The organism is Ferribacterium limneticum, from assembly GCF_020510565.1.
Classification (GTDB): Bacteria; Pseudomonadota; Gammaproteobacteria; order Burkholderiales; family Rhodocyclaceae; genus Azonexus; species Azonexus limneticus_B.
The window spans coordinates 340,946-395,253 of the sequence record NZ_CP075189.1 but is presented as its reverse complement, the minus strand read 5'-3'; the positions used below and the strand labels follow the sequence as shown (position 1 = coordinate 395,253).

Genomic DNA, 54,308 nt, shown 5'->3' with positions numbered 1-54,308 from the left:
GAAAGAGCGTTTTCAGACGATTATCAACTCGTGGAACATACATGACAGGGAGGTGATTCTTCCAGACAATGTTTTGTTGATGACATACGGGTTGACACCTCGCCATCTGAATGACGGGACTGTGTGCTGGGACGATCCGCGAGGCCCGGTATACGACGTTCTTCGTGTGAAATCACATGTAAACCACAGCGACAAGAAAGACGATCAACAGGGCTTGATTACGATTCGCCGCGAATACCTCGAAGACTATTGTCATCTGAAGAACTGCGCCGCTGTAGCTGTTTATTACGAAGAACGCTTTTCCTCGGACGACGACTCTTTCTCTACCATCCTGAATGGCAGAGAAGGAGACGAATTTGAATTGCCGGGACGTTTGCTTGGCATGGCGGTGCTGGATGGCTCATATCATTCCAATGCACCTCAAATGTCTCGCGTGTGGGGGGCTCGTTTGATCCTAATTCCGCAGTCTCGACCAGTGACCGACGCGACTGAACCGGAGTTGATATGGCCCGACGATACAGAGCCCATGAACTATCCACGGGCAGCATCCAAGTGGGTCTATGGTCACATCCGCGACGAGGTTTTGCAGGAATATGAGGCTCACCCAGAGTTTTCGATTCACCCCGAATCTGGAGGTGTTAGCTACGGTGGTTGGTGGGGAACCGACAGAACATATCGCGTTGGACGAAATCACATTCGAATTGAGTTGAAAAAGTTTCATGAGGGATGCCCCCCTCATGTCATTTCGCATTGGCACCGTTTCTCCGTTCCGGAATCTGCCGTTGAGCATGATCAAGCGACCTATGGCAATCGGAATATTGCCACTCGGGCGAAGGATGTTCTGGACGCGTATTTGTCGTTGACGGCAAGTCTTACGTATCTGTCAGAGCAAATTGGAATGAACTATACACAGGAAGATATTGGCGTCTTATCGACTGAAGAGGCTGCCTATAGAGGGTGGTGGTCGTTCGAGGTAATGCGATCTCTTTTCGCCGTTGCACCATTGACGGCAACTCAGGAACAGTTCCTTGACCGGGCAGTTAGCATGTTTAAACTCCTTGAGTTACTCAAGCCTGCGCCGATGAGGGCGATAGCCCGACAATTGGGTATCCCGAAGGATCTGATTAAAGATTTTGCATCTCTCAAGCTGCTCGCCTGTATTTGTCAGTTGGCAATGATTTCGAAAGAGCAAGGCCATGCATTGGCCGAAGATGCTGATGCTGTCGTGCCACAATGGGACCCAAAGAGCGAGTTGCCAGAGTTGCGGACACTATTTGCACTCAATGGATTACGTGTTTGTCAGGCGCACACTCCAGGCAACGAGCGGCAAGTGAAAATTGCGTCCAGTGCGGGAGTGTTTGGTATTGATGTGACTGCGACCGCTTCAGGGTGGGGAGGCGCAATAGACACGCTATACGATCAACTGGCTAATGACTTACTAACAAGCGCTCGATTGATAGAGGACGCCATAGCGGCATAAAGGCCGGATGACAACGTTTCTCTTAGCTGAGAACATAATTTCGTTACTACAGAACGTATGCGGATTAAGGTAGCAACGGGCATTCAGCCCCATGGGTGATGGCTCGGATTTACCTCGAGGATCAGCACCGAGTCGGTCGAAGCGTTGTAGCGAAGAGCGGCGAAATATGGCCACCGCCGGACTGCCCAACCGAAGCGTGCTGGAAAGTTTCAATGAGTAGGCGGGTAACCAAGGCTCAGGCCTTTAGGACATTGATCTCTCCAGCGGAAGCCATGTTAACGCTCGATGCAAGGCGAACGGGATGCCGTCAAAGCGTGTCAAAATGGTCCATCCCCAACTGCCAGTGCAGGCTTGCGCCGCTTCATGCCGCCAGCCGTGCCGAACCATGATGAAACCTTCACGCTCCGAATTTCTCGATCTGCCCGATGTCCGCCTGCACATCCGGCGCTGGGGCAGTCCCGATGCGCCGATGCTCTTTCTGCTGCATGGCTGGATGGATGTTTCGGCCTCGTTCCAGTTTGTTGTCGATGAACTGGCGAAAGACTGGAATATCGTGGCGCCGGACTGGCGTGGCTTTGGCCAATCGGAGTGGCTGAACCGGCCGTATTTCTTCGCCGAGCACTTGGGCGACATGGAGGCCATCGTCGACCGCTACGCACCGGACGGCAAGGTAAAGCTGGTCGGCCACAGCATGGGTGGCATTTTGTCCTGCCTCTATGCCGGGATTCGGCCCGAGCGGGTTGAGAGCGTGGTGTCGCTGGAAGGCTTCGGCATTGCGCCGACGACGCCGGAGATGGCGCCGGAGCGTTACCAGCAGTGGCTGGGCTCGCTCAGGAAACCGCCGCGCATGCACGCTTACGCTGACCGCATGGCCTTTGCCCGCCGACTGTTGCACAGCGACCGCTTTCTGACGGCCGAGCGCGCCGAGTTTCTGGCCAAGCATCTGGCCCGCGTCGGCGATGGTGAAAACCGGGCCGGCTTGCGCCATCACGGCATCATCTGGAACGGCGACCCGTGGCACAAGGCGCCGGCGCCGTATTTGTTCCGGCTGGAGGAATCGATGGCGATCTGGAAGCAGATCACCTGCCCGGTGCTCTGGGTGGCTGGCCGGGAATCGTGGGTGATCCGCGATTTCGGCCAGCGGCCGGGCGACTGGGAAGCGCGTCAGACGTGCTTTGCCAATGTTCGTGAGGAATGGGTCGAAGAGGCCGACCACATGTTGCACCACGATCAGCCGGCCGAGGTGGCGCGCATTGTCGAGGCGTTTATTGGCTGATTTTGGGGGAATCCCACGGTCAACCGGAAATTTTGGCCAAAAATGAAAAAAGCCGGGAAACCCCGGCTTTCAGATGGGCGTTACCGGCTTAGTGGTAGGCCGTCTTCGAGGCCAGTTTGGCGGCCATGAAGCAGGCCAGACCAAGAATAACCACGGTGAAAGTGATGCCGACGTAAGAGAGTTCGTCCATTTTTATATGCCTCTGTTTAGGTTGGGTTAGTTTGCAAAACAGGCTGTAAGACAAGGCTCGCGGCAAAAGTTCCCGACTAATGAAAAATTTTTTGTGCAACGCAACAAGGCCCGGTGGACGAGACCGGGCCTTGTCTTTTTGACGCTGGAAAAATCAGCGGCCGGCCGACCCGCTCGGCGCTGCGCGCAGGTACTGATTGGGCCAGACGCCGACCTGCCGCAGCTCCTGCGCCGCCTGCAAGGGCCAGTACGGATTGCGCAGGATTTCGCGGCCGATGAGGACCATGTCGGCCTGACCGGAGCGCACGATGTGGTCAGCCTGCACGGCCGAGGTGATCAAACCGACGGCAGCAGCCGGCAAGCCGGCTTCGTTGCGGACGCGGGCGGCGAATTCGGTCTGGAAGCCTGGGCCAGCTGGAATCTTCGCTGTCGGCACGAGGCCGGCGGTCGAGATATCGGCCAGATCGACACCGAGTGCCTTGAGGCCGCGGCACAACTCGACCGTTTCGTCGGCCGTCCAGCCGCCTTCGACCCAATCGGTGGCCGACAGGCGGATGAGCAGCGGCAGGTTGTCCGGCCACACGGCGCGCACGGCCGTCACCACCTCGCGCAGCAGGCGGGTGCGGTTGTCGAAACTGCCACCATAGGCGTCGGTGCGCTGGTTCGACAGCGGCGACAGGAACTGGTGCAGCAAGTAGCCGTGGGCGGCGTGCAGTTCGATGGCCTGGAAGCCGGCGACGACGGCCCGCTTGGCGGCGGCGACGAAGGCCGTGACGATCTCGGCAATCTCGGCGAGGCTCAGTTCATGCGGCTGGGCGTAGCCTTCGCCGAACGATACCGCCGACGGGGCGACCGCCTTCCAGCCGCCTTCATCGGCGCGCAAGGTCCGCTGTTCGCCCCAGCCCAGCCCGACACTGGCCTTGCGCCCGGCGTGGGCAAGTTGGACGGCCGGAACGCAGCCATGCTCGCGGGCCAGACGGGCGATTTTGGCCAGCGGCGCGATCTGCTCGTCGTTCCACAGGCCGAGGTCGCCCGGGCTGATCCGGCCGGCTGCCGTGACGGCTGTCGCTTCGAGGATCATCAGGCCGGCGCCGCCGATGGCGCGGCTGCCGTAATGGATGAAATGCCATTCGCCGGCCATGCCGTCGGTGGCCGAGTACTGGCACATCGGCGGGATCCCGATGCGGTTCTTGAGGGTGATGTCGCGCAGTTTGAGGGGTTCGAACAGGTGGCTCATGATTTCAATTTTGGGCAAATTTTCCGGTTGACCGTGGGATTGTGCTCGCCTACTCGCCGCGCGCCCGGCGAACGGTGATCGACTCGCCGGCGACGCCCCAGTTGTCGGTATCGACTTCATCGATGACGACGACCGTCGTTTTCGGGTTCTTGCCCAGCACATCGACAAGCAGTTGCGTCGCCCCGGCAATCAGGCGCGCCTTCTGCTCCGGCGTTGCCCCTTCGCGGGTGATCTTGATATTGACGTAGGGCATCAGCGATTCACGTCCACGACGACACGCCCGCGCACCTTGCCTTCCATGAGCTGTGCCGCCGTCGGGATGGCTTCGGCCAGCGAGACTTCGTGCGTGATCAGACCGAGCTTGGCGACATCGAGGTCAGTCCCCAGACGTTGCCAGGCCACCAGCCGATCCGGCCGTGGGCACATCACGCTGTCGATACCGACCAGCGTCACACCACGCAGGATGAAGGGCGCCACCGACGACGGGAAATCCATGCCGCCAGCCAGCCCGCAGGCGGTCACGACGCCGCGATATTTGGTCGTCGCGCAGATGTTGGCCAGCGTGTGCGAGCCAACGACATCGACCGCCCCCGCCCAGCGTTCCTTGCCGAGCGGCTTGCCGGGCGCCGAGAAAAGGCTGCGGTCGAGCACTTCGGCCGCGCCGAGCTGCTTGAGGTAATCCGTTTCTTCTGGCCGGCCACTGACTGCAACGACCGTGTAACCGAGTTTCGCCAGCACGGCAATCGCCACGCTGCCGACGCCGCCTGCCGCGCCGGTGACGACGATCTCGCCATCCGTCGGTTTGACGCCCTGCTGCTCCAGCGCCAGCACGCAGAGCATGGCGGTGTAGCCGGCGGTGCCAATGGAAACGGCCTGCTTTTCGCTGAAAGCGGCCGGCAGCGGCACCAGCCAGTCACCCTTGAGCCGCGCCTTCTGGGCCAGCCCACCCCAGTGCGTTTCGCCGACGCCCCAGCCGTTGAGCACGACGCGGTCGCCGACCTTGTAGTCGGCGTGGCTGCTGCTTTCGACCGTGCCGGCAATGTCGATGCCCGGCACCATCGGGAACTTGCGGACGACCGGCCCTTTGCCGGTAATCGCCAGGCCGTCCTTGTAATTGAGCGACGAGTAATCGACGCGCACCGTCACATCGCCTTCCGGCAACTGGCTTTCATCGATGTCCTGCTCCGACGCCCGGTAACCGGCGTCGTCCTTCTCGATCAGAATTCCCTTGAACATCGTCATCTCCGTTTAGTTTTGCAGGCAGAGCGCCGGGGCGGCATCCCGCTTTTCGACCAGTTTCAGTATAGCCAAGAGCACGACGCCGACGACCATGACCCCGCCGGCCAGATAGAGGCCAATCGAGTAATTGCCCAGCCGCGTCGCCAGCCAGCCGACCACGGCCGGCCCGATGATCTGCGCGACGCCGTAGGAGAGCGTCATCCGGCCCATCATTTTGGCCGGCCGCGTCGGGTAGTAACGCCCGGCCATGGTCAGCACCAGACTCACCATGCCGATGAAGGTTCCGCCAAAAAGCAGCGCGCCGAACAGCGTGGCGTACAGGCCGCCGACGGCGACGGGCAGGATGATGCCGACGATCTGCAGCACGGCGGCGAGGATCAGGGCGTTGATGTCGCCGGTGTAGCGGGCGATCAAATCCCAGTTGAAGGCGGCCGGCGTCGCCGCCAGCCCGATAGCCAGGAAAGCCAGCCCGCCCTGCCCGGCCAGCCCCGGCAGGCCATTGACGATGGCGACGATGAAGGTGGCGCTGATGACGTAGCCGAAGCCAGCGCAGAAGTAGGCCGCCATGAAGATGCGCAGGAACAGCGGGCTCGGCGGGTTGTCGTGCATCGGCGCGCCGGTCTTCGTCACCGGGCTGGTATCGGGCGCCGGCAACCAGGCCATGGCCGGCACAATGAGCAGGCAGGCCAGGGCCGAAAAAGCGAACCACTGCTCGCGCCAGTCGAGTGTGCCGCTCATCAGCCACACCGCGATGGCGCAGCCGGAAATACCGAGTCCGATGCCGCCGAAATGGATGCCCAGTTCCGGCCGATGGTTGTGGCGGATCAGCCAGTTGAGAATCAGCCCGGTGCCAAGCAACATGCCGGCCGCACTGGAAAGCCCGGCGATGAAGCGCGAGACCATCCAGAGCAGCGGATCGGTGGTCAGGCCCATCATCACCGTGCTCAGAATGGCGACGACCAGCCCGATGCGGTACAGCTTGTCCTTGAGCACGAGGTCGCTGATCAGCGAGGCGACCAGCGCGCCGCACAGGTAGCCGGCGTAGTTGAGCGCCGCCAGCCAACCGGCTTCGGCCAGCCCCAGCCCAGCCTGTTGCTGCATGAGCGGCAGCAGCGGCGTGTAGGCAAAACGGGCGACGCCGAAAGTCAGCAGCAAGCTGAAAATCCCGGCGCTCAGCACCTTGAGGCGTTCTCTCTGTGAGTTCATGGCAACGCTCCTTTTATCGTTCTTGAGTTCGCACGATAACCAGCGTAAATTATCTGCACAAATGATTTGTTTAGAACACACCATTCTTGTTTTGAGATAACAATGGAACTCGTCGCGCTCCGCACCTTTCAGGCCGTCGTCGAAGAAGGCGGCATCCTCGCCGCCTCGCGCAAGCTGAATACCGTCCAGTCCAACGTCACCGGCCGCATCCGGCGGCTGGAAGAAGAACTCGGCGCCGAACTGTTCATCCGCAAAGGCCGCGGCCTCGAACTCGCGCCGTCGGGCAAGGTGCTGCTCGACTACGCGCGGCGAATGCTCATGCTCGAACGCCAGACGGCCAGCGCCGTGCGGCAGGTTGGCGAAAGCGCCGGCGAACTGCGCATCGGCGCCATGGAAACCTTCGCCGCCCTGCATCTGCCCAGCGCCCTGAAAGCCGTGCGAGCCGGACATCCGGGCCTCGAACTGCGCGTCACCACCGACACCACGAGCAGGCTGACCGAAAAGATACTCGACCACAAACTTGATTGCGCCTTCGTCGCCGGCCCGGTCATCCACCCCGACCTGCGGTTCGACGAACTGGTCGTCGAGGAACTGGTCCAGGTGCACGCCGCCGGCACCGACCCCGTGCTGCTGCCGCTCATCCTCTTCCGCGAAGGCTGCGCCTACCGCACGCGCGCCGTCGCCTGGCAACGCGCCCAGGGCCACGCCGTTTCCGACGCCATGGAATTCGGCACACTCGAAGGCATCCTCGGCTGCATCGCCGTCGGCCTTGGCTGGACCCTGATGCCTCGTCGCGTCGTCGAACAATCGAGCCATGCGGCCGATCTGGTCATAGAGACTGTGCCCGACGAATTCAGTCTGGTGCCAACCGGCATGATCTATCTGCGCGAAGCACGGGCGATGGCAGCGCTGAAGACACTGAGCGACGGCATCACCGCGTCGGCCAATCGCGTCAGGATTTAAGGAGTTCTTCGCGCGAACCGAGCCAGCGTTTAAGGTGGCGCTCGGCCAGTTCGAGATGCTCGGTCAACATTTCCTCGGCCACCTCGCGCGCCATTTCGACCAGATCGGCGTCCATTTCCAGATCGGCGTAGCGCAGTAACGGCACCCCGCTCTGCCGGGCCCCGACGAATTCACCGGGACCGCGAATATGCAGATCCTGGCGAGCGATCTCGAAGCCATCGGTGTTCTCGAAAATGATCTTGAGCCGCTGCCGGGCAATCTCGCCCAACGGCCCGGCGTAGATCAGGATGCAACTCGATTCGTATTTGCCGCGGCCGACCCGGCCGCGTAACTGGTGCAGTTGCGATAGCCCAAAACGTTCGGCGTGTTCGATGACCATCAGGCTGGCATTGGGCACGTCGACGCCGACTTCGATGACTGTCGTTGCCACCAGCACATCGATCTCGCCAGCAGCAAAAGCCGCCATCACTGCCTGCTTTTCGTCAGCCTTAAGCCGGCCATGCACCAATCCCACGGTCAACCCGGAAAATTGCTCAAAAAGGAAATCGTAGGTTTCCTGCGCCGTCTGCAACTGCAGCGCCTCGGACTCTTCGATCAACGGGCAAACCCAGTAAGCCTGCCGGCCTTCCTCGACAGCCTTTTTCACGAAACCAACCACATCGTCGCGCCGGTTGTCGGCGACCAGCCGCGTCTTGATCGGCGTCCGGCCGGGCGGCAGTTCGTCGAGCACGGTGACGTCGAGATCGGCGTAATAACTCATGGCCAGCGTGCGCGGAATCGGCGTCGCCGACATCATGAGCTGATGCGGATTGTCGCCCTTCTTGCGCAAGGCGAGCCGTTGAGCGACGCCGAAACGGTGCTGCTCGTCGACGATGGCCAGCCCGAGTTTGGCGAAATCGACGCCATCCTGAATCAGCGCATGCGTGCCGACGACCAGCTGCGCCTCGGCCGCCGTCGCCGCGAGTTGCTCACGCTTGGCCTTCGTTTTCAGGCTACCGGATAGCCAGGCCACGCGCACACCGAGCGGCTCCAGCCAGTCCTTCAATTTCAGATAGTGCTGCTCGGCGAGAATTTCCGTCGGCGCCATGAAGGCCGCCTGCCAGCCGGCCGAAATGGCCTGACACGCTGCCAAGGCGGCAACGATGGTCTTGCCGGCACCGACATCGCCCTGCAGCAGACGCTGCATCGGATAAGGCTGGGCCAGATCGCCACCGATCTCGGCCATCGCCCGCACCTGCGCGCCAGTCAGGCCGAAAGGCAGGCTGTCCAGCAGGCGCGCCCCAAGATCGTCACGCGCCACCAGCACCGGCGCCCCCTGCTCACGCCGGGCCAGATAAGCGCGGCGCAGCGACAGTTGCTGAGCCAGCACCTCGTCGAATTTGACCCGTCGCCAGGCCGGGTGATTGCGCGCGTGCAGCGTATCGAGATCGGTGCCGGGCGGGGGGGTGTGCAAGAACCGCAGGCTGCGCGCCAGCCCAGGCAATTTCAGACGCTGGCGCAGTTCTTCGGGCAGCGTTTCGGACAAATCGCCAACCGCCAGCGCCTTGCCGATGAGTTTTTGCAGGGCCGAATTGGCCAGGCCGGCGGTCGTCGGGTAAATCGGTGTCAATTCGGCCGGCAACGGTTCGTCGTCACCAACCTTGCGGAAACGCGGGTGCACCATCTCGGCACCGAAGAAGCCGCCGCGTACTTCGCCGAAGGCCCGGATGCGCGAGCCTTCGCTGAGCGCCGCCTGCTGGTTCGGATAGAAGCTGAAAAAGCGCAGCGTGATTTCACCGCTCTCATCCGCCGCCCGGACGATCATCTGCCGGCGCGGCCGGAACTGGATTTCGTTGCTGAGGACGACGACCTCGATCTGCACCGGTTCGTTGCCAAAGCTCCGATTGACCGGCGTAATCCGCGTTTCGTCCTCGTAGCGCAGCGGCAGGTGCACCAGCAAATCGGCCTCGCTATGGAGGCCGATCTTGGCGAGCTTCTTCTGCGACGCCTCGGAGGCGCGAATGGGCGGAGAAGCCGGGGCCGCAGCCCCGCTCGTCGTCATGAGACGTGAATCAGTTGCTTAGTTGCCCAGACACATCACTGCATCGGCCTCAACCAAGGCGCCGCGCGGCAGTTCCTTGACGCCAACGGCGGCACGGGCCGGGAAGGGCTCGCTGAAGTACTTGGCCATCGTTTCGTTAACCTTGGCAAAGTTGGCCAGATCGGTCAAAAAGACGTTGAGTTTGACCACGTCAGCCAGCGAACCGCCAGCGGCTTCAGCGACCGCCTTGAGATTTTCAAAAACGCGAACGATTTGCGCGTCGATCCCGTCTACCATCTGCATGGAAGCCGGATCGAGCCCGATCTGCCCGGACATGTAAACGGTGTCGCCGACGCGCACGGCTTGCGAATAGGTGCCGATGGCGGCCGGGGCATTCGGGGTGGCGATGATGGTCTTGGCCATGAGTAAGCTTCCTGTATCCGGATTGCAAAACCCTATTTTAGCCTTGGTAGCCCATGAACCCACGTATCGAATCCCTGGAAAAAATGCTCAACGGCCCGCGCGACGGCGCCCTGCTCCGTTTCTCGCTCGGCAACGAATACCTCAAGGCCGGCGACCCGGCCAAGGCGGCAAATTGCTTCCAAAACGCTGTCGACCGTGACAACCACTACTCAGCCGCCTGGAAAGCCCTCGGCAAGGCCCTGGCCGAAGCCGGCGACCATCCCGCCGCGCTCGCCGCCTACGAACGCGGCATCGTCGTCGCCGAAACGAAGGGCGACATTCAGGCAGCAAGGGAAATGACCGTTTTTGCCAAGCGGATTCGCAATGCCCTGGCCGAATAAACCACGATCACTGCACGGGCAAAATCCGCGAAGACCTGCGCTAGATCAACAACCAGCATTTCCGCACGGCATAATATCGCCCTCTTTCATCGATAACAGGGGGACTGATTATGAGAAAAGCCATGAAGTTGCTGGCCTTGCTTGGACTTGTCGTGACACTCAGCACAGGCTGCGCGGTCAACCGTGCAACCGCCAATGTCGATCCATCGGCCAACCTGTCGTCTCTCAAGACCATGTACGTCAAGCGCGTCGCCGAGGACGACAACACCTACAAACTGGTCGCTGACAAATTGCGCACCAAGGGAGTCACCGTTTCCACGGGTACCGAAGCTGCTCCGAGCGGGGTCGATGCCGTCGTGACCTACATCGACAAATGGATGTGGGATATCACCATGTACATGCTGGAACTGACCATCACCATCCGCGATCCGAAAACCGATTTCCCGCTGGCCACCGGCAACTCCTTCCACACCTCGCTGACCCGACTGTCACCCACGGAGATGGTCAATGAGGTGGTCGACAACATCTACAAGGGAGCCAAGTAAATGCGCCGTATCGTCACCTCCCCGAAGCTGCTGCTGTCGATCACGGCAATTGCCCTGGCCCTCGGCGGCTGCGCCTCGCCCGCCGACCGAGCTGCAATGACGCCGCAGAACCTGACAGTCAGCAAGCATCATCCGTACAGCCTGCGCGTCCAGACCAGCGGCGGCGCCGCAACCGGCGCCATGGACAGCAGCAACGTATCGGACGCCGACCTCAAGGCGGCCATCGAAGAGGCCATCGCCCAGAGCAAGCTGTTCACAACCATCGTCCAGGGCAGCAACGGCGACTACGAACTGAGCGTCCGCCTGACCAGCCTGTCAAAACCGATTTTTGGCGCCACTTTCACGGTCGACATGGAAACCGCCTGGTCGCTGACCAAGGCCAGCGACCGCTCGGTCGTCCTGCGCAAGGCTGTCAAATCGAGCGGCACGGCCACCATGGGCGAGGCCTTCGCCGGCGTGACGCGACTCCGCATGGCCGTCGAAGCGGCAACCCGAAATAACATCGAACAGGGCATCAAGACTGTTGCCGAATTGAACCTCTAACGATTTGTTACAAACTAACCCGGCATCGACGTATGCCGGGCGGGGAGTCGCCGCGTTATTTGCTTACATAACCACCGGACACATTCCCCAATGAACCTCAAACAAACGCTTCTTCGCCTTGGCCTCGCTACCGCCCTGATCGGCAGTCTGGGTGCCTGCGCAGTGGCGCCCTACCCGGCGGGTTATCACCGGGCACCGCCAGCGTATGGTGGAAGCTATCCGGGCTACGGCCAACCGAGCGGGACTATTTATTACAACTCTGGCTATCGTCATTACGACGACCGTGGCGGCAGGTACTACGATAATCGTGGCGACGGCTATTACGACAATCGTCGTTATGAGGAGCCGCGTCGCCAGTCAGCGCCCTTGCCGCCCCCCCTGCAATTGCATCGCGATGTCCGGCGCAGTCTCGGCTTGCCGCGTCTGCCGGGCATGCCTTGAGCAGGCTAGTTTTTACCCTTGGGCGGCACGAGGATGGTCTCGACGCCCAGTTCCTTGAGCTTGGCCTGGGCCATTTCTGCCTCGTGCTTGGTCTTGAAGGGCCCGACCTGAACACGGGTTTCCAGCGTCGATGGAACGCCGCTCAGGGTTAGCCTGGCGTGCAGTTCTTCGGCGCGCTGGACACTTGAAAAAACACCGGCCTGCAGCACGAAACCTGAAAACAGGCGAGACACGACCGGTGGCGTGACAGCCGAAGCCGGTCGCGCTTCGACGATCCGCGCCGTTGGCTTGGCGGGCGTTGTCTGAGCCGGAGTCGCCGCGCGGGGCGGCAGGATATTGGAGGGGGCCGTGGTCGCCTCGGGCACCGGGGCGGGCACTGGTGCGACTGCCGGCGCAGGTGTCACCGGTTTTTTGGTGGATTCTAGGGTCGACGGCAATTTGGGGCGATTTTCAACAAGCGCTTCCGGCTTCGGCTCAAGCGCCGGGGCATGTGTCTCGACCTTCGGCGGCGGCGGTAGATCGGCCGGTGCTTCGACCTTTTCCTGCTCCGGCGGCGTCGGCAGGTTTTCTGTCGGGGTCAGCGGCTGCGAAACTTCTTTCTTGGGGGCGACAGGAACCGGCTTGGTGAATACCTGCTCTTCCGATTCGTCCGGCACCGTGGCCAGATAATCGAAGAAGGCCAGCACACCGAGCAGAGCGGCAACCAGCACCCCGGCCACGGCCAGACGCGCCAGCAGTTTGCTGCGAATCTCGCCAGATACTGCTTCGGTTTCGGAAACTTCCGGTTGTTCTGCCATCGCCACCCTCAACGCTCCTGACTCTTGGCCAGCGCCACGACCAACTCAGCCTCGGCGCGGGCGATGCCGCAACGTTCGGCGATCGCCGCCGGATCGTAACCCGAAACGGCCATCTGCATTGCGTCGCCATAAATTGGTGAAACCGTCTGGCTGGCCCGCAGGTGGGCCAGTTCCTGCTGCATATCCTCGCGCAGGGCGGCCAGTTCGCCGCGAATGGCATCGACTTCGTCACGCATCTGGGCCAGTTCCTGCTCCAGGCCGCTGCGCAAGGTATCTCCCGCCAAATCTGCGGAGGCCTGCGCCCAGTTCTCATCGGCCTCGGCCGGCTCCGCAGGCGGTACCTCAACCGACTCGGCGACTGGCACAACAGGAACGGATTTTTCCGAAACCGCCGGGCGATTACGCAACAAGATCATGCGCAACAACACGAAGAGCATGTAGGCGGCGACCAGCGCGATCAAGCCGATCACGCCTTCGCGCAGCCCCAGCGTCATACCGCCCAGTTCAAGCGCCGGCAATTTGGCCTCGGCCGCGGCAGCTTAGAAACCCACCGAATATTGCACGCCGATGATGTGGGCGCTGGCGTCGTACTTGCCCTGCAAGGCGCCCTGGGAAATGGTCGGATCGATCACGTACAGGTAGGAGTAGCCAAGATCGAATTTGCCGGCAGGTCCGGCGTTCCACTGCCCCCCGAGCGACAGCCACAGGCGGTTGTTGTCCGGAACGCGCGGCGAGCGGTATTCGTCGCGGACCGGGGTACGGTCGAAGGCGATGCCGAATTTCAGCTTGGCCTTGTCGGTTGCCTTGTAGCCGGCACCCCAGGCGAAACGCCAGGAGTTTTCGTAGCGGAAGTTTTCGCTGTTCAACAATAGACCGTCACTGCTTCTCAGCACATTGAGCGACTGCAGCGAATTCCAGCGCGTGTAGGAGAGGTCGCCCATTGCTTCCCAGCGATCGGAAACCTGCTGCCATACGGAGAGGATGAAGGTATCCGGCAGCTTGACGTCGGCCTTGACCGGAAGCGCTCCATTGAGCGTGCCTTCAAGGGTGTACTTGATGGGCGAACGGTAGGAGAAGCCGACGCGCATGGCCGGCGAGAGGGTGAACAACGCCCCGGCATTCCAGCCCCAGGCGCTGTCGTCCGCCTTGAGGACGGCGCCGGTCTTGGTCAGTTCGCCGTCGATGGTCTGGTAGTTCAGGCCAAAGCCGAGCGAAATCTTGTCATTGACCCGATAGGCGACGGAGGGATTGATGTTGATCGTCCTGATTTCCGACTTGATAGCCTGTGCTGCGCCGGCCCAGCCCGCGTCATATTCCGTCGCCAGCCCGAACGGCGCCGAGATGCCGAGGCCGAGGAACAGGTCTTTCGTCAATTGCCCCGACAGGTAAGCATTCGGTACGGCAGCCCAGCCACCGGCGTTGCCGCCCGACTTGACGCCGGCCTGGTCGCGGTATTCGTAGCTGGGGCCGACGCCCGTAACCCCGGCCGAAAGCTGGATGCCGTTGCCGAGTTGGGTCATGCCGGCCGGATTGAAGAAGATCGTGCTGGCATTGTCGGCCACCGCCGCCGAGCCGGCGTAGGCGTTGCCGAGGCCGCTGGCATTTTGCTCCATAAGCTGAAAGGCAGCGGCAGAAGCGGCACCGGAAAATGCGACCAGCAACACGGCTGGAATGGTACGCAGGGTCATTTTGTTCATTGGATTGCTCCCTTGCTGGCGGGGTAATTTGATAACTGCCGGATTTTAATCCATTTTCGGCATATTTTCGGCTGGAACCGCGCGCTTCATTCCGTCGCCATCGATGGCCACGTAAGTCAGTTCGGCTTCGGTTACCTTCACGATGATCGGTGCCGCGTAATTGCGCTCGGCAAAAACCTCAACCCTGACCGTGATCGATGTGGTGCCGACACGCACGATGTCGGCGTAGAGACTGACGATATCGCCAACCGACACCGGTTGCTTGAACAGGAAGGAATTGACCGATACCGTGGCCACCCGGCCACGCGCCCGACGCATGGCGGGAATGGCGCCAGCGACGTCGACCTGGGCCATGACCCAGCCGCCGAAAACGTCACCGTTCTGGTTGAGATCCGCCGGCATGGGTACGACGCGCAATGTGGAGTGCTTGCTGGGAAGGGTAATACGGTCGTCGGCCATTATTTGTCCAAAACGCTAAATATTTCGGGATTTTCCCGGAAAGCGGGCAGTTTTCATATACTCACACAATTCATCGCCACATCAAATCCCGTCAGGTTCCTGCATGCGCCGCGCCACCGCTCTTCCCAAACCGCCCGCCGGACAACCCCTGCCGGAAACCCATGTGTGGCTTACCTTGCGCACGCTGTTCCCTTACCTCTGGCAGTACCGTCTGCGTGTTCTCGCCGCGTTGGCTTGCTTGATCGGGGCCAAGGTGGCCAACGTTGGCGTGCCGCTGGTTTTCAAGGAAATGATCGACGGGCTGTCCCCCGGCCAGCAGGTGCTTGCTCTGCCCATCCTGCTGCTCGTCCTGTACGGCGCCCTGCGCTTTTCGACCTCGCTGTTTCAGGAACTGCGCGAAATCCTGTTCGCCCGGGTGACGCAGCGCGCTGTCCGGCAGGTGTCGCTGGAAGTGTTCCGCCACCTGCATGCCCTGTCGCTGCGCTTTCATCTCGAGCGGCAAACCGGCGGCGTGTCGCGCGATATCGAACGGGGTAGCCGCTCGATCTCCAGCCTGATTTCCTACACGCTCTATTCGATCCTGCCGACGCTGGTCGAAATCGGGCTGGTGCTTGGCATCCTGTTCGTCAAATACGACATGGGTTACGTCGTCATCACGTTGATCTCGCTGCTCGCCTATATCGTCTTCACCATCAAGGTCAGCAACTGGCGCATCGACATCCGCCGCGCCGTCAATGAAAACGATTCGGCTGCCAACACCCGCGCCGTCGATAGCCTGCTCAACTACGAGACGGTCAAGTATTTCAACAACGAAGCCTGGGAAGCCCGCCGTTACGACGAGCAGCTGATCAAATGGGAAGAGGCGGCGACGCGCAGCCAGACGACGCTGGCCTTCCTCAACCTCGGCCAGCAGGCGATCATCGCGCTGGGTGTCACGGCCATGATGTGGCGGGCGGCGGATGGCGTGGTCGATGGCCGGATGACCATCGGCGATCTCGTGCTGGTCAATGCCTTCCTGATCCAGCTCTACATGCCGCTCAATTTCCTCGGGATCGTTTACCGCGAAATTCGCCAGGCGCTGACCGATATCGAGCGCATGTTCAAGCTGCTCAGCGAGAACCGCGAAATCGCCGATGCGCCGGATGCCCGCGACCTGCCAACCGGCCCGCTGCAGGTCAATTTCGACGCCGTCGAGTTCGCCTACGAGTCGAACCGGCAGATTCTGAAAAACCTCAGCTTCGCCATCCCGCCCGGCAGGACGGTGGCCGTCGTCGGCCATTCCGGGGCCGGCAAATCGACGTTGTCACGGCTGCTCTACCGTTTTTACGACGTCACCGGCGGCGCCGTTCAGATCAACGGCCACGATCTGCGCGCGTTGAAACAGACCAGCCTGCGCGCCGCCATCGGCATCGTGCCGCAGGATACCGTGCTGTTCAACGACACCATTTTCTACAACATCAATTACGGCCGGCCGGAAGCGAGCCGCGAAGAAGTCTTCGCCGCGGCACGGGCGGCCCAGTTGCACGACTTCATCGAATCGCTGCCGCTCAAGTACGAAACGCGCGTCGGCGAACGCGGCCTCAAGCTGTCCGGCGGCGAGAAGCAGCGCGTCGCCATTGCCCGGGCCCTGCTCAAGAATCCGCCCATCCTGATTTTCGACGAGGCCACTTCGGCGCTCGATTCGGCGACGGAACGGGCCATCCAGACCCAGCTCGAACAGGTGGCGATCGGCCATACGACGCTGGTCATCGCCCACCGCCTGTCGACGGTCATGAATGCCGACGAAATCCTGGTCATGAGCGAAGGCCGCATCGTCGAACGGGGCAGCCACGGCGCGCTGCTCGCCGCCGACGGCAATTACGCCCGGATGTGGACACTGCAGCAACAGGAAAAGCAGGAAATGGAGCCGGATCCGCAGTGAAGGCCATGCGCGGCACGACATCGAGGTACAACCGGGGTAACTGGTTGTTGCCGCTCGTCACTTTTTTGTTGCTGGCTTCAGCCACGCTCACAGCCTGGCACTGGCAGTCCCGCATTCAGATACAGGCCGAGGAGTTGGCCGGCAACCAGGAAAGCGCAGCGATTACGGCCGAGATTCGCGACCGGCTGAATCTCCACGGCCAGTTCCTGCGCTCCCTGCAGGCTTTCGCCACCGCCGCGCCAAGCCAGGATCTGGCGATCTGGCGCCGTTTTGCCAAGGCCATGGAAATCGAGGGCAGCCTGGCCGGCATGTTCGCCTTTGCCTACGCCCCCGCGGTGCACCGCGACGACCTCGAATCATTTCAAAAATCGACCAAATTTCCGGTTGACCGTAGAAGTTTCCGGATTTTCCCGAAAACCGACGCCCGCCTTGCCGTTCCCCTCTTCTTCATTGCGCCGGAGTCGCCGGTCCTTGCCAAGGCAATCGGATTTGACCTGCTATCCGAAACGGCCCGTCGCGAAGCCATCAACCGCGCCATCCTGACCGGCAAGATTGCCATGACGGCGCCCATCGAACTGCAACCCGACAAGGGCACCCGGCGCCCGGGCTTCCAGTTGGTCCACGCGCTCCTCGACCAGAACACGCGCGCTTTCGCCGGCGTCGTCCTGACGGCTTATCGTTTTGATGAGTTCATGTCGTCGTTCAAACTGCCGCTCAGCAGCCGCTTTGTGCTGCAGATTTTTGACGAATCGCTGGCCACGGACTCGGCCGAGGCGGTCGCCCCGACGCTGATCTACAACTCGGACCCCAGCCACAATACCAACGAGCCGCCATTGCTCCATCACGAAATCGACTTTGGCGGGCGCAACTGGATTCTTCACTTTTACCCGAGCGGCCACACCACCCGGGGGCTCGACACCCCGGCCCTGGTTCTTTATGGCGGCTTGCTCACCAGCCTCTTGCTGGCCCTCCTCGTTCATCACCTGGCCACCCATCGCGAACGGGCCGAACGCTATGCGCTCTCCCTGACGCGGGAGTTGAGCGAGCACCGAGACCATTTGCAGGAGCTCGTTCTCGAGCGAACAGCCAGCCTCGATACTGCCTTGCAGCAGGCACGCGCCGCCAATCAGGCAAAATCCGAATTTCTGGCCAACATGTCGCACGAACTGCGTACACCGATGCATGCCATCCTCGGCTTTGTCGATCTGGGCAACCGCCGCGCCATCAATGCCAGCGACCCGAAAATCAGCCAATATTTCCAGCGCATCGATCAGAGCGGCCAACGGCTGCTCTCGCTGATCGACGAATTGCTCGACCTCTCGAAGCTCGACGCCGGGCAAATGGCCTTGCATCCAACAACATTCGACGCATTGGCACTGGCAAAACAGGTCGGCGCCCAACTCGAACCGTTGCAGCTCAAACGCAAGCTGCAACTCGAATTCAAGAACCGGGCAGCCTGCACGCAGATCAGCGCGGACATGAACCGGATCACCCAGGTCATCTGCAACCTGCTGTCCAACGCCATCAAGTTTTCGCCTGAAGGCGGAACCATTCGCGTCGAACTGGCCAACGACGAACTGCCTGCCGGGCGGCGTGCCGAGGATAGTGGTTCACGACCAGGACTCTCGATCAGTTTCATCGATCAGGGAATGGGCATCCCGACAGCCGAGCTGGAGAGCATTTTTGACAAGTTCGTTCAAAGCAGCGCCACCAAGAGCGGCGCCGGCGGAACAGGGCTGGGACTGGCGATTTGCCGGGCTATTGTGGCGCAACACCGTGGTACGATTGTTGCCCACAATAATTCAGGGCAAGGCGCCTGTTTCATCGTCACCCTGCCATTGAACTGCTGGATGGAAAAATCGGGACAAAATGACTAAGACACTCGTCTTGCTGGTGGACGACGAAGAACTCAACCTGGAAATTCTGGTCGAGTATTTCGATGGAGAAGAGCCTTTTGTTCTGCAAACGGCGGACAGCGGCGAAGCTGCCTGGCAACTGCTGCAAAACGCCGAAAATGACTTCAAACTCATTTTGCTCGACCGGATGATGCCCGGCCTCGACGGCATCGGCCTGCTCAGAAGAATGAAGGGCGACCAGCGTCTCTCCAGCATTCCTGTCATCATGCAGACGGCAGCCAACTCCCCCGAGCAGATTCGCGAAGGCCTCGAAGCCGGTGCCTACTACTACCTGACCAAGCCCTATCGACGTGACAGCCTGCTAGCCATTGTCCACGCAGCGCTCAGCGATGCCGAGGCGCGGAGTTCGCTCAGCCGACAACTGCACCAACACATCAATTCGCTGCAGTTTCTCGACAAAGCCGAGTTCTCCATCCGTACCGTCGACGAGGCAGCCCAGCTTGCTTCCTTCATCGCCCAAGCCTGCCCGAATCCCGACGCTGCGGTCATGGGAATTTCCGAACTGCTCATCAACGGTGTCGAGCATGGCAATCTTGGCCTGGCCTATGCGGAGAAAAGCCGTTTGAAACAGGAGGATCGCTGGCACGAAGAGATCGCCCGGCGCGCTGCCCTGCCAGAAAATGCAACCAAGGAAGTTCGCCTGAGCTATCACCGCGAGGCAAATGCAATAACGCTTCGCATCAGAGATCAGGGCAACGGATTTCCATGGCAGAACTATCTTGAAATTGACCCCGAGCGTGCCTTTGACCCGAATGGTCGAGGGATCGCTCTGGCACGCATGCTCAGTTTCAGTAGCATCGCTTATGAAGGCTGCGGCAACATCGCCGTTGCTACCATTTGCTGCGGCCAGGGGAATAACGGCGAGCATCAGACATGACTTCGATTTCAACCAAGATGAAAGTGCTGGCAGTTGATGACAACCGCACCAATCTGCACATCCTTCAGGTATTTCTGAAAAAGCTCGGCCATGAAGTCATTCTGGCCGAGAACGGCGAAGAGGCAGTGCGCCGTTTCACCGCAGAATCTCCTGATCTGGTCTTGCTCGACATCATGATGCCAGTCATGGATGGATTCGAGGCCGCCCGTCGAATCAAGGCCATGCCTCGTGACCGGTGGACGCCAGTCATTTTCCTGTCCGCGCTGAACCGCGATGAAAACCTGGTTGAAGGACTGGATGCCGGTGCCGACGACTATCTGACCAAACCGATCAACTTCGTCGTTCTCGAAGCCAAGTTGCGTTCCATGCAGCGCTCGCTGGCCTTGCAGCAGGAGTCGATCGACTCGCTGCGCCGCGTTCAGGCGATATCCGATAACGTTCTCGATGCCATCGTCACCAGTGATGAGAACGGAATTATCGTCTCGGTAAACCAATCAACCGAGCGAATTTTTGGCTGGACTCCAGCCGAGTTGATTGGCCATAGCGTTTCAATGCTGATGCCAGAAGACGAGCGGTCAGCCCACGAAATCCGTATCGGAAACTACACCGAGGCCACCCCGCCAAAAACGATTGGTCTCGAACGCGAGCTGGAAGCGCAGCATAAAGAAGGTCACCGCTTCGCTGCAACCCTGACCATCACACAGATCCTGCTCGATAACCGCCGCATGATGGTTGGCGTCATACGGGATATTTCTGAGCGCAAGAGGACCGAGCAACAGCTCCGCGAGAACGCCCGCCAACTGCAGGACTATTACGACCAGACTCAAGCGGAACAGCACCTGGCATTAGGTCTGATGGAAAAGCAGTTGCATCGTAAGGGCCTTCAGGACAGTCGCCTCCGCTACAAGGTCATTCCGGCCGAAAATTTCAGCGGCGACATCGTTGCAGCGAATCGCTCCTCGGAAGGGCTTTTCTATGCCTTGCTCGCCGACGCCACCGGGCATGGCCTGACCGCGGCGATCAGCGTCTTGCCAGTGCTTGCCTTGTTCTATCGAATGACAAAGCTCAACAGGCCAATTCGGGAGATTGTTCTTGAACTGAATCACCAGCTCAAGGAATCCATGCCTGTCGGACGCTTCGTTGCCATTACGCTGGTTTGCCTCGATGAAACCCGGAAGCGTGGCGACATCTGGGTCGGTGGCACCCCTGAAGCCTTCCTGTTCGATAGATGGGGGCGAGTAGCCAGCACCTTTCCTTCCGCCAACCTGCCCCTGGGTATTGTCAGCAACGAAGAGCTAGGCGGGGAGCCCCAAAATTTCGATTGGGCCGATGAAAGCCAGCTTATTCTCTGCTCGGATGGCTTGCTTGAGGCAACCAACCCGCAGGGCCTGCAATTCGGAGTAGACGGGCTGATAGCAGCAACGGCCAATACCTCCCCGACTGATCGCTTTGCAAAAATTGAAGCAGCCTTGGCCGTGCATCAGAATAACGGTGTTGCCAGCGACGATATATCGCTAATGCTTATCGACTGCCCATAGACCGTGGATGCGGGCAGGTAAACGAAAAAAGGCCGGAACCTCCGGCCTTTTTAATCACTAATGCTTATTACGCAGCAGCTTCTTCGATTTCCACAGCCTCGGTGGGCTCCGGACGGTCGACCAGCTCAACAAACGCCATCGGTGCGTTATCGCCGACGCGGAAGCCACACTTCAGAATACGAAGGTAGCCACCCGGACGGGTTGCATAACGCGGGCCGATTTCGGCGAACAGCTTGACCACGATGTCGCGGTCGCGCAGACGGTCAAAGGCCAGACGCTTGTTTGCCAGCGTCGGGGTCTTGCCGAGAGTAATCATCGGTTCAACAACACGGCGCAGTTCCTTTGCCTTCGGCACGGTGGTCTTGATAGCCTCGTGCTTGAGCAGGGAAACGGTCATGTTGCGCAGCATCGCCAGGCGATGGCTGCTGGTACGGTTCAGTTTGCGAAGTCCATTGCGGTGACGCATGGTTAATCCTTTCTATATTCTGCAGGCGTCCCTTGACTGCCCGGGAGAAAAGGCTTACGCCTTTTCCAGACCGGCGGGCGGCCAGTTCTCCAGTTTCATGCCGAGCGTCAAACCGCGAGCGGCCAACACTTCCTTGATCTCATTCAGCGACTTGCGACCCAGGTTAGGCGTCTTGAGAAGCTCGTTCTCGGTACGCTGAATCAGATCACCGATGTAGTAAATGTTCTCGGCCTTCAGACAGTTCGCCGAACGAACCGTCAATTCGAGATCATCCACCGGACGGAGCAGGACCGGATCGACCTGAGCCGGCTTGGAAGCCTCGGCGACAGGTGCGGTACCCTCCAGATCGGCGAAGACGGAAAGCTGCTCCATCAGCACGCGGGCAGCGTAGCGAATGGCTTCTTCCGGCTCGACAACACCGTTGGTTTCGATATCGACAATCAACTTGTCAAGGTCGGTACGCTGTTCAACGCGAGCACTTTCGACTGCGTAGGCAACACGACGAATCGGGCTGAAAGACGCATCGAGTACCAGCTTGCCGATGGACTTGGCATCGCCGAGATTGCGCATGTTGCCAGGAACATAGCCGCGACCCTTTTCGACCTTGATCTCCATGGACAGCTTGCCGCCCGTGGAGAGGTGAGCGATTACGTGTTCAGGATTGATGATTTCCACGTCGTGCGGCAATTCGATATCGCCAGCACGAACGGGGCCTTCACCTTCCTTGGCCAATTTCAGGTTAACAACATCGCGATTGTGCAGCTTGAACACAATACCCTTGAGGTTGAGGAGGATGTCTACGACATCTTCCTGTACACCGTCAATGGTCGAGTATTCATGGAGAACACCATCGATACCAACCTCGGTCGGTGCGTAACCAACCATCGAGGAGAGCAGGATGCGACGCAGCGCGTTGCCAAGGGTATGGCCATAACCGCGTTCAAACGGTTCCATGACCACTTTGGCTTGCACGGGCGAAACGCTCTGCACGTCGATGATACGGGGTTTTAGAAGTCCACTGCTTTGCATGGGCTAGATCCTCTGCTCAGTGCTTACTTCGAGTAAAGTTCGATGACGAGACCTTCATTCAGGGTCGCCGGCAGTTCAGAGCGCTGCGGCATGGCCTTGAATGTGCCCTTGCCTTCTTTGACATCCACCGAAATCCACTCGGGGAAACCACGAGACTCAGCAGCTTCCAGCGCAGCCTTGCAACGCAGGGAAGCACGAGCACGATCGGTCAACTGGACAACATCACCAGGCTTGACGATAAAGGAAGGGATGTTGACGCGCTTGCCATTGACCAGAACGCCATTGTGGCGAACGATCTGACGGGACTCGGTGCGCGAAGCACCAAAACCCATACGGTAGGCAACGGAGTCCAGGCGTGCTTCGAGCAATTGCAGAAGGTTTTCACCGGTCTGGCCCTTGCGGCGATCAGCTTCGGCAAACGTCTTGCGGAACTGCCCTTCAAGGACGCCGTAAACGCGGCGAATCTTCTGCTTGGCGCGCAGGTGAACACCATAGTCAGACAAACGTGCGCCAGACTTCTGGCCGTGTTGACCAGGAGCGTAAGAACGACGCTCAATGGCACACTTATCGGTAAAACACTTTTCGCCCTTCAGGAACAACTTTTCGCCTTCGCGGCGGCACTGACGGCATTTCGGATCGAGATTACGAGCCACTTGTCTTTCTCCTTAGATGCGGCGCTTTTTGGGCGGACGGCAACCGTTATGCGGTACCGGTGTCACGTCGGAAATCGCGGTGATCTTCATGCCCAGCGCGTTCAATGCGCGGACTGAAGACTCACGACCAGGACCTGGGCCCTTGATGCGAACTTCCAGATTCTTGACACCACATTCCTGAGCAGCCTTGCCAGCGGCTTCAGCAGCGACCTGGGCAGCGAACGGAGTAGACTTACGCGAACCGCGGAAGCCGGCACCGCCGGAAGTTGCCCAAGACAGTGCATTGCCCTGACGATCGGTAATGGTGATGATGGTGTTATTGAACGAAGCGTGAATGTGGGCAATGCCCTCAGCGATGTTCTTTTTAACCTTTTTGCGAACTTTGGTAGCAGTCTTTGCCATGTTCTGTCCCTATTACTTCTTGCCAGCAATGGCCTTGCGCGGACCCTTGCGAGTGCGAGCATTGGTACGGGTGCGCTGACCACGGCAAGGCAAGCCTTTGCGATGGCGAAGGCCACGGTAGCAACCGAGGTCCATCAGACGCTTGATGTTCATTGTGACTTCGCGACGCAGATCACCTTCTACGGTGAATTTGCCGACTTCGTCACGCAGACGATCCATGTCCGCATCGGACAGGTCTTTCATTTTGGTAGAACGAACGATGCCGGCCGCGTCGCAAATCTTTTGCGCGCGGGTACGGCCGATGCCGAAAATCGCGGTCAAAGCGATCTCTGCATGCTGATGGTTCGGAATGTTTACCCCTGCGATACGGGCCATCGAATCACTCCACTATTTCAAAATTAACAAATGCCGACACCGGAGCCATTAGCCCTGGCGCTGCTTGTGACGCGGGTCCTTGCAAATGACGCGCACGACACCCTTGCGACGGATGACTTTGCAATTGCGACACACGCGCTTAACTGAAGGATGCACTTTCATGTTTAACTCCTCGTCTGCGAGAGCTTGGAAGCAGCCGTGATTCCTTGCCCTGCGGTTTATTGCGTAGAGAACTCTTTTACTTGACCCGGAAAACGATCCGGGCCTTGCTTAAATCATATGGCGTCAATTGCACGGTCACTTTGTCACCTGGAAGTATGCGTATGTAATGCATTCGCATCTTTCCGGAAATGAACCCAAGCACAATATGGCCATTTTCCAACTTGACCTTGAAGGTCGCATTTGGGAGGTTTTCGACAACCTCCCCTTGCATTTCGATGTAATCCTCTTTTGCCATAAGCGATTACTTGATCATCGGCGCGCCTTTGAAATTTGCCTTTTTCAGCAAGCTTTCGTACTGATGAGACATCACGTATGCCTGAACCTGGGACATGAAATCCATGGTTACAACGACGATAATCAACAGCGAGGTACCCCCGAAATAGAATGGAACATTCCATTTGAGGATCAAAAATTCTGGCAACAAGCAAACCGTGGTGATGTAGGCAGCGCCGATCAAGGTCAAGCGCATCAGTATCTTGTCTATATAGCGCGCGGTCTGTTCACCAGGACGAATACCCGGGACGAATGCCCCGCTCTTCTTGAGATTGTCCGCAGTCTCCTTGGAGTTGAACACAAGGGCTGTATAGAAAAAGCAGAAGAACACGATCGCCGAAGCGTAAAGCATCACGTATATCGGCTGCCCCGGAGACAATGTCCCAGCCACATCCTTCAACCAGTGCATAGACTCGCTAGCGCCGAACCAATTAGCAACGGTAGCGGGGAACAGTATGATCGAAGAAGCGAAAATCGGCGGGATAACTCCCGACATGTTCAGCTTGAGTGGAAGATGTGAGCTCTGACCACCGTATATCTTGTTGCCAACCTGGCGTTTGGCGTAGTTGACCAGTATCTTGCGTTGTCCGCGCTCGACAAACACCACAAAACCAGTCACGACAACAACCAACATACAGATAATCAGCGCGGTCAGCGGGTGCATTGCCCCGGTTCGTACGAGTTCCAGCAAACCACCGATTGCGCTTGGCAAGCCGGCGGCGATACCAGCAAAAATGATAATGGAGATGCCGTTACCCAAGCCACGTTCAGTGATCTGCTCGCCGAGCCACATCAGGAACATAGTACCTGTCAGCAAGGTCGAAACGGTGGTCAGTCGGAACATGAAGCCCGGATCATTAACCAGCCCGGCCTGCGCTTCAAGCGCAACAGCAATACCAAGCCCCTGGAAGAGGGCAAGAATCACCGTTCCGTAGCGGGTATATTGAGTAATCTTCCGGCGTCCGGCCTCACCCTCTTTTTTAAGGGCTTCGAGTTGCGGACTGGCAACACTCATCAGTTGCATGATGATCGAGGCCGAAATATACGGCATGATCCCCAAAGCAAAAATCGTAAATCGCGACAAGGCACCACCCGAGAACATGTTGAACATGCCCAGAATGCCACCCTGCTGCGAATTAAAGAGATCGGCCAGCGCGTTAGGGTCGATCCCAGGAACCGGAATATGGGCGCCAATGCGGTAAACAACTAGCGCGCCAAGCAGGAACCATAGCCGGCGTTTGAGATCGCCGAACTTGCCACCCTTGCCAACGGTATTGGGATTTGCTGCCAACGTTCTAACCTTTCCCTGTCTTACTCAGCGACGACGACCGAGCCACCAGCGGCTTCGATAGCGGCCTTGGCACCCTTGGTAGCACCCACACCCTTGAGGATAACCTTGCGGGCAATAGCGCCCGACAGGATGACCTTGGCGGAGAGAGCGTCACCCGGAACAATACCGGCGACCTGCAGGGCGAGGAGATCAATCTCTTCAACTGGCAGACGCTCGAGATCGGTCAGGCGAACTTCGTAATTGCGGGCACGGGTCAAAGAATTGAAACCGCGCTTCGGCAGGCGACGCTGCAAAGGCATTTGACCGCCCTCGAAACCCACCTTGTGGAAACCGCCGGAGCGAGACTTCTGACCCTTATGGCCGCGACCGCAGGTCTTGCCGAGGCCCGAACCGATGCCACGACCGACGCGCTTGGCGGCCTTCTTGGAGCCTTCACCCGGCTTGATGGTATTCAGACGCATGGCTTAACCCTCAACCTTGACGAGATACTGAACCTTCTGGATCATGCCACGCACAGACGGCGTATCCACTAGCTCAGAAGTACTGTTCAGCTTGCGCAACCCCAGACCACGCACGGTGGCGCGGTGGTCCTGCTTGGTGCCGATGATGCTCTTGACGAGCTTCACTATGATTTTCTTGTCAGCCATGGCTTACCCCAGAACCCGTTCAATCGAGAGGCCACGCTTGGCGGCAATCTCGGACGGCGTGTTCACCTTCGACAAACCGTCGATGGTGGCGCGCACGATGTTGTAAGGATTGGTCGAGCCATGAGCCTTGGCCACCACGTTGGTCACGCCAACAACTTCGAAGACCGCGCGCATGGCGCCACCTGCGATGATGCCAGTACCTTCCGGAGCTGGCTGGATCATCACGGTAGTTGCGCCGTGACGGCCCATAACGGTGTGATGCACGGTGCCGTTCTTCAGGTTGACCTTGGCCATCTTGCGACGTGCCTCTTCCATAGCTTTTTGAGCGGCAACTGGCACTTCGCGGGACTTGCCCTTACCCATGCCGATGCTGCCATCGCCATCACCAACAACAGTTAAGGCCGCGAAACCGAGGATTCGACCGCCCTTAACCACCTTGGTAACGCGATTGACCGCGACCATCTTTTCGCGCATGCCGTCATCACGCTCTTCAGCTTGCTGCGGCTTCTTGTTTCTTTCAGGTTTAGCCATTTTCTAACCTTATCCTTTCGCAGCGATCAGAACTTCAGACCGGCTTCACGCGCGGCTTCCGCCAGCGCCTGAACCCGACCGTGGTACTGAAGACCGGAACGATCGAAAGCCACTTGCTCAATGCCGGCGGCCTTGGCGCGCTCGGCAATCAGCTTGCCCACCGAAGTGGCAGCAGCCTTGTTACCGCCGTTCGGGACGTCATTGCGAACGTCCTTGTCCAGCGTGGAAGCCGAAGCCAGGACCTTACCGCCACAGGGCGAGATGATCTGGGCATAGATGTGCTGGTTCGTGCGATTGACGCACAGACGCACAGCCTTGAGTTCGGCGATTTTGGCCCGGGTTTGGCGGGAACGGCGCAGACGCGCTTGTTTCTTATTAAACATATGCCACCCTTACTTCTTCTTGGTTTCCTTGATAACCACCACTTCGTCCGAGTATCGAACTCCCTTGCCCTTGTAGGGCTCCGGCTTGCGATATGCACGAACTTCGGCAGCGACCTGGCCAACCTGTTGCTTGTCGGCCCCCTTGATCAGGATTTCGGTCTGGGTCGGACACTCCACCTTCACTCCAGCCGGCATCTTGTGCGCAACGGGGTGGGAAAAGCCCAACGACAGATTCAGGACATCACCCTGAGCCTGGGCGCGGTAACCCACGCCGACCAGCTGGAGCTTGCGCTCAAAACCCTTGGAAACACCAGTCACCATGTTGTTGATGTTGGCACGCATGGTGCCCCACATGGCAGCTGCGTTAGCGGCGCCTTCAACCTTGGAAACCTGGACGTTCTGACCTTCAACGGAAATCGTCACGGACGGATGCGTAATTGCCTTCAAGGTACCCAAAGGCCCCTTGACGGTAATGTCCGCACCAACCGAAACTTCAACGCCAGCCGGCAAAACGATGGGATTCTTACCAATACGAGACATCGATATCCCCTTATGCCACGATGCAGAGAACTTCGCCGCCGACCTTGCTGGCGCGAGCCTTGCGATCAGTCATGACGCCCTTTGGGGTCGACACGATGGCGACACCCAGACCGTTCATGACGCGAGGAATGTCTTCGCAACCCTTGTAGATACGCAGACCGGGCTTGGAGACACGCTCGATGCGCTCAATGACCGGGCGACCGGCGTAATATTTGAGTGCGATATCGAGGGTCGGCTTGCCATCAGCCTGACGAACTGCGAAATCATCAACGTAACCTTCATCCTTGAGCACGGCGGCGATAGCCACCTTGACTTTGGACGAGGGCATGGAGACAGACGCCTTCTCGGCGAGCTGGGCGTTGCGGATGCGAGTCAGCATGTCCGCGATCGGATCGCTCATAGCCATTTCTGAATCTCCTTTTTACCAGCTGGCTTTAACAACACCCGGAACTTCGCCATTGAAGGCCAGTTCGCGGATCTTGTGACGGCACAGACCGAACTTACGGAAAACACCACGCGGACGACCGGTCAGCTGGCAGCGGTTGCGCAGACGAGACGGGCTCGAATTGCGCGGCAGGGCCTGGAACTTCAGACGGGCAGCGTAACGCTCATCGTCCGACAGGCTCGCGTTATTGAAAATCGCCTCGAGGGCAGCACGCTTCTTGGCGTACTGAGCCACAAGCTTGCGGCGCTTTTCTTCACGGTTGATCAGAGCAAGTTTTGCCATGATTGCCTCAATTCTTGAACGGGAACTTGAACGCCGCCAACAGAGCCTTGGCTTCTGCGTCGGATTTCGCGGTCGTGGTGATGCTGATGTTCATACCCCGCAGAGCATCGATCTTGTCGTACTCGATTTCCGGGAAAATGATCTGCTCTTTGACGCCCATGTTGTAGTTGCCCTGGCCATCAAAACCCTTGCCAGAAACACCACGGAAGTCGCGAACTCGCGGCAGCGCAACGGTGACCAGACGATCGAGGAACTCGAACATGCGCGGACCACGCAGCGTGACCATGCAACCGATCGGGTAACCGTCACGAATCTTGAAGCCGGCAATAGACTTGCGGGCCTTGGTCGTCACCGGCTTTTGACCTGCGATCTTCTGCATGTCGCCAACGGCGTTCTCGAGGACCTTCTTGTCAGCCACCGCCTCACCGACACCCATGTTCAGGGTGATCTTGGTGATGCGCGGAACTTCCATCACGGACTTGTAACCAAATTGCTTGCTCAGATCAGCAACAACGGTTTCTTTGTAAAACTCTTGCAAACGCGCCATGACCACTCCTTATGCGTTGACCAGTTCGCCGTTCGACTTGAACACGCGAACCTTGCGGCCATCCTCAAGCGCCTTGATGCCAACACGGTCGGCCTTCTTGGTCGCCGGATTGAACAGCGCAACATTGGAGATATGAATCGGCATGTCTTTATCAACGATGCCACCCGCCACACCCTTTACGGGGTTTGGCTTGACGTGCTTCTTGGCACGATTGACACCCTCGACGAGCACATGCTCATCATCGACACGACGCAGCACGGTACCGTGCTTGCCTTTGTCTTTACCGGTAATTACGACGATTTCGTCGCCTTTACGAATCTTTTCCATAGCCAGTCCTTACAGCACTTCAGGAGCCAGGGACACGATCTTCATGAAGCGCTCGGTACGCAGTTCGCGGGTTACCGGGCCAAAGATGCGCGTGCCGATCGGCTCGAGCTTGTTGTTGAGAAGAACGGCGGCATTGCCATCAAAGCGAACCAGCGAACCATCGGGACGACGAACGCCCTTGGCGGTACGAACCACCACGGCATTGTAGACATCGCCCTTCTTGACGCGGCCACGCGGCGCAGCATCCTTGATGCTGACCTTGATGATGTCACCAATACCAGCATAGCGGCGCCTGGATCCACCGAGCACTTTGATACACATTACTGAACGTGCGCCGGTGTTATCGGCGACATCCAGAGTTGTCTGCATCTGAATCATTTAAATTAACTCCAACTTAATCCGCTTGCGCGGTCAGTCTTGGAACCCGTACGGGTTGAACAACTTCGCAAACCCTCAGGACGAGGGCCGCAAAAAAGAAGCCGGATTATACCGGCTTCTTTCAAGACTACGCAAGCATTTTAAGAAACTTTCGTTATACAACGATCGCCTTCTCAAGAACACTCGTCACTGCCCAGGTCTTGGTACGCGAAACCGGACGGGTTTCGACGATCTCGACGAGATCACCAGCCTTAGCCGAGTTGCCCTCGTTATGGGCATGATACTTCTTGGAACGAACCATCACCTTGCCGTACATGGGGTGCTTGACCTTGCGTTCGACGAGGACGGTAACCGTCTTTTCCATCTTGTCGCTGACAACGCGACCGACGAGAGTACGTTTGATACTGGTGGTTTCGCTCATTGCTGCACCGCCTTTTCACGGATAAGCGTGCGAACGCGAGCGATGTCGCGACGCACCTTGGACATTTGGCTGGTATTGGACAGCTGCTGGGTAGCAAGCTGCATACGCATACCGAACTGGGCCCTCAACAGGTCCAGCAATTCCTTGTTGAGCTCGTCCACGCTCTTGGTTCTCAATTCACTAGCTTTCATGATTACCCCAGATGACGAGTCACGAAGGTGGTGGCAATCGGCAACTTGGCGGCAGCGAGTGCAAAAGCTTCGCGCGCTAGGGCTTCATTGACACCATCCATCTCATACAGCACTTTGCCCGGCTGGATTTCGGCGACCCAGTACTCCGGATTACCCTTACCGTTACCCATACGAACCTCGGCCGGCTTCTTGGAAATCGGCTTGTCCGGGAAGATACGGATCCAGATGCGACCGCCACGCTTGATGTGGCGGGTCATGGCGCGACGAGCAGCTTCGATCTGACGCGCCGTCAGGCGGCCACGACCGGTTGCCTTGAGGCCCCACTCACCGAACGACACTTTCGTGCCGCGGGTGGCCAGACCTTCGTTGCGCCCCTTGTGTTCCTTACGGAACTTGCGGCGATTTGGTTGCAGCATGTTAAGCACCTGCCTTTCTTGCGCCCGGAGCGCCAGCACCATCAGCCTTCTTGACGGTGCGCGTACGCGGCTTGTCGCCCTCCGGCTTGCCCGGTGCACGACGCGGCCGACGATCGTCGGCCACCGGCTCGACAACTTCCGGCTGCTCGTTGCGATCCAGCATGTCGCCCTTGTAAACCCAGACCTTTATCCCGATGATGCCGTAGGTGGTCAGGGCTTCCGAGGTGGCGTAATCGATATCGGCGCGCAGGGTATGGAGCGGCACGCGGCCTTCGCGATACCATTCGCTACGAGCGATTTCAGCACCATTCAGACGACCAGCGCTCATCACCTTGATGCCCTGGGCACCGAGACGCATGGCGTTTTGCATGGCGCGCTTCATCGCACGACGGAACATTATGCGCTTTTCGAGTTGCTGGGCAATCGAATCAGCAATCAGCTGGGCATCGATTTCCGGCTTGCGGATTTCTTCGATCGACACATGGACGGGAACGCCCATGATGCGCTGAAGATCCGTACGCAGTTGTTCGATGTCTTCGCCCTTCTTGCCGATGACCACACCTGGACGAGCCGAGTAGATGGTGACACGGGCGTTCTTGGCCGGACGCTCGATCAGCACACGACCCACAGAGGCGTGCGCCAGCTTGCGCTTGAGATACTCACGAACCTTGATGTCTTCGTTGAGCATGCCCGGGAAATCCTTGCTATTGGCGTACCAGCGCGAACCCCAGTTCTTGGTGACTGCCAGGCGGAAGCCAGTCGGATGTATTTTCTGTCCCATGGCTCTTCCTTAGTTACCAACGGTCAGATAGATATGGCAGGTCGGCTTGACGATCCGATTGCCACGACCCTTGGCGCGCGCCGTAAAGCGCTTGAGCACCATGCCTTTTTCAACGTAGATGGTTTTCACCGTCAGTTCGTCGATATCAGCACCATCGTTGTGCTCGGCGTTGGCGATTGCCGACTCCAGCACTTTCTTGACGATACCGGCGCCCTTTTTGGGGCAGAAAGCCAGGATGTTCAGAGCCTGGCCAACCGGCTTGCCGCGCACGAGGTCCGCAACCAAGCGACCCTTTTGCGCAGAGAGGCGTACGCCTCGCAAATTTGCACGAGTTTCCATGTCAGCTCCTTACTTCTTGGCCTTCTTGCCGGCGGTGTGACCCTTGAACGTGCGGGTCAGCGAGAACTCGCCGAGCTTGTGACCGACCATATTTTCGGTAACGAACACCGGAATATGCTGCTTGCCGTTATGCACCGCAATCGTCAGGCCGATGAACTCGGGGAGGATCGTCGAACGACGCGACCATGTCTTGATCGGGCGCTTGTCGCTGGTGGCGCGGACTGCTTCGACTTTGTCGATCAGATGCGCATCAACAAACGGGCCCTTTTTGAGAGAACGTCCCATTTCCTACCCCTTAACGCTTGTGACGGCGCTGAACGATCATGCTGTTCGTGCGCTTGTTGCTGCGGGTGCGGTAACCCTTGGTGGGCTGACCCCACGGATTGACTGGCACGCGACCTTCGCCGGTCTTGCCTTCACCACCACCATGGGGGTGATCAACCGGGTTCATGGCTGTACCGCGAACGGTCGGGCGAATACCACGCCAACGCATAGCACCGGCTTTGCCGAACTTGCGCAGGTTGTGTTCTTCGTTGCCAACTTCACCGATGGTGGCGCGACATTCGACATGCACGCGACGCACTTCGCCGGAGCGGAGGCGGATCTGAGCATACGAACCTTCACGGGCCAGCAGCTGGACGGAGGTACCGGCCGAGCGGGCGATTTGCGCGCCCTTGCCAGGCAGCATCTCGACACAGCAGATGGTCGTACCAACCGGAATGTTGCGGATCGGCAGGGCGTTGCCCGACTTGATCGGCGCCTCCGAGCCGCTCATGATCGCCTGACCCACGACCATGCCCTTGTTGGCGATGATGTAGCGACGCTCACCGTCGGCATAGCACAGCAGTGCGATGTTGGCGGTACGGTTCGGATCGTATTCCAGACGCTCAACCTTGGCCGGAATGCCGTCCTTGTTGCGCTTGAAATCGATGACGCGGTAAGCCTGCTTGTGACCGCCGCCCTGATGGCGAACGGTAATGCGGCCATTGTTGTTGCGACCGGCGTTGCCAGACTTGGCTTCAACCAGCGGGGCGAACGGCTTGCCCTTGTGCAGGTTGGGATTAACCACCTGAACAACGGCGCGACGACCCGGGGAAGTCGGCTTGACTTTAACGAGTGCCATTACGCATTCCCCCCTTCAACAAAATTCAGTTCCTGGCCCGGCTTGAGGCTCACGTAGGCTTTCTTCCAGCCCTTGCGACGACCGACCGCACCCTTGAACCGCTTGACCTTGCCCTTAACGTTGGCGACCTGAACGGCACCGACTTCAACCTTGAACAGCAGTTCAACGGCAGCCTTGATTTCCGGCTTGGTGGCATCGGAAGCGACGCGGAAGATCACCTGGTTGTGCCTGTCAGCAACGTAGGTGGCCTTCTCGGAGATTTGCGGTGCCAGCAGCACCTGCATCAGACGCTCTTGATTCATCCCCACATCTCCTCGAACTTGGCCACGGCGTTCTTGGTCACGAGGACCTTGGGGAAGCGGACCAGGGAAACCGGATCGGCTTCCTGGGCTTCCAGCACCAGAACATTGGGCAGGTTGCGCGACGAGAGATAGAGGTTCTCGCTCAGCGCGTCGGTGATGACCAGAAGCTTGCCTTCGAGACCCAGATCCTTGAGCTTCTGCATGAAAAGCTTGGTCTTGGGCGCATCGACGGACAGATCGTCGATGACGACGAGACGGTCCTGGCGAGCCAACTCGGAGAGGATCGCAGCCATGCCGGCGCGGAACATCTTCTTGTTAACCTTCTGGCTGAAATTCTCTTCTGGAGAATTCGGGAAAATACGACCGCCTCCACGCCACAGCGGGCTGCCATTGCTACCAGCACGGGCACGACCCGTACCCTTTTGGCGCCACGGCTTGGTGGTGGTATGACGGACTTCGGAGCGATCCTTCTGCTGACGGTCGCCGGAACGTGCGTTAGCCTGGTAGGCAACGACGATCTGGTGAACCAGCGCTTCATTGAAATCGCGACCGAACAGCACATCGGAAGCCTGCAGCTTGGCGGATTCCTGGCCTTGTTCGTTAATTACCTTGAGTTCCATGTCGCCCCCTTAGCCCTTGACTGCCGGACGCACGACGACGTCAGAACCCTTGGCGCCGGGAACGGCACCCTTGACCAGCAACAGCTGGCGGTCAGCATCAACGCGAACAATCGTCAGCCCCTGCATGGTCGACTGAACATCGCCCATATGCCCGGCCATGCGCTTACCCGGAAAAACACGACCCGGATCCTGCGCCATACCGATGGAACCCGGCGCGTTATGCGACAGCGAGTTACCATGGGTTGCACGGTTTGAACTGAAATTGTGGCGCTTGATACCACCCTGGAAACCCTTACCGATGGAGCTACCGGTCACATCAACCTTTTGCCCTTCGGCAAAAATGGTGACGGCAACCTGGTCGCCCGCCTTGAAAGAGGCGAGCTGATCAGCACCGATCAGGAACTCCTTGAGCACATGCCCGGCTTCGACACCCGCCTTGGCCAGATGGCCAGCAAGGGGCTTCGAAACACGAGAGGCACGGCGCTTGCCGAATGCGACCTGAATGGCTGAGTAGCCATCGATCTCCGGCGTTTTTACTTGGGTCACTCGGTTGTTAGACACGTCAAGCACAGTTACCGGAATGGACGCACCATCCTCGGCAAAAATGCGAGTCATGCCAACCTTGCGACCAACAAGGCCTAGACTCATGGTTATTCTCCTCATCGCCGGCTGCGATTGGCCGGTCGATGTAAAACAACAAACGGGCAGCCGTCGCCGGCCACCCCCGAAAGGCGCGGATTATATCCGCTAACCCTTATTACTGCAACTTGATTTCGACGTCCACGCCAGCTGGCAGATCCAGCTTCATCAGCGCATCAACGGTCTTGTCAGTCGGATCAACGATATCCATCAGACGCAGATGGGTACGAATTTCCAACTGATCACGGGAAGCCTTATTGACGTGCGGCGAACGCAGGATGTCAAAGCGCTGTTTGCGAGTTGGCAACGGCACGGGACCGCGAACAACCGCACCGGTACGCTTGGCGGTTTCGACGATTTCCTGAGCGGATTGATCGATCAGGCGATAGTCGAAGGCCTTGAGACGGATACGAATTTTCTGGTTTTGCATGTTTGGCTTCCAAAGAGCGATGGGGTGAAGCGAGCCTCACCCCGGATTATTAAAAGAACGAATTACTCGATGATCTTGGCGACGACGCCGGCGCCGACGGTACGACCGCCTTCACGGATGGCGAAGCGCAGACCTTCTTCCATGGCGATCGGAGCGATCAGCTTGATGGTCATGGCGATGTTGTCGCCAGGCATCACCATCTCGACGCCTTCCGGCAGGTCGATGGAGCCGGTCACGTCGGTCGTACGGAAGTAGAACTGGGGACGGTAACCATTGAAGAACGGGGTGTGACGACCGCCTTCGTCCTTGGACAGGATGTACACTTCCGAGGTGAAGTGGGTGTGCGGCTTGACAGAGCCCGGCTTGCACAGCACTTGGCCGCGCTCGACGTCTTCACGCTTGGTTCCACGCAGCAGTGCGCCAACGTTGTCGCCGGCCTGACCTTGGTCGAGTAGCTTGCGGAACATTTCAACACCGGTGCAGGTGGTCTTGACGGTCGGACGGATACCAACGATTTCGATTTCTTCGCCAACCTTGACCACCCCACGCTCGATACGACCAGTCACCACGGTGCCGCGACCCGAGATGGAGAAGACGTCTTCAACCGGCATCAGGAAGGGCTGGTCAATCGCACGTTCCGGGGTCGGAATGTAGGAGTCCAGAGCATCAGCCAGACGGAAGATGGAGGGTTCGCCGATTTCGGACTGGTCGCCTTCGAGCGCCTTCAGGGCAGAGCCGTGAATGATCGGGGTGTCGTCGCCCGGGAAGTCGTACTTGGAGAGGAGCTCACGGAGTTCCATTTCGACGAGTTCGAGCAGTTCGGCGTCGTCAACCATGTCGCACTTGTTCATGAACACGAGAACGTACGGTACGCCAACTTGACGAGCCAGCAGGATGTGCTCGCGGGTCTGCGGCATCGGGCCGTCAGCGGCGGAACAGACAAGAATGGCGCCGTCCATCTGGGCAGCACCGGTAATCATGTTCTTGACGTAGTCAGCGTGACCCGGGCAATCAACGTGGGCGTAGTGACGATTGGCGGTTTCGTATTCGACGTGGGCGGTGTTGATGGTAATACCGCGAGCCTTTTCTTCCGGCGCCGCGTCGATTTCGTCATACTTCTTGGCCGAACCACCAAACTTGGCGGACAGCACCGTCGTGATCGCCGCCGTCAGCGTCGTCTTGCCATGGTCAACGTGACCAATCGTGCCAACGTTTACGTGCGGCTTCGTACGTTCAAATTTCTCTTTTGCCATTATCCGTTCTCCCGCAATTATTTCTTGTTAATGACCGCCTCGGCGACGTTCTTCGGCGCTTCGGTGTAGTGTTTGAATTCCATCGAGTAGGTAGCCCGACCTTGCGACAGGGAGCGCACGGAGGTCGAGTAACCGAACATTTCAGACAGGGGGACTTCGGCCTTGATGACCTTGATGCCGCCAACCTGGTCTTCCATACCCTGAACGATGCCGCGACGGGAAGAAAGGTCGCCCATGACGTTACCCATGTACTCTTCTGGCGTTTCGACTTCAACCGCCATCATCGGCTCGAGGAGCGTAGGACTGGCTTTCTTCATACCTTCCTTGAAGGCCATCGAAGCAGCCATGCGGAACGCATTTTCGTTCGAGTCAACATCGTGGTAGGAACCGTCGAACAGCGTAAACTTGACATCAACCACCGGGAAGCCAGCCAGAACACCGCTGGTCACCGCATCGCGCAGCCCCTTGTCGACCGCCGGGATGAATTCGCGCGGAACCACGCCACCCTTGATGGCATCAACGAATTCGTAGCCCTTGCCGGCTTCGTTCGGCTCGATCTTGAGCCAGACGTGGCCGAATTGACCGCGACCGCCGGACTGCTTGACGAACTTGCCTTCCTGCTCAACCGACTTCTTGATGCACTCGCGGTAGGCCACTTGCGGGGCGCCAACGGTTGCTTCGACGTTGAATTCGCGACGCATGCGATCGACCAGAATTTCCAGGTGCAGTTCGCCCATACCGGAAATGATGGTCTGACCGGACTCTTCGTCGGTACGCACGCGGAAGGACGGATCTTCCTGGGCCAGACGACCGAGAGCCAGACCCATCTTTTCCTGGTCGGCCTTGGTCTTCGGCTCGACGGCAACGTGAATCACCGGCTCCGGGAAGATCATGCGTTCCAGCGTGATGACCTTTTGCGGATCACACAGGGTGTCACCGGTCGTCGCTTCCTTGAGACCAACGGCAGCAGCGATGTCGCCAGCACGCACTTCCTTGATTTCTTCACGCTGGTTGGCGTGCATCTGCAGAATACGACCCAGACGTTCCTTACGACCCTTGACCGGGTTGTAAACGGTATCACCGGAGTTGATCACGCCGGAATAGACGCGGAAGAAGATCAGCTGGCCGACGAAGGGATCGGTCATGATCTTGAAAGCCAGGGCCGAGAAAGCCTCGTCGTCGGCAGCACGACGCTCGCCTTCGGATTCGTTCTCGAGAATGCCCTTGACCGGCGGAATATCAACCGGCGACGGCAGCAGCTCAATCACGGCGTCGAGCATCTTCTGCACGCCCTTGTTCTTGAACGCGGTACCGCACAGCATGGGCTGGATTTCGCAGGCGATGGTGCGGGTACGCAGACCGAAGATGATGTCGGCTTCCGACAGTTCGCCTTCTTCCAGGTACTTGTTCATCAGCTCTTCGGTGGCTTCGGCAGCCGCCTCGACCATCTGTTCGCGCCAGCTGGCGGCATCGTCGGCCAGTTCGGCGGGGATGTCACGGGCATCGTATTTCATGCCCTGGGAAGCTTCGTCCCAGTAGATGGCCTTCATCTTGATCAGGTCAACCACACCCTCGAACTTGTCTTCAGCCCCGATAGGGATGACGATAGGCACGGGGTTGGCCTTCAGGCGCAGCTTGAGCTGGTCAACAACGCGAAAAAAGTTGGCGCCGGAGCGGTCCATCTTGTTCACGAAGGCGAGACGCGGCACGCCGTACTTGTTGGCCTGACGCCACACGGTTTCCGACTGCGGCTGAACGCCACCAACCGCACAGTAAACCATGCAGGCAGCGTCAAGAACACGCATCGAGCGCTCGACTTCAATCGTGAAGTCAACGTGACCCGGGGTGTCGATGATGTTGATGTGGTGCGGCTGGAACTGCTTGTCCATGCCACTCCAGAAACAGGTCGTCGCAGCCGAGGTAATGGTGATACCACGTTCCTGCTCCTGCTCCATCCAGTCCATGGTGGCGGCGCCATCATGCACTTCACCGATCTTGTGGTTAACACCGGTGTAGTAAAGGATGCGCTCTGTCGTTGTCGTCTTGCCGGCGTCGATGTGCGCGCTGATACCGATATTGCGGTAGCGCTCGATGGGAGTTTTGCGTGCCACGTTAAAGCCCTTTGAAAATTAGAAGCGGAAGTGAGCGAAGGCCTTGTTGGCATCAGCCATGCGGTGCACTTCGTCACGCTTCTTGACGGCACCACCACGGTTTTCAGCGGCTTCCAGCATTTCGGCAGCAAGGCGCTGACCCATGGACTTCTCGGAACGCTTGCGGGCAGACTCTCGCAACCAGCGCATGGCAAGCGCAGCGCGACGAGCCGGGCGAACTTCGACCGGAACCTGGTAGTTGGCACCACCGACGCGGCGCGATTTCACTTCGACCATCGGACGAACGTTTGCCATCGCAGAAGCGAAGACTTCGAGCGGATCCTTGCCTGACTTGCTGGTGATGATATCGAAAGCACCATAGACGATGCGTTCGGCAACAGATTTTTTGCCGCTTTGCATGATGGCGTTTACAAACTTGGAGACATCGACATTGCCGAACTTCGGATCCGGGAGAATGTCACGCTTGGGTACTTCACGACGACGGGGCATATTGACCTCTATTAAACACGATTCAGTTGAAAAGCCGGGCTAGGGTTTTACCCTCCCGGCCTCTCCCGACCGCCCAAGGGGACGGCCACTTACTTAAGCCACTAATTGAATTAAGCAGCCTTCGGACGCTTGGCCCCGTATTTTGAACGGGACTGCTTACGATCCTTGACACCCTGCGTATCGAGGGAGCCGCGCACAGTGTGGTAACGCACACCCGGCAAGTCCTTGACACGACCACCACGGATCAGGACCACAGAGTGCTCCTGCAGATTGTGACCTTCACCACCGATATAGGAAATGACTTCGAAGCCATTCGTCAGACGAACCTTGCAAACCTTACGGAGAGCGGAGTTCGGCTTTTTTGGGGTGGTAGTATAAACACGGGTACAGACACCACGCTTCTGCGGGCACTTTTCCAGAGCAGGAACCTTGCTCTTGGCCTTTTCGGCTACGCGCGGCTTGCGCACGAGCTGGTTAATGGTCGGCATATCAAACTTCCTTCAACGGCCGGGCACAGAATGACTGGTACACGACGGCTATTTTGTTATCCAAAGCGGAGACAATGATTAGCCCCCGCCGACAAAGACCATAAATTCTATGGCCGATCAAGCCCCTTGTCAACGAGACAAGGGGCTTGCCTACAGACTTACAGACCCTGATCGCTGGCTTGCGTTGCGTTTTCTGCAGCAGACTCGTCGACCGGCAGTATTGCCGCCGACTCTTCGCTGGCCAGCTGAGCCTTGCGGCTGCGATGGTAAGCGAGCCCCGTACCGGCCGGGATGAGGCGGCCGACGATAACGTTTTCCTTGAGACCACGGAGTTCGTCGCGCTTGCCCATGATCGCAGCCTCGGTGAGAACCCGCGTCGTCTCCTGGAAGGAGGCCGCCGAGATGAACGAATCAGTGGATAGCGATGCCTTGGTGATACCCAGTAGCATGTGGTCGAAATTGGCCGGGATCTTGCCATCGGCAATCGCCCGGTCATTTTCGGCCAGCAACTCGGCACGCTCCACCTGCTCCGACTTGATGAACTTCGTATCACCCGGTTCGGTGATGGCGACACGACGAAGCATCTGGCGAACGATCACTTCAATGTGCTTGTCGTTGATCTTGACGCCCTGCAGACGATAAACGTCTTGGACTTCGTCAGTAATGTAGCGGGCCAGTGCCTCGACGCCCTGCAGACGCAGGATGTCATGCGGATCCGGTTCGCCTTCGACGATCTTTTCACCCTTGTTGACAACCTGGCCATCGTGCACCAGAACGTGCTTATCCTTAGGAATCAGGTACTCGTGGGTGGTGCCATCAAGATCGGTAATGATCAGACGCTGCTTGCCCTTCGTATCTTTGCCGAAGCCGATGGTACCCGTGTATTCCGCCAGGACCGAGGCATCCTTCGGGGTGCGAGCTTCGAACAATTCGGCAACGCGCGGCAGACCTCCGGTAATGTCGCGCGTCTTGGCGGACTCTTGCGGCATACGGGCCAGCACATCGCCAACACCAACCTGCTGACCATCCAGTACAGAGATGATGGAGCCAACCTGGAAAGCGATGGAAACGGTGTGATCGCTACCAGCGACACGGACTTCCTGACCGTTTTCGTCAAGCAACTTGACGACAGGACGAACACCTTTCACTGCAGCCTTGCCACCGCGCTTGTGGTCGATAACCACTAGCGTAGAAAGACCGGTCACATCGTCAACCTGTTTGGCAACGGTAACGCCTTCTTCGACGTTTTCAAAGCGAGCCGTACCAGCGTATTCTGTGATGATTGGGCGGGTATGCGGATCCCAGGTCGCCAGTTTTGTCCCAGCCTTGACAGACTTCCCTTCATCAACCGAAAGCATCGCACCATACGGCACTTTGTGACGCTCACGCTCGCGGCCATGATCGTCGACGATCAGTACTTCGCCCGAACGCGAAATGACCACCTTCTCGCCCTTGGCGCTCGTGACATAACGCATGTTTGAGGTATAACGCACCGTACCAGCCGACTTGCCCTCAACTTTGTCCGCCACGGCGGCACGGGAAGCCGCGCCACCCACGTGGAAGGTACGCATGGTGAGCTGGGTACCCGGCTCGCCGATCGACTGAGCTGCAATAACACCAACAGCCTCACCTGCATTGACCATAGTGCCACGACCAAGATCGCGACCATAACATTGGGCACACAGGCCATAACGCGTATCGCAGGTCAGCGGGGTACGAACCTTGACCTCGTCAATACCAAGTTTGTCGATCAGATCGACCAAGTCTTCGTCCAGCATGGTGCCGGCGAAGATGACCGACTCCTGGGTTTCCGGATCAACCAGATCGTCGACGACGACGCGACCGAGAATCCGTTCGCGCAGAGCTTCGATGACTTCGCCGCCTTCGACCAGTGCCTTGACAACGAAACCGTTACGGGTACCGCAGTCGTCTTCGGTAATGACCAAGTCCTGCGTCACATCGACCAAGCGACGCGTCAAGTAACCAGAGTTCGCCGTCTTCAGCGCCGTGTCGGCCAGACCTTTACGTGCGCCGTGCGTTGAGATGAAGTACTGGAGAACGTTCAGACCTTCGCGGAAGTTGGTCGTGATCGGGGTTTCGATAATCGAGCCATCCGGCTTCGCCATCAGGCCGCGCATACCGGCCAGCTGACGAATCTGGGCAGCCGAGCCGCGAGCGCCGGAGTCCGCCATCATGTAGATGGAGTTGAAGGAATCCTGCTTAACCTTCTTGCCGTGGCGATCGACCGTTTCTTCGTGGCCGAGTTCGTCCATCATGACCTTGGCGACCTGGTCACCTGTGCGCCCCCAGATATCGACGACCTTGTTGTAACGTTCGCCGTTGGTGACCAGACCGTTGGTGTACTGGGTCTCAATTTCCTTAACCTCGGCTTCGGCTTCGGCAATGATCTCGTACTTCTTGGCCGGAACGCGCATGTCGTCGGAACAAAAGGAGATGCCGGCACGAGTTGCCAGAGCGTATCCATTCTGCATTAATTTGTCGGCAAAGACCACCGTTTCCTTCAGGCCGCAGCGACGGAATGACTCGTCGATGAGTTTGGAGATTTCCTTTTTCTTCAGGGCACGGTCGATCGACTTGAACGGCAGACCCTTCGGCAGAATCTTGGAAAGCAGCGCACGGCCAGCGGTCGTTTCGACACGGACCATCTTTTCAACGAACTCGCCATCGACCACAGCCGGATCGTATTGCTTGAGGCGGACCGAGATACGCGAGTGGACGTCGAGTTGACCGGCCGCCATGGCGCGTTCGATTTCATTGGTGTCGGCGAAGTACATGCCCTCGCCCTTGCCGTTGATCTTCTCGCGGGTCGCGTAGTACAGACCCAGCACGATGTCTTGCGACGGCACGATGATCGGCTGGCCGTTAGCAGGCGACAGCACGTTGTTCGAGGCCAGCATCAGAGTGCGGGCTTCCATCTGCGCTTCAAGCGAGAGCGGGACGTGGACAGCCATTTGGTCACCGTCGAAGTCGGCGTTGAACGCCGCGCAAACGAGGGGATGAAGCTGGATGGCCTTGCCTTCGATCAAGGTCGGTTCGAACGCCTGGATACCCAGACGGTGCAGGGTCGGTGCCCGGTTGAGCATGACCGGATGTTCGCGGATGACATCTTCGAGGATGTCCCACACCACCGGCTCCTGGCCTTCAACCATCTTCTTGGCCTGCTTGATGGTCGTGGCGTAGCCGAGCACTTCCAGCTTGTGGAAGATAAAGGGCTTGAACAGTTCGAGCGCCATCAGCTTGGGCAGGCCGCACTGATGCAGCTTGAGCTGCGGACCGACCACGATGACCGAACGGCCCGAGTAATCGACGCGCTTGCCAAGCAGATTCTGACGGAAACGACCGCCCTTACCCTTGATCATGTCGGCCAGCGATTTGAGCGGACGCTTGTTGGCGCCGGTCATGGCCTTGCCGCGACGACCGTTGTCGAGCAGCGAGTCAACCGACTCCTGGAGCATGCGCTTCTCGTTGCGGACGATGATTTCCGGAGCCTTCAGCTCGAGCAGGCGCTTGAGACGGTTGTTCCGGTTGATGACTCGACGATAGAGATCGTTCAGGTCGGAGGTGGCAAAGCGGCCACCATCGAGCGGAACCAGCGGACGCAGGTCCGGCGGCAACACCGGCAGGACTTCAAGGATCATCCAGTCCGGCTTGATACCCGATTTCTGGAAACCCTCAAGAATCTTTAGACGCTTGGCCAGCTTCTTGTTCTTGGCTTCCGAACCGGTGACTTCGAGTTCGGCGCGCAGGGATTCGACTTCAGTATTGAGGTCGAGATTGCGCAGCAGTTCACGGATGCCTTCGGCGCCCATGAAGGCGACGAACTCGTCGCCGTGCTCTTCCATCATTTCCAGATACTGCTCTTCGGTGAGTAACTGAGCGCGCTGGAGATTGCTGACCATGCCCGGATCGGTGACGACGTAGGCTTCGAAATAAAGCACGCGTTCGATGTCGCGCAGGGTCATGTCGAGCACCATGCCGAGACGCGACGGCAGGGATTTGAGGAACCAGATGTGGGCAGTCGGCGAGGCCAGTTCGATGTGCCCCATGCGGTCGCGACGAACCTTGGCCAGCGTTACTTCGACGCCGCACTTCTCGCAGATCACGCCACGATGCTTGAGGCGCTTGTACTTGCCGCAAAGGCACTCGTAGTCCTTAATCGGGCCAAAGATCTTGGCGCAGAACAGACCATCACGTTCCGGCTTGAAGGTGCGATAGTTGATGGTTTCCGGCTTCTTGACTTCACCGTAGGACCAGGAACGGATCTTTTCGGGCGAGGCGAGACCAATGGTAATCGCGTCAAATTCCTCTTCCGCCGTTACCTGCTTGAATAGATCGAGCAATGCTTTCATCGTTTAACTCCCAGCCCTAAATCAGTAACGTTCCAGATCGATATCGATCGCCAGCGAACGGATTTCCTTGACCAGCACATTGAAGGATTCCGGCATCCCGGCATCGATCCTGTGCTCGCCCTTGACGATGTTTTCGTACACCTTCGTACGACCATTCACGTCATCGGACTTCACGGTCAGCATTTCCTGCAGCACATACGATGCGCCGTAGGCTTCGAGGGCCCACACTTCCATTTCACCGAAGCGCTGGCCACCAAACTGGGCCTTGCCGCCCAGCGGTTGCTGAGTAACCAGCGAGTACGGGCCGGTCGAGCGGGCGTGCATCTTGTCGTCAACCAAGTGATGTAGCTTCAGATAGTGCATGTATCCAACCGTCACCTTACGCTCGAATGCCTCGCCAGTACGGCCGTCGAACAAGGTCATCTGACCGGAAGAGGGCATGCCTGCCATCGCCAGCATAGCCTTGATTTCCTCTTCCTTGGCACCGTCGAAAACAGGCGTTGCGAACGGCACGCCGTTGGTCAGGTTACCAGCCATTTCGAGGACTTCAGTATCGTTCAACTCCTCGAGATTCTCGGACTTGCCACTGGAATTGTAGATCTGGTCCAGGAAACCGCGAACTTCCTTGGCGCTGGACTGGGCGCGCAGCATGGCGCCAATTTTGTGACCAAGGCCCTTGGCAGCGAGACCGAGGTGAACCTCAAGAATCTGACCAACGTTCATCCGTGACGGCACACCCAGCGGGTTCAGCACGATATCAACCGGGCTGCCATCTTCCATGTGAGGCATGTCTTCAACCGGCAGGATGCGGGACACAACACCCTTGTTACCGTGACGACCAGCCATCTTGTCACCCGGCTGCAGACGACGCTTCACTGCAACATAGACCTTGACCATCTTCTGGACGCCCGGCGGCAGTTCGTCGCCCTGCGTCAGCTTCTTGCGCTTGCCTTCGAAAGCAATGTCGAAGTCCTTGCGGGCTTGCTCCAGACCATCCTTGACCTGCTCCAGTTGCTGGGCCACCTCATCGTCGGCAAGACGAATGTCGAACCAGTGATGAGGATCCATGCCATCAAGATAATCCTTCTCGACCACCGAACCCTTGGCCAGCTTCTTCGGGCCGCCATTGGCCTTCTTGCCGAGGATCAGACGTTCGACACGAGCAAAGGCGTCGCGTTCAACAATACGCATCTGGTCGGCGAGGTCGAGCTTGTAGTGACGCAGATGCTCGTCAATGATCGACTGGGCACGCTTGTCGCGCTCGATACCTTCGCGGGTGAACACCTGAACGTCGATAACGGTACCGGCGATGCCCGACGGGACGCGCAGCGAGGTGTCCTTAACATCAGAAGCCTTTTCGCCGAAGATGGCGCGCAACAGCTTCTCTTCGGGCGTCAACTGGGTTTCGCCCTTGGGGGTGACCTTGCCAACGAGCACGTCGGCAGCTTCAACTTCGGCGCCGATGTAAACGATGCCGGAATCATCCAGACGGGACAGTTGCGACTCACCCAGCGATGCGATATCGCGGGTAATTTCTTCAGGGCCAAGCTTGGTGTCGCGAGCGACGACCGTCAATTCCTCGATGTGAATCGAGGTATAACGGTCTTCGGCCACAACGCGTTCGGAGATCAAAATCGAGTCTTCGAAGTTGTAGCCGTTCCAAGGCATAAAGGCGATCAGCATGTTCTGACCAAGAGCCAACTCACCCTTGTCGGTCGAAGCGCCATCTGCCACCACGTCGCCCTTGGCGATGTGGTCGCCCACTCTTACCAGCGGGCGCTGGTTGATATTGGTGTTCTGGTTGGAACGGGTGTACTTGACCAAATTATAAATATCGACACCAACTTCACCTGCAATGGTTTCATCATCATTAACGCGGACCACGACGCGTGCGGCATCAACATAGTCAACTTTGCCACCGCGCAGTGCAACCACGGCCGTACCAGAGTCGACCGCAACAGTACGCTCGATGCCGGTGCCAACCAGCGGTTTTTCCGGACGCAAGCAAGGAACTGCCTGGCGCTGCATGTTGGCACCCATCAAGGCGCGGTTCGCGTCATCGTGCTCGAGGAAGGGAATCAGCGAGGCTGCAACGGACACGATCTGGCCTGGAGCAACGTCCATGTATTGAACACGCGCTGGCTCGGCCAGAATCGTTTCGCCCTTTTCGCGGCAAGTGACAAGGTCATCGGACAGACGGCCCTCGAGCAGCGAGGCGTTGGCCTGAGCGACGACGTAGTTACCTTCTTCAATAGCCGACAGATATTCGATCTGATCGGTAACTTGGCTATCCACTACCTTGCGGTATGCGGTTTCGATGAAGCCATAGCTATTGACACGAGCAAACAGAGCTAACGAGTTGATCAGGCCAATATTCGGACCTTCCGGCGTTTCGATCGGGCAGACACGACCATAGTGGGTGGGATGCACGTCACGCACCTCGAAGCCTGCACGCTCGCGTGTCAGACCACCTGGGCCAAGGGCCGAAACACGGCGCTTATGGGTGATTTCCGACAGCGGGTTGGTTTGGTCCATAAACTGCGACAGTTGGCTGGAACCGAAAAATTCCTTGATAGCAGCACTGATCGGCTTGGCATTGATCAGATCATGGGGCATCAGGTTGTCAGACTCAGCTTGCGACAAACGCTCTTTGACTGCACGTTCAACCCGAACCAAACCTGCACGGAACTGATTTTCGGCCAGTTCGCCAACGGAACGAACGCGACGGTTACCCAAGTGATCGATATCGTCGATTTCACCGCGACCATTACGCAGTTCGACGAGGATCTTGATGACTTCAACAATGTCGCGCGGCGACAGGGTCAGTTGCTCGCGCACTTCAATATTGGCACCGAGCGGCTTGATCTTGGCGGCGAGCGCTTCGGCTTCCGCCAGCGTGACATTTTCGACCATGGCGCGGGCACCATAGGGCATCAAGCCGACTAAATCCTGAATGGCAGACAGTGCAAAACCGGAAGCTTCGGCCAGGTTTTTCAGCGCTGCTTCGGCCTTTGAGGCAAGACCCTTGAGCATCAGCTTGTATTCAATGACGTCAGGGCGAGTCAGGCGACGATTGAATTTCATCCGACCAACGCCCGACAGATCGTAGCGTTCGTCGGAATAGAACAAACCATTGAACAGTATTTCGACAGCCTCTTCCGTTGGCGGCTCACCTGGACGCATCATGCGATATATGGCAACACGGGCGGCTTGGCGGGTGGCTGTTTCGTCGGAACGCAGCGTGTTCGAAATAAACGAGCCACGATCGAGTTCGTTTGTGTACAGGGTTTCGATCGTAAAAATCTCGGATTCGCGCAATTTGGCGAGTAAGGTCTCGGTAATTTCGTCATTGGCGTTTGCGACAACTTCTCCAGTCGCCTTGTCAATGATGTTCTTGGCGACGACGCGCCCGACCAGAAACTCCTCTGGCACAGCAATTTGCTTGATGGCAGCAGTTGCAATATCACGAATGTGCTTGGCGGTAATACGCTTGTCTTTGGCAACAATAACCTTGCCATCAGGAGCGACGAAGTCGAATCGAGCGACTTCGCCACGCAAGCGTTCCGGAACCAGAGTGAACTCGATTTTATCCTTGGCTAGCAGGAAAGTATCGAACTCGAAGAACTGCGCAAGGATTTCCTCGGAAGACATGCCGATAGCCTTGAGCAGCGTGGTAACGGGCATCTTGCGACGACGGTCTACGCGGAAGAACAGCGTGTCTTTCGGATCAAATTCGAAATCCAGCCATGAGCCACGGTAAGGAATCACGCGAGCAGAGAAAAGCAGCTTGCCGGAGCTATGGGTTTTGCCGCGGTCATGCTCGAAAAATACACCAGGAGAGCGATGCAACTGAGAAACGATAACCCGTTCGGTACCATTGATCACGAAGGAACCGTTGGTCGTCATCAAAGGCATTTCGCCCATGTAAACTTCCTGCTCCTTGACTTCTTTCACCGTATCCGGTGCTTCTCGATCCATGATGACCAAACGGACCTTCGCACGCAGCGACGAGGCAAAGGTCAGACCACGTTGCTGGCATTCCGTGACATCAAATGCCGGCTCACCCAGCATATAGCTGACGAACTCCAAGCGAGCGTTGCCAGAATGCGAAACGATAGGAAATATGGAGGTGAATGCAGCCTGCAAGCCCTCATTTTTCCGCCGCTCTGGAGCGACGCCGTCTTGCAGAAAATCCTTGAAAGACTGCAACTGGGTCGCCAACAAGTAAGGGACGTCAAGCACGCTGGCGCGCTTAGCGAAGCTCTTGCGGATGCGTTTCTTCTCGGTGAAGGAGTAAGTCATGGTAACTCCGTGAGGATGGAATCAAACGTTGAACCTGAGAAAACAGGCAAACGCAAACGAACTCTCCTCCCCGGAAGGGAAGAAGAAAGCATCGTTTGCGTTTGCCAACTGGCGTTATTCAAGTTCGTTTTTGGGGGTGTATAAGCCTGCAATACAAAGCACAAAAGGGCTGGCGACAAAGTCGCCAGCCCGCTTGCGAAGCGTCGATTACTTGACTTCGACCTTGGCGCCTGCGTCTTCCAGTTGCTTCTTGAGGGCTTCTGCATCAGCCTTGGAAACACCTTCCTTGACTGCCTTCGGAGCGCCATCAACCAGATCCTTGGCTTCCTTGAGGCCCAGGCCGGTAACAGCACGGACGACCTTGATAACTTCGACCTTCTTGTCGCCAGCTGCGTTCAGCATGACGGTGAATTCGGTCTGCTCTTCGACAGCGGCAGCTGCACCACCTGCCGGGCCTGCAACGGCGACGGCAGCGGCGGAAACGCCAAACTTCTCTTCGAATGCCTTGACCAGGTCATTCAGTTCCATAACGGTCAGGGAGCCTACGGCTTCCAGGATGTCTTCTTTGCTAATTGCCATTTCAATAAACTCCTAAATCAGTTCGTATGCGGTAGGGATCAAGCGACGGCTTCTTCGCGCTGGGTAGCCAGGGCAGCCAGACCGCGGACGAAGCCGGCGACCGGAGCTTGCATGACGTACAGCAGCTTGGAGAGCAGCTCTTCGCGGCTCGGGACGGACGCAAGCGCCTGCACACCAGCCTTGTCGAGCACATTGCCGGCGTAGGAGCCAGCCTTGAGTACCAATTTGTCGTTGGTTTTAGCGAAATCGCTAAGCACCTTCGCGGCAGCCACGGGATCGGCGGATACGCTGTAAATCAGCGGACCGACCATGTGATCTGCCAAGCCTGCGAACGGGGTGTCCGCGACGGCGCGACGCACCAAGGTATTCTTCAACACGCGCAGATAGACGCCAGATTCGCGAGCCTTCTTGCGCAGCACGGTGAGGTCACCGACCTCAATGCCACGATATTCGGCAATCGCGATAGTCTGGGCGTTGGCTACTTGTGCCGATACCTCAGCTACAACCGCTTTTTTGTCGTTCAGATTGAGACCCACAGGTCTTTCCTCCTTTCAAGTCATAACACGACGGGAAGAATTTCCCGCCGCACCTACGGCGACCTGAACCAGAAGCTATGCCGCCCGTTGCCGGTCAGCAGAAAATCTTGTTCTGGGACACCGTCTGCGCAGGGTGCTTTCGCGATTAAGCCTTGTTACCAAGGCGCCTGCGGTCTTTGACGATCTGCCGGTGATTGCTTACGCAGCCACCGGCAGCCCAAAGTACTTTTTAGCCAACCAGCGTGGCCTGATCGACGCGAACGCCGGGGCCCATCGTGGCAGCAACAGCAACCTTGCGAAGATACTGCCCCTTGGAAGAAGCCGGCTTCGCCTTGTTCAATGCATCGATCAGCGCCTTGAGGTTGGACTCGAGGCTTTCGACCGAGAACGATGCACGACCGATGGTGGCGTGAATGATGCCAGCCTTGTCCGTACGGTACTGAACCTGACCTGCTTTTGCATTCTTCACGGCGGTAACGACATCCATCGTCACAGTACCAACCTTCGGATTCGGCATCAGACCGCGCGGACCGAGAATCTGGCCAAGTTGGCCGACGATCTTCATGGCATCTGGCGTCGCAATGACGACATCGAAATTCAGGTTACCAGCCTTGACTTCGGCAGCCAGATCGTCGAAACCGACGACTTCAGCACCGGCAGCCTTGGCGGCCTCGGCCTTTTCGCCCTGGGCGAAAACGGCAACGCGAACGGACTTGCCGGTACCTGCGGGAAGAACGACGGAACCACGAACAACCTGGTCAGATTTACGTGCATCAACACCCAGGTTGACGGCAACGTCAATCGATTCGTCGAACTTGGCAGTTGCGGTTTCCTTGGCCAGCGTCAGCGCTTCCTGAACCGGATAGAGTTTCATCGCAACGATCTTGCCCTGTACGGACTTTTGCTTTTTGGTGAGCTTAGCCATGATTACAGACCCTCTACCGTAATGCCCATGGAGCGGGCGGAACCAGCGATGGTGCGAACAGCGGCTTCCATGTCGGCAGCAGTCAAATCGGGCATCTTGGTCTTGGCAATTTCTTCAGCCTGGGCACGGGTGATCTTGCCAACCTTGTCGGTATGCGGCTTGGCCGAACCGGACTTGATGCCAGCAGCCTTCTTGATCAGGATCGTGGCCGGCGGTGTCTTCATCACAAAAGTGAAGGACTTGTCCGCAAAGGCGGTGATCACGACAGGAATCGGCAGACCCGGCTCGACACCTTGCGTCTGGGCGTTGAAGGCCTTGCAGAATTCCATGATATTCAGACCGCGCTGACCGAGGGCGGGGCCGATAGGGGGCGACGGATTTGCTTTGCCAGCAGGCACTTGCAGCTTGATATAACCAATAATCTTCTTGGCCATAATTGCTCCTTATTGATGAGTGGTAGCGCGCTTTCACGGAAACACTTCCGCTACCGGCACTCCTCTTGCCGAAACAAAGGGCTTTCGGCTTGCCCTAAAACTGCGATCAGGCCTTTTCGACCTGACCAAACTCCAGCTCGACCGGCGTAGCGCGACCAAAAATGGTCACCGAAACACGGATGCGATTTTTTTCGTAATTGACGTCTTCAACCGCACCGTGGAAGTCGGTAAACGGACCTTCCTTGACGCGCACAACTTCGCCAACTTCAAACAGCACCTTCGGACGGGGCTTCTCAACACCCTCCTGCATTTGCTGCATGATTTTTTCAACTTCTTTTTCAGAAATCGGCGTGGGTTTGGTCGCCGTACCGCCGACAAAACCAGTAACCTTGGGCGTGTTCTTCACCAAGTGCCAGGAATCGTCATCCATTTCCATTTCGCACAGCACGTAGCCCGGGAAGAACTTGCGCTCAGAGATGGCCTTCTGGCCATTCTTCATTTCAACAACTTCCTCAACCGGCACCAGAATGCGGCCAAATTTTTCCTGCATACCAAGGCGCTCAATGCGCTCCAAAATTGCGCGCATGACGCTCTTTTCGAAGCCCGAGTAAGCGTGAACGACGTACCAGCGTTTACTCATGATTTCTTCCAGCCCAAGACCAGGTCGTAAAGAACCCACTCAAGGCTTTTGTCAGTGAGATACAGGAAGATCGCCATCACTACAACAAAAGCGAAAACCGCCCCAGTCGTCTGCATGGTTTCCTTGCGGCTAGGCCAAACAACTTTCTTGGCCTCGACAACTGCCTCGTTCGCAAACATGAAAAAGCGTTGCCCAGGCTCGGTTTTCCAAGCTACAGCAGTCGCCAGCGCCAACCCAACGAGGACCGCCAGGACGCGCAAAATCATTGCCTGCTCGGAGAGCAGGTAGAAGCCAGCCACGCCAGCCGCCAGAATAACCAGCGCCAGCGCAAACTTGATCTTGTCAACCATGAAATTCGCGATCTTTAAAGAGAGTGGCAGGGGCGGAGGGAATCGAACCCCCGACCTACGGTTTTGGAAACCGTTGCTCTACCAATTGAGCTACACCCCTGCGGCAGAAACATCAAAGCGCCTCGGTTGCCCGAAGCGCCTTGATTACAAAAATTACCGATTACTCGATGATCTTGGCGACGACGCCGGCGCCGACGGTACGACCGCCTTCACGGATGGCGAAGCGCAGACCTTCTTCCATGGCGATCGGAGCGATCAGCTTGATGGTCATGGCGATGTTGTCGCCAGGCATCACCATCTCGACGCCTTCCGGCAGGTCGATGGAGCCGGTCACGTCGGTCGTACGGAAGTAGAACTGGGGACGGTAACCATTGAAGAACGGGGTGTGACGACCGCCTTCGTCCTTGGACAGGATGTACACTTCCGAGGTGAAGTGGGTGTGCGGCTTGACAGAGCCCGGCTTGCACAGCACTTGGCCGCGCTCGACGTCTTCACGCTTGGTTCCACGCAGCAGTGCGCCAACGTTGTCGCCGGCCTGACCTTGGTCGAGTAGCTTGCGGAACATTTCAACACCGGTGCAGGTGGTCTTGACGGTCGGACGGATACCAACGATTTCGATTTCTTCGCCAACCTTGACCACCCCACGCTCGATACGACCAGTCACCACGGTGCCGCGACCCGAGATGGAGAAGACGTCTTCAACCGGCATCAGGAAGGGCTGGTCAATCGCACGTTCCGGGGTCGGAATGTAGGAGTCCAGAGCATCAGCCAGACGGAAGATGGAGGGTTCGCCGATTTCGGACTGGTCGCCTTCGAGCGCCTTCAGGGCAGAGCCGTGAATGATCGGGGTGTCGTCGCCCGGGAAGTCGTACTTGGAGAGGAGCTCACGGAGTTCCATTTCGACGAGTTCGAGCAGTTCGGCGTCGTCAACCATGTCGCACTTGTTCATGAACACGAGAACGTACGGTACGCCAACTTGACGAGCCAGCAGGATGTGCTCGCGGGTCTGCGGCATCGGGCCGTCAGCGGCGGAACAGACAAGAATGGCGCCGTCCATCTGGGCAGCACCGGTAATCATGTTCTTGACGTAGTCAGCGTGACCCGGGCAATCAACGTGGGCGTAGTGACGATTGGCGGTTTCGTATTCGACGTGGGCGGTGTTGATGGTAATACCGCGAGCCTTTTCTTCCGGCGCCGCGTCGATTTCGTCATACTTCTTGGCCGAACCACCAAACTTGGCAGACAGCACCGTCGTGATCGCCGCCGTCAGCGTCGTCTTGCCATGGTCAACGTGACCAATCGTGCCAACGTTTACGTGCGGTTTGGTACGCTCGAATTTTTCCTTAGCCATTCCAGTTCCTCAATAATCAAATAAATAAAAAATCCAGAATCCAAGCTAATCGGTGGTGCCCATGGGCAGGATCGAACTGCCGACCTCTCCCTTACCAAGGGAGTGCTCTACCACTGAGCCACATGGGCCTACCTTAAAACTCCAGCCGTACTGCGATATGGAGCGGGTGAAGGGAATCGAACCCTCGTCTTAAGCTTGGAAGGCTTCAGCTCTACCATTGAGCTACACCCGCTTATTACGCCCGCAACACAGGCTGCTACAGCATTTAATCTGGTGGAGGGGGAAGGATTCGAACCTTCGAAGGCAGAGCCGACAGATTTACAGTCTGTTCCCGTTGACCGCTTGGGTACCCCTCCGGAAGAACCCGGGATTATCCGGACGACCACCAGCCCTGTCAACACCAAAAAACAGAAAAGCCGGCATATAGCCGGCTTTTTCCGCTTTCGAAACTGAAATTACTTCTGGGCGAGCACCCAGGCGACCAGCTTCTTGGCTTCGTCTTCGGTAACGTTGTTGGGCGGCATCGGGATCTGACCCCAGGTGCCCTTGCCACCAGCCTTGACCTTGGTGGCCAGCATGGCGGGGGCAGCCTTGTCGCCCTTGTACTTTGCAGCAACTTCCTTGTAAGCCGGACCAACCAGCTTCTTGTCGATGGCGTGGCAGGACATGCAGTTCTTGGCCTTGGCCAGAGCTTCGTCGGCCTGGGCCTGACCGGCCATCACGATACCAGCAGCGGCCATCACGGCAACATAAACAGCTTTCATTCTCTCGCTCCGTTATTCAGGTTGGTGGATAAATCAGTATTGGATGATAAAACCCTTTTCTATCCCTTGCAAACAGGAAGCTTGCGGTATTCGCCTCTCCTGCTCAAGGTGATTAACGCACAATCTTGGCAATACGTTGACAGCAAATGCTTATGAAGGTCGCGACGAGACGACCAGGAGTGCTCCTGCCGAAACAAACAAGCCGCCGAAAAAGCGATTCTGCAGGCGAATAGCAGCGGGGTCATGCAACCAGCGGCCCAGGTGAACCGCAGCGAGGGCATAACCTGACATCACGGCGAGGTCAGTCAGGCAAAGCGTTGTCGCGATCACCAGATATTGCGGAACCTGGGCTTGCACGGGATCTACGAACTGGGGCACCAGCGCGGCGATGAAAATGATCGCCTTCGGGTTGGTCAGATTGACCAGAACACCCTGCAGGAACAATCCTCTGCGGCGGACCACCGGGGCATTGGCGTCGACGGGGATGGCCGGGGCTCGCCATTTCTGGATGCCGAG

65 protein-coding genes and 4 tRNA genes (2 of these 69 running past the window's edge) are annotated in these 54,308 nt (G+C 58.1%); 11 read left to right on the top strand and 58 right to left on the bottom strand.

Annotated elements, in window-relative coordinates:
- Positions 1-1,480, top strand: partial view of a hypothetical protein gene (locus KI610_RS01980; protein WP_226497026.1) — the 3' portion only. The gene continues 290 nt to the left of window position 1, outside the view; 1,480 of the gene's 1,770 nt are visible here — the last part of the coding sequence; its start codon lies beyond the left edge, outside the window; its stop codon occupies positions 1,478-1,480.
- Positions 1,481-1,865: 385 nt separating this feature from the next.
- A complete protein-coding gene (locus KI610_RS01975; protein ID WP_226497025.1) occupies positions 1,866-2,756 on the top strand; it encodes an alpha/beta fold hydrolase in 891 nt (296 codons plus the stop codon).
- A 343-nt stretch (positions 2,757-3,099) separates the two neighbouring features.
- Here KI610_RS01975 and KI610_RS01970 read toward each other — a convergent pair whose 3' ends face one another.
- From KI610_RS01970 to KI610_RS01955, 4 genes are read right to left on the bottom strand one after another with little or no spacing between them, the layout of a single operon-like run.
- A complete protein-coding gene (locus KI610_RS01970; protein ID WP_226497024.1) occupies positions 3,100-4,182 on the bottom strand; it encodes an NADH:flavin oxidoreductase/NADH oxidase in 1,083 nt (360 codons plus the stop codon).
- Between the two features lie 49 nt (positions 4,183-4,231).
- Positions 4,232-4,435 carry a tautomerase family protein gene (locus tag KI610_RS01965; protein WP_226497023.1) on the bottom strand — a complete coding sequence of 68 codons (204 nt, stop codon included), beginning with the start codon at positions 4,433-4,435 and terminating at the stop codon, positions 4,232-4,234.
- Complete coding sequence (gene acuI / locus KI610_RS01960) at positions 4,435-5,418, bottom strand: acrylyl-CoA reductase (NADPH) (RefSeq protein ID WP_226497022.1); 984 nt, start codon at positions 5,416-5,418, stop codon at positions 4,435-4,437. The genes KI610_RS01965 and acuI overlap by 1 nt, the downstream gene beginning before the upstream one ends.
- A 12-nt stretch (positions 5,419-5,430) precedes the next feature.
- Positions 5,431-6,627, bottom strand: a complete 1,197-nt coding sequence (locus KI610_RS01955) for a YbfB/YjiJ family MFS transporter (RefSeq protein ID WP_226497021.1) — start codon at positions 6,625-6,627, stop codon at positions 5,431-5,433.
- 102 nt (positions 6,628-6,729) lie between these two features.
- Between KI610_RS01955 and KI610_RS01950 the strand changes: the two genes are divergently transcribed.
- Entirely contained in the window at positions 6,730-7,590 is an 861-nt protein-coding gene (locus KI610_RS01950; protein WP_226497020.1) for a LysR family transcriptional regulator, read from the top strand.
- Here KI610_RS01950 and recG read toward each other — a convergent pair.
- Complete coding sequence (recG, locus tag KI610_RS01945) at positions 7,580-9,631, bottom strand: ATP-dependent DNA helicase RecG (RefSeq protein WP_226497019.1); 2,052 nt, start codon at positions 9,629-9,631, stop codon at positions 7,580-7,582. The two genes, KI610_RS01950 and recG, sit on opposite strands and share 11 nt — an antisense overlap.
- Positions 9,632-9,649: 18 nt before the next feature.
- Complete coding sequence (locus tag KI610_RS01940; protein WP_226450109.1) at positions 9,650-10,033, bottom strand: RidA family protein; 384 nt, start codon at positions 10,031-10,033, stop codon at positions 9,650-9,652.
- Positions 10,034-10,086: 53 nt separating this feature from the next.
- On the opposite strand from KI610_RS01940, the gene KI610_RS01935 reads away from it, so the two are divergent.
- The 4 genes from KI610_RS01935 to KI610_RS01920 all read left to right on the top strand — a co-directional run bounded on the left by KI610_RS01935 (position 10,087) and on the right by KI610_RS01920 (position 11,942).
- Entirely contained in the window at positions 10,087-10,413 is a 327-nt protein-coding gene (locus KI610_RS01935; RefSeq protein ID WP_226497018.1) for a tetratricopeptide repeat protein, read from the top strand.
- 122 nt (positions 10,414-10,535) lie between these two features.
- Positions 10,536-10,958 carry a hypothetical protein gene (locus tag KI610_RS01930; protein ID WP_226497017.1) on the top strand — a complete coding sequence of 141 codons (423 nt, stop codon included), beginning with the start codon at positions 10,536-10,538 and terminating at the stop codon, positions 10,956-10,958.
- On the top strand, positions 10,959-11,501 hold the full coding sequence (locus KI610_RS01925) for a hypothetical protein (protein ID WP_226497016.1): 543 nt from the start codon (positions 10,959-10,961) through the stop codon (positions 11,499-11,501).
- 90 nt (positions 11,502-11,591) lie between these two features.
- A complete protein-coding gene (locus KI610_RS01920) occupies positions 11,592-11,942 on the top strand; it encodes a hypothetical protein (RefSeq protein WP_226497015.1) in 351 nt (116 codons plus the stop codon).
- Positions 11,943-11,947: 5 nt separating this feature from the next.
- On the opposite strand, the gene KI610_RS01915 is transcribed toward KI610_RS01920, so the two are convergent.
- Genes KI610_RS01915 through KI610_RS01900 form a run of 4 tightly spaced genes read right to left on the bottom strand, consistent with a single transcriptional unit; the run spans position 11,948 to position 14,895 of the window.
- The gene (locus KI610_RS01915) at positions 11,948-12,739 is read right to left on the bottom strand and encodes an SPOR domain-containing protein (RefSeq protein WP_226497014.1); all 792 of its coding nucleotides are present in this window, start codon (positions 12,737-12,739) and stop codon (positions 11,948-11,950) included.
- 8 nt (positions 12,740-12,747) lie between these two features.
- A complete protein-coding gene (locus tag KI610_RS01910) occupies positions 12,748-13,257 on the bottom strand; it encodes a DUF2802 domain-containing protein (RefSeq protein ID WP_226497013.1) in 510 nt (169 codons plus the stop codon).
- A gap of 21 nt (positions 13,258-13,278) precedes the next feature.
- Positions 13,279-14,436 (bottom strand): OmpP1/FadL family transporter, encoded by a 1,158-nt coding sequence (locus tag KI610_RS01905; protein ID WP_226497012.1) that lies wholly within the window; start codon positions 14,434-14,436, stop codon positions 13,279-13,281.
- Positions 14,437-14,481: 45 nt separating this feature from the next.
- On the bottom strand, positions 14,482-14,895 hold the full coding sequence (locus KI610_RS01900; RefSeq protein ID WP_226497011.1) for an acyl-CoA thioesterase: 414 nt from the start codon (positions 14,893-14,895) through the stop codon (positions 14,482-14,484).
- Positions 14,896-14,998: 103 nt separating this feature from the next.
- Between KI610_RS01900 and KI610_RS01895 the strand changes: the two genes are divergently transcribed.
- From KI610_RS01895 to KI610_RS01880, 4 genes are read left to right on the top strand one after another with little or no spacing between them, the layout of a single operon-like run.
- The gene (locus KI610_RS01895; protein WP_226497010.1) at positions 14,999-16,816 is read left to right on the top strand and encodes an ABCB family ABC transporter ATP-binding protein/permease; all 1,818 of its coding nucleotides are present in this window, start codon (positions 14,999-15,001) and stop codon (positions 16,814-16,816) included.
- Positions 16,817-16,821: 5 nt separating this feature from the next.
- The gene (locus KI610_RS01890; protein ID WP_226498493.1) at positions 16,822-18,693 is read left to right on the top strand and encodes a CHASE domain-containing sensor histidine kinase; all 1,872 of its coding nucleotides are present in this window, start codon (positions 16,822-16,824) and stop codon (positions 18,691-18,693) included.
- The gene (locus KI610_RS01885) at positions 18,686-19,609 is read left to right on the top strand and encodes a response regulator (RefSeq protein ID WP_226497009.1); all 924 of its coding nucleotides are present in this window, start codon (positions 18,686-18,688) and stop codon (positions 19,607-19,609) included. Before KI610_RS01890 ends, KI610_RS01885 begins: the two co-directional genes overlap by 8 nt.
- Entirely contained in the window at positions 19,606-21,147 is a 1,542-nt protein-coding gene (locus tag KI610_RS01880) for a SpoIIE family protein phosphatase (protein ID WP_226497008.1), read from the top strand. Before KI610_RS01885 ends, KI610_RS01880 begins: the two co-directional genes overlap by 4 nt.
- A 67-nt stretch (positions 21,148-21,214) precedes the next feature.
- Here KI610_RS01880 and rplQ read toward each other — a convergent pair whose 3' ends face one another.
- The 48 genes from rplQ to rhtB all read right to left on the bottom strand — a co-directional run.
- Positions 21,215-21,613, bottom strand: a complete 399-nt coding sequence (gene rplQ, locus KI610_RS01875) for a 50S ribosomal protein L17 (protein WP_226403545.1) — start codon at positions 21,611-21,613, stop codon at positions 21,215-21,217.
- A 54-nt stretch (positions 21,614-21,667) separates the two neighbouring features.
- Positions 21,668-22,642: a DNA-directed RNA polymerase subunit alpha gene (locus tag KI610_RS01870; RefSeq protein ID WP_226403544.1), complete on the bottom strand. Its 975-nt coding sequence runs from the start codon at positions 22,640-22,642 to the stop codon at positions 21,668-21,670.
- Between the two features lie 23 nt (positions 22,643-22,665).
- Positions 22,666-23,295: a 30S ribosomal protein S4 gene (rpsD, locus tag KI610_RS01865; RefSeq protein WP_226403543.1), complete on the bottom strand. Its 630-nt coding sequence runs from the start codon at positions 23,293-23,295 to the stop codon at positions 22,666-22,668.
- 12 nt (positions 23,296-23,307) lie between these two features.
- A complete protein-coding gene (rpsK, locus tag KI610_RS01860) occupies positions 23,308-23,697 on the bottom strand; it encodes a 30S ribosomal protein S11 (RefSeq protein WP_226497007.1) in 390 nt (129 codons plus the stop codon).
- Between the two features lie 12 nt (positions 23,698-23,709).
- On the bottom strand, positions 23,710-24,072 hold the full coding sequence (rpsM, locus tag KI610_RS01855; protein ID WP_117607664.1) for a 30S ribosomal protein S13: 363 nt from the start codon (positions 24,070-24,072) through the stop codon (positions 23,710-23,712).
- A 48-nt stretch (positions 24,073-24,120) separates the two neighbouring features.
- Positions 24,121-24,234 (bottom strand): 50S ribosomal protein L36, encoded by a 114-nt coding sequence (rpmJ, locus tag KI610_RS01850; RefSeq protein ID WP_226403541.1) that lies wholly within the window; start codon positions 24,232-24,234, stop codon positions 24,121-24,123.
- Positions 24,235-24,310: 76 nt separating this feature from the next.
- On the bottom strand, positions 24,311-24,529 hold the full coding sequence (infA, locus tag KI610_RS01845) for a translation initiation factor IF-1 (RefSeq protein ID WP_226497006.1): 219 nt from the start codon (positions 24,527-24,529) through the stop codon (positions 24,311-24,313).
- Between the two features lie 6 nt (positions 24,530-24,535).
- Entirely contained in the window at positions 24,536-25,858 is a 1,323-nt protein-coding gene (gene secY, locus KI610_RS01840; protein WP_226497005.1) for a preprotein translocase subunit SecY, read from the bottom strand.
- 20 nt (positions 25,859-25,878) lie between these two features.
- A complete protein-coding gene (rplO, locus tag KI610_RS01835; RefSeq protein WP_117607661.1) occupies positions 25,879-26,319 on the bottom strand; it encodes a 50S ribosomal protein L15 in 441 nt (146 codons plus the stop codon).
- Between the two features lie 3 nt (positions 26,320-26,322).
- Positions 26,323-26,505, bottom strand: coding sequence for a 50S ribosomal protein L30 (gene rpmD, locus KI610_RS01830; protein WP_226497004.1), 183 nt, complete (start codon positions 26,503-26,505; stop codon positions 26,323-26,325).
- A gap of 3 nt (positions 26,506-26,508) precedes the next feature.
- Positions 26,509-27,036: a 30S ribosomal protein S5 gene (rpsE, locus tag KI610_RS01825; RefSeq protein WP_226497003.1), complete on the bottom strand. Its 528-nt coding sequence runs from the start codon at positions 27,034-27,036 to the stop codon at positions 26,509-26,511.
- A 26-nt stretch (positions 27,037-27,062) separates the two neighbouring features.
- On the bottom strand, positions 27,063-27,419 hold the full coding sequence (rplR, locus tag KI610_RS01820; protein ID WP_117607658.1) for a 50S ribosomal protein L18: 357 nt from the start codon (positions 27,417-27,419) through the stop codon (positions 27,063-27,065).
- 9 nt (positions 27,420-27,428) lie between these two features.
- Positions 27,429-27,959: a 50S ribosomal protein L6 gene (gene rplF, locus KI610_RS01815; RefSeq protein ID WP_226497002.1), complete on the bottom strand. Its 531-nt coding sequence runs from the start codon at positions 27,957-27,959 to the stop codon at positions 27,429-27,431.
- Between the two features lie 10 nt (positions 27,960-27,969).
- Positions 27,970-28,365, bottom strand: coding sequence for a 30S ribosomal protein S8 (gene rpsH / locus KI610_RS01810; protein WP_117607656.1), 396 nt, complete (start codon positions 28,363-28,365; stop codon positions 27,970-27,972).
- A gap of 15 nt (positions 28,366-28,380) precedes the next feature.
- Positions 28,381-28,686, bottom strand: coding sequence for a 30S ribosomal protein S14 (gene rpsN / locus KI610_RS01805; protein ID WP_117607655.1), 306 nt, complete (start codon positions 28,684-28,686; stop codon positions 28,381-28,383).
- Between the two features lie 7 nt (positions 28,687-28,693).
- Complete coding sequence (gene rplE, locus KI610_RS01800; protein ID WP_226403532.1) at positions 28,694-29,233, bottom strand: 50S ribosomal protein L5; 540 nt, start codon at positions 29,231-29,233, stop codon at positions 28,694-28,696.
- A 9-nt stretch (positions 29,234-29,242) separates the two neighbouring features.
- On the bottom strand, positions 29,243-29,560 hold the full coding sequence (gene rplX, locus KI610_RS01795) for a 50S ribosomal protein L24 (protein ID WP_226497001.1): 318 nt from the start codon (positions 29,558-29,560) through the stop codon (positions 29,243-29,245).
- A 9-nt stretch (positions 29,561-29,569) separates the two neighbouring features.
- Positions 29,570-29,938, bottom strand: coding sequence for a 50S ribosomal protein L14 (gene rplN, locus KI610_RS01790; RefSeq protein ID WP_011286097.1), 369 nt, complete (start codon positions 29,936-29,938; stop codon positions 29,570-29,572).
- 154 nt (positions 29,939-30,092) lie between these two features.
- On the bottom strand, positions 30,093-30,359 hold the full coding sequence (gene rpsQ, locus KI610_RS01785) for a 30S ribosomal protein S17 (RefSeq protein WP_117607652.1): 267 nt from the start codon (positions 30,357-30,359) through the stop codon (positions 30,093-30,095).
- Positions 30,356-30,550 carry a 50S ribosomal protein L29 gene (gene rpmC / locus KI610_RS01780; RefSeq protein ID WP_117607651.1) on the bottom strand — a complete coding sequence of 65 codons (195 nt, stop codon included), beginning with the start codon at positions 30,548-30,550 and terminating at the stop codon, positions 30,356-30,358. Before rpmC ends, rpsQ begins: the two co-directional genes overlap by 4 nt.
- 2 nt (positions 30,551-30,552) lie before the next feature.
- A complete protein-coding gene (gene rplP, locus KI610_RS01775; RefSeq protein WP_028994191.1) occupies positions 30,553-30,966 on the bottom strand; it encodes a 50S ribosomal protein L16 in 414 nt (137 codons plus the stop codon).
- 1 nt (position 30,967) lies between these two features.
- On the bottom strand, positions 30,968-31,747 hold the full coding sequence (rpsC, locus tag KI610_RS01770; protein ID WP_117607650.1) for a 30S ribosomal protein S3: 780 nt from the start codon (positions 31,745-31,747) through the stop codon (positions 30,968-30,970).
- Between the two features lie 9 nt (positions 31,748-31,756).
- Positions 31,757-32,086, bottom strand: coding sequence for a 50S ribosomal protein L22 (gene rplV, locus KI610_RS01765; RefSeq protein WP_226497000.1), 330 nt, complete (start codon positions 32,084-32,086; stop codon positions 31,757-31,759).
- A 9-nt stretch (positions 32,087-32,095) separates the two neighbouring features.
- Positions 32,096-32,371, bottom strand: a complete 276-nt coding sequence (gene rpsS / locus KI610_RS01760; protein WP_011286091.1) for a 30S ribosomal protein S19 — start codon at positions 32,369-32,371, stop codon at positions 32,096-32,098.
- Positions 32,372-32,381: 10 nt separating this feature from the next.
- Positions 32,382-33,209, bottom strand: a complete 828-nt coding sequence (rplB, locus tag KI610_RS01755; RefSeq protein WP_226496999.1) for a 50S ribosomal protein L2 — start codon at positions 33,207-33,209, stop codon at positions 32,382-32,384.
- Complete coding sequence (rplW, locus tag KI610_RS01750; protein ID WP_226496998.1) at positions 33,209-33,511, bottom strand: 50S ribosomal protein L23; 303 nt, start codon at positions 33,509-33,511, stop codon at positions 33,209-33,211. The genes rplB and rplW overlap by 1 nt, the downstream gene beginning before the upstream one ends.
- Positions 33,508-34,131: a 50S ribosomal protein L4 gene (gene rplD, locus KI610_RS01745; protein ID WP_226496997.1), complete on the bottom strand. Its 624-nt coding sequence runs from the start codon at positions 34,129-34,131 to the stop codon at positions 33,508-33,510. Before rplD ends, rplW begins: the two co-directional genes overlap by 4 nt.
- 9 nt (positions 34,132-34,140) lie before the next feature.
- Complete coding sequence (gene rplC, locus KI610_RS01740) at positions 34,141-34,779, bottom strand: 50S ribosomal protein L3 (protein WP_226496996.1); 639 nt, start codon at positions 34,777-34,779, stop codon at positions 34,141-34,143.
- Positions 34,780-34,888: 109 nt separating this feature from the next.
- Positions 34,889-35,200, bottom strand: a complete 312-nt coding sequence (gene rpsJ / locus KI610_RS01735) for a 30S ribosomal protein S10 (RefSeq protein WP_027456678.1) — start codon at positions 35,198-35,200, stop codon at positions 34,889-34,891.
- 62 nt (positions 35,201-35,262) lie between these two features.
- Positions 35,263-36,453, bottom strand: coding sequence for an elongation factor Tu (gene tuf / locus KI610_RS01730; RefSeq protein WP_117607634.1), 1,191 nt, complete (start codon positions 36,451-36,453; stop codon positions 35,263-35,265).
- Between the two features lie 17 nt (positions 36,454-36,470).
- Entirely contained in the window at positions 36,471-38,564 is a 2,094-nt protein-coding gene (gene fusA / locus KI610_RS01725) for an elongation factor G (protein ID WP_226403525.1), read from the bottom strand.
- Between the two features lie 18 nt (positions 38,565-38,582).
- Positions 38,583-39,053, bottom strand: a complete 471-nt coding sequence (gene rpsG, locus KI610_RS01720; RefSeq protein ID WP_226403524.1) for a 30S ribosomal protein S7 — start codon at positions 39,051-39,053, stop codon at positions 38,583-38,585.
- A 110-nt stretch (positions 39,054-39,163) separates the two neighbouring features.
- Complete coding sequence (gene rpsL, locus KI610_RS01715) at positions 39,164-39,541, bottom strand: 30S ribosomal protein S12 (RefSeq protein ID WP_011286083.1); 378 nt, start codon at positions 39,539-39,541, stop codon at positions 39,164-39,166.
- A 158-nt stretch (positions 39,542-39,699) separates the two neighbouring features.
- On the bottom strand, positions 39,700-43,911 hold the full coding sequence (gene rpoC / locus KI610_RS01710; RefSeq protein WP_226496995.1) for a DNA-directed RNA polymerase subunit beta': 4,212 nt from the start codon (positions 43,909-43,911) through the stop codon (positions 39,700-39,702).
- Between the two features lie 21 nt (positions 43,912-43,932).
- On the bottom strand, positions 43,933-48,213 hold the full coding sequence (gene rpoB / locus KI610_RS01705) for a DNA-directed RNA polymerase subunit beta (RefSeq protein WP_226496994.1): 4,281 nt from the start codon (positions 48,211-48,213) through the stop codon (positions 43,933-43,935).
- Positions 48,214-48,420: 207 nt separating this feature from the next.
- Positions 48,421-48,792 (bottom strand): 50S ribosomal protein L7/L12, encoded by a 372-nt coding sequence (gene rplL / locus KI610_RS01700; protein WP_117607640.1) that lies wholly within the window; start codon positions 48,790-48,792, stop codon positions 48,421-48,423.
- A gap of 38 nt (positions 48,793-48,830) precedes the next feature.
- Positions 48,831-49,328, bottom strand: coding sequence for a 50S ribosomal protein L10 (gene rplJ / locus KI610_RS01695; protein ID WP_226496993.1), 498 nt, complete (start codon positions 49,326-49,328; stop codon positions 48,831-48,833).
- Positions 49,329-49,557: 229 nt separating this feature from the next.
- Positions 49,558-50,253, bottom strand: coding sequence for a 50S ribosomal protein L1 (gene rplA / locus KI610_RS01690; RefSeq protein ID WP_226496992.1), 696 nt, complete (start codon positions 50,251-50,253; stop codon positions 49,558-49,560).
- Positions 50,254-50,255: 2 nt separating this feature from the next.
- Entirely contained in the window at positions 50,256-50,687 is a 432-nt protein-coding gene (rplK, locus tag KI610_RS01685) for a 50S ribosomal protein L11 (RefSeq protein WP_117607637.1), read from the bottom strand.
- Positions 50,688-50,793: 106 nt separating this feature from the next.
- Positions 50,794-51,327: a transcription termination/antitermination protein NusG gene (gene nusG / locus KI610_RS01680; protein ID WP_226496991.1), complete on the bottom strand. Its 534-nt coding sequence runs from the start codon at positions 51,325-51,327 to the stop codon at positions 50,794-50,796.
- Positions 51,324-51,677, bottom strand: a complete 354-nt coding sequence (secE, locus tag KI610_RS01675) for a preprotein translocase subunit SecE (protein WP_226496990.1) — start codon at positions 51,675-51,677, stop codon at positions 51,324-51,326. Before secE ends, nusG begins: the two co-directional genes overlap by 4 nt.
- Positions 51,678-51,701: 24 nt before the next feature.
- Positions 51,702-51,777: transfer RNA gene (locus KI610_RS01670), tRNA-Trp, on the bottom strand.
- A gap of 60 nt (positions 51,778-51,837) precedes the next feature.
- Positions 51,838-53,028: an elongation factor Tu gene (gene tuf, locus KI610_RS01665; RefSeq protein ID WP_117607634.1), complete on the bottom strand. Its 1,191-nt coding sequence runs from the start codon at positions 53,026-53,028 to the stop codon at positions 51,838-51,840.
- A gap of 53 nt (positions 53,029-53,081) precedes the next feature.
- Positions 53,082-53,156: transfer RNA gene (locus tag KI610_RS01660), tRNA-Thr, on the bottom strand.
- Positions 53,157-53,186: 30 nt separating this feature from the next.
- Positions 53,187-53,260, bottom strand: a tRNA-Gly gene (locus KI610_RS01655).
- Positions 53,261-53,299: 39 nt separating this feature from the next.
- A tRNA-Tyr gene (locus KI610_RS01650) sits at positions 53,300-53,384 on the bottom strand.
- A 99-nt stretch (positions 53,385-53,483) separates the two neighbouring features.
- Positions 53,484-53,792: a c-type cytochrome gene (locus tag KI610_RS01645; protein ID WP_226496989.1), complete on the bottom strand. Its 309-nt coding sequence runs from the start codon at positions 53,790-53,792 to the stop codon at positions 53,484-53,486.
- Between the two features lie 150 nt (positions 53,793-53,942).
- A protein-coding gene (gene rhtB / locus KI610_RS01640) for a homoserine/homoserine lactone efflux protein (RefSeq protein ID WP_226496988.1) crosses the window boundary here: on the bottom strand, positions 53,943-54,308 show its 3' portion. 255 nt of this gene lie beyond the right edge of the window; the window shows 366 of its 621 coding nt (coding positions 256-621); the start codon falls outside the window, past its right edge — the gene reads right to left on this strand; the stop codon is at positions 53,943-53,945.

Excerpts from the sequence above, each read along its gene's own strand:
- rplP (WP_028994191.1), bottom strand. The coding sequence starts at position 30,966 with ATGCTGCAACCAAATCGCCGCAAGTTCCGTAAGGAACACAAGGGGCGC.
- rpoC (WP_226496995.1), bottom strand. The coding sequence starts at position 43,911 with ATGAAAGCATTGCTCGATCTATTCAAGCAGGTAACGGCGGAAGAGGAA.
- KI610_RS01965 (WP_226497023.1), bottom strand. The coding sequence starts at position 4,435 with ATGCCCTACGTCAATATCAAGATCACCCGCGAAGGGGCAACGCCGGAG.
- rpmD (WP_226497004.1), bottom strand. The coding sequence starts at position 26,505 with ATGGCTGACAAGAAAATCATAGTGAAGCTCGTCAAGAGCATCATCGGC.
- rplN (WP_011286097.1), bottom strand. The coding sequence starts at position 29,938 with ATGATTCAGATGCAGACAACTCTGGATGTCGCCGATAACACCGGCGCA.
- rpsG (WP_226403524.1), bottom strand. The coding sequence starts at position 39,053 with ATGCCCCGTCGTCGTGAAGTACCCAAGCGTGACATTCTCCCGGATCCG.
- rplC (WP_226496996.1), bottom strand. The coding sequence starts at position 34,779 with ATGAGTCTAGGCCTTGTTGGTCGCAAGGTTGGCATGACTCGCATTTTT.
- rplR (WP_117607658.1), bottom strand. The coding sequence starts at position 27,419 with ATGTTTAATAAGAAACAAGCGCGTCTGCGCCGTTCCCGCCAAACCCGG.
- KI610_RS01955 (WP_226497021.1), bottom strand. The coding sequence starts at position 6,627 with ATGAACTCACAGAGAGAACGCCTCAAGGTGCTGAGCGCCGGGATTTTC.
- secE (WP_226496990.1), bottom strand. The coding sequence starts at position 51,677 with ATGGTTGACAAGATCAAGTTTGCGCTGGCGCTGGTTATTCTGGCGGCT.
- KI610_RS01645 (WP_226496989.1), bottom strand. The coding sequence starts at position 53,792 with ATGAAAGCTGTTTATGTTGCCGTGATGGCCGCTGCTGGTATCGTGATG.
- rplF (WP_226497002.1), bottom strand. The coding sequence starts at position 27,959 with ATGTCTCGTATTGGTAAGAATCCCATCGTTTTGCCGGCTGGCGTTGAA.
- KI610_RS01890 (WP_226498493.1), top strand. The coding sequence starts at position 16,822 with ATGCGCGGCACGACATCGAGGTACAACCGGGGTAACTGGTTGTTGCCG.
- KI610_RS01915 (WP_226497014.1), bottom strand. The coding sequence starts at position 12,739 with ATGGCAGAACAACCGGAAGTTTCCGAAACCGAAGCAGTATCTGGCGAG.
- KI610_RS01870 (WP_226403544.1), bottom strand. The coding sequence starts at position 22,642 with ATGCAAAGCAGTGGACTTCTAAAACCCCGTATCATCGACGTGCAGAGC.
- nusG (WP_226496991.1), bottom strand. The coding sequence starts at position 51,327 with ATGAGTAAACGCTGGTACGTCGTTCACGCTTACTCGGGCTTCGAAAAG.
- KI610_RS01975 (WP_226497025.1), top strand. The coding sequence starts at position 1,866 with ATGATGAAACCTTCACGCTCCGAATTTCTCGATCTGCCCGATGTCCGC.
- rpsK (WP_226497007.1), bottom strand. The coding sequence starts at position 23,697 with ATGGCAAAGACTGCTACCAAAGTTCGCAAAAAGGTTAAAAAGAACATC.
- acuI (WP_226497022.1), bottom strand. The coding sequence starts at position 5,418 with ATGTTCAAGGGAATTCTGATCGAGAAGGACGACGCCGGTTACCGGGCG.
- rpoB (WP_226496994.1), bottom strand. The coding sequence starts at position 48,213 with ATGACTTACTCCTTCACCGAGAAGAAACGCATCCGCAAGAGCTTCGCT.
- KI610_RS01895 (WP_226497010.1), top strand. The coding sequence starts at position 14,999 with ATGCGCCGCGCCACCGCTCTTCCCAAACCGCCCGCCGGACAACCCCTG.
- rpsH (WP_117607656.1), bottom strand. The coding sequence starts at position 28,365 with ATGGCTATGAGCGATCCGATCGCGGACATGCTGACTCGCATCCGCAAC.
- KI610_RS01900 (WP_226497011.1), bottom strand. The coding sequence starts at position 14,895 with ATGGCCGACGACCGTATTACCCTTCCCAGCAAGCACTCCACATTGCGC.
- rpsC (WP_117607650.1), bottom strand. The coding sequence starts at position 31,747 with ATGGGACAGAAAATACATCCGACTGGCTTCCGCCTGGCAGTCACCAAG.
- rpsL (WP_011286083.1), bottom strand. The coding sequence starts at position 39,541 with ATGCCGACCATTAACCAGCTCGTGCGCAAGCCGCGCGTAGCCGAAAAG.
- rpsS (WP_011286091.1), bottom strand. The coding sequence starts at position 32,371 with ATGGGACGTTCTCTCAAAAAGGGCCCGTTTGTTGATGCGCATCTGATC.
- rpsN (WP_117607655.1), bottom strand. The coding sequence starts at position 28,686 with ATGGCAAAACTTGCTCTGATCAACCGTGAAGAAAAGCGCCGCAAGCTT.
- rpsJ (WP_027456678.1), bottom strand. The coding sequence starts at position 35,200 with ATGCAAAACCAGAAAATTCGTATCCGTCTCAAGGCCTTCGACTATCGC.
- KI610_RS01885 (WP_226497009.1), top strand. The coding sequence starts at position 18,686 with ATGACTAAGACACTCGTCTTGCTGGTGGACGACGAAGAACTCAACCTG.
- KI610_RS01940 (WP_226450109.1), bottom strand. The coding sequence starts at position 10,033 with ATGGCCAAGACCATCATCGCCACCCCGAATGCCCCGGCCGCCATCGGC.
- rplL (WP_117607640.1), bottom strand. The coding sequence starts at position 48,792 with ATGGCAATTAGCAAAGAAGACATCCTGGAAGCCGTAGGCTCCCTGACC.
- recG (WP_226497019.1), bottom strand. The coding sequence starts at position 9,631 with ATGACGACGAGCGGGGCTGCGGCCCCGGCTTCTCCGCCCATTCGCGCC.
- KI610_RS01905 (WP_226497012.1), bottom strand. The coding sequence starts at position 14,436 with ATGAACAAAATGACCCTGCGTACCATTCCAGCCGTGTTGCTGGTCGCA.
- rpsM (WP_117607664.1), bottom strand. The coding sequence starts at position 24,072 with ATGGCCCGTATCGCAGGGGTAAACATTCCGAACCATCAGCATGCAGAG.
- rplD (WP_226496997.1), bottom strand. The coding sequence starts at position 34,131 with ATGGAACTCAAGGTAATTAACGAACAAGGCCAGGAATCCGCCAAGCTG.
- tuf (WP_117607634.1), bottom strand. The coding sequence starts at position 36,453 with ATGGCAAAAGAGAAATTTGAACGTACGAAGCCGCACGTAAACGTTGGC.
- rplV (WP_226497000.1), bottom strand. The coding sequence starts at position 32,086 with ATGGAAACTCGTGCAAATTTGCGAGGCGTACGCCTCTCTGCGCAAAAG.
- rplB (WP_226496999.1), bottom strand. The coding sequence starts at position 33,209 with ATGGCACTCGTTAAAGTCAAGCCGACTTCCCCGGGTCGTCGCGCCGTT.
- rpmJ (WP_226403541.1), bottom strand. The coding sequence starts at position 24,234 with ATGAAAGTGCATCCTTCAGTTAAGCGCGTGTGTCGCAATTGCAAAGTC.
- infA (WP_226497006.1), bottom strand. The coding sequence starts at position 24,529 with ATGGCAAAAGAGGATTACATCGAAATGCAAGGGGAGGTTGTCGAAAAC.
- rplE (WP_226403532.1), bottom strand. The coding sequence starts at position 29,233 with ATGGCGCGTTTGCAAGAGTTTTACAAAGAAACCGTTGTTGCTGATCTG.
- rplO (WP_117607661.1), bottom strand. The coding sequence starts at position 26,319 with ATGCGTCTGAATACCATCAAGCCGGGTGAAGGCTCCAAGAAGGCCGCC.
- rplA (WP_226496992.1), bottom strand. The coding sequence starts at position 50,253 with ATGGCTAAGCTCACCAAAAAGCAAAAGTCCGTACAGGGCAAGATCGTT.
- rplQ (WP_226403545.1), bottom strand. The coding sequence starts at position 21,613 with ATGCGTCACCGCAATGGACTTCGCAAACTGAACCGTACCAGCAGCCAT.
- KI610_RS01920 (WP_226497015.1), top strand. The coding sequence starts at position 11,592 with ATGAACCTCAAACAAACGCTTCTTCGCCTTGGCCTCGCTACCGCCCTG.
- rplW (WP_226496998.1), bottom strand. The coding sequence starts at position 33,511 with ATGAATCAAGAGCGTCTGATGCAGGTGCTGCTGGCACCGCAAATCTCC.
- KI610_RS01925 (WP_226497016.1), top strand. The coding sequence starts at position 10,959 with ATGCGCCGTATCGTCACCTCCCCGAAGCTGCTGCTGTCGATCACGGCA.
- KI610_RS01880 (WP_226497008.1), top strand. The coding sequence starts at position 19,606 with ATGACTTCGATTTCAACCAAGATGAAAGTGCTGGCAGTTGATGACAAC.
- rpsQ (WP_117607652.1), bottom strand. The coding sequence starts at position 30,359 with ATGAGCGAAACCACCAGTATCAAACGTACTCTCGTCGGTCGCGTTGTC.
- rpmC (WP_117607651.1), bottom strand. The coding sequence starts at position 30,550 with ATGAAAGCTAGTGAATTGAGAACCAAGAGCGTGGACGAGCTCAACAAG.
- KI610_RS01930 (WP_226497017.1), top strand. The coding sequence starts at position 10,536 with ATGAAGTTGCTGGCCTTGCTTGGACTTGTCGTGACACTCAGCACAGGC.
- rpsE (WP_226497003.1), bottom strand. The coding sequence starts at position 27,036 with ATGGCTAAACCTGAAAGAAACAAGAAGCCGCAGCAAGCTGAAGAGCGT.
- rplK (WP_117607637.1), bottom strand. The coding sequence starts at position 50,687 with ATGGCCAAGAAGATTATTGGTTATATCAAGCTGCAAGTGCCTGCTGGC.
- KI610_RS01950 (WP_226497020.1), top strand. The coding sequence starts at position 6,730 with ATGGAACTCGTCGCGCTCCGCACCTTTCAGGCCGTCGTCGAAGAAGGC.
- tuf (WP_117607634.1), bottom strand. The coding sequence starts at position 53,028 with ATGGCTAAGGAAAAATTCGAGCGTACCAAACCGCACGTAAACGTTGGC.
- KI610_RS01970 (WP_226497024.1), bottom strand. The coding sequence starts at position 4,182 with ATGAGCCACCTGTTCGAACCCCTCAAACTGCGCGACATCACCCTCAAG.
- rplX (WP_226497001.1), bottom strand. The coding sequence starts at position 29,560 with ATGGAAAAGATTCGTAAAGGCGACGAAATCGTCGTAATTACCGGTAAA.
- KI610_RS01935 (WP_226497018.1), top strand. The coding sequence starts at position 10,087 with ATGAACCCACGTATCGAATCCCTGGAAAAAATGCTCAACGGCCCGCGC.